53 protein-coding genes are annotated in these 46,799 nt (G+C 67.2%); 27 read left to right on the forward strand and 26 right to left on the reverse strand.

Going from position 1 to position 46,799, the window contains the following annotated elements; genetic code table 11:
* Positions 1-403: 403 nt before the first annotated feature.
* The 7 genes from E3C22_RS23175 to E3C22_RS23205 are packed head-to-tail and all read right to left on the reverse strand — an operon-like array spanning position 404 to position 6,488.
* The gene (locus tag E3C22_RS23175; RefSeq protein ID WP_134764264.1) at positions 404-1,579 is read right to left on the reverse strand and encodes a BatD family protein; all 1,176 of its coding nucleotides are present in this window, start codon (positions 1,577-1,579) and stop codon (positions 404-406) included.
* A complete protein-coding gene (locus tag E3C22_RS23180; RefSeq protein ID WP_245515156.1) occupies positions 1,573-2,220 on the reverse strand; it encodes a hypothetical protein in 648 nt (215 codons plus the stop codon). The genes E3C22_RS23175 and E3C22_RS23180 overlap by 7 nt, the downstream gene beginning before the upstream one ends.
* Position 2,221: 1 nt before the next feature.
* Complete coding sequence (locus E3C22_RS23185) at positions 2,222-3,148, reverse strand: VWA domain-containing protein (RefSeq protein WP_134764265.1); 927 nt, start codon at positions 3,146-3,148, stop codon at positions 2,222-2,224.
* Positions 3,148-4,101, reverse strand: a complete 954-nt coding sequence (locus E3C22_RS23190) for a VWA domain-containing protein (RefSeq protein WP_134764266.1) — start codon at positions 4,099-4,101, stop codon at positions 3,148-3,150. Before E3C22_RS23190 ends, E3C22_RS23185 begins: the two co-directional genes overlap by 1 nt.
* Positions 4,098-4,523 carry a hypothetical protein gene (locus E3C22_RS23195; protein WP_134764267.1) on the reverse strand — a complete coding sequence of 142 codons (426 nt, stop codon included), beginning with the start codon at positions 4,521-4,523 and terminating at the stop codon, positions 4,098-4,100. The genes E3C22_RS23190 and E3C22_RS23195 overlap by 4 nt, the downstream gene beginning before the upstream one ends.
* The gene (locus tag E3C22_RS23200) at positions 4,507-5,457 is read right to left on the reverse strand and encodes a DUF58 domain-containing protein (protein WP_167591882.1); all 951 of its coding nucleotides are present in this window, start codon (positions 5,455-5,457) and stop codon (positions 4,507-4,509) included. The genes E3C22_RS23195 and E3C22_RS23200 overlap by 17 nt, the downstream gene beginning before the upstream one ends.
* Positions 5,457-6,488 (reverse strand): AAA family ATPase, encoded by a 1,032-nt coding sequence (locus E3C22_RS23205; protein WP_134764269.1) that lies wholly within the window; start codon positions 6,486-6,488, stop codon positions 5,457-5,459. The genes E3C22_RS23200 and E3C22_RS23205 overlap by 1 nt, the downstream gene beginning before the upstream one ends.
* A gap of 202 nt (positions 6,489-6,690) precedes the next feature.
* On the opposite strand from E3C22_RS23205, the gene E3C22_RS23210 reads away from it, so the two are divergent.
* Both E3C22_RS23210 and E3C22_RS23215 read left to right on the forward strand, forming a co-directional pair.
* Positions 6,691-8,064, forward strand: a complete 1,374-nt coding sequence (locus E3C22_RS23210) for a HAMP domain-containing sensor histidine kinase (protein WP_167591883.1) — start codon at positions 6,691-6,693, stop codon at positions 8,062-8,064.
* On the forward strand, positions 8,061-8,702 hold the full coding sequence (locus tag E3C22_RS23215; RefSeq protein WP_134764271.1) for a response regulator: 642 nt from the start codon (positions 8,061-8,063) through the stop codon (positions 8,700-8,702). Before E3C22_RS23210 ends, E3C22_RS23215 begins: the two co-directional genes overlap by 4 nt.
* A gap of 140 nt (positions 8,703-8,842) precedes the next feature.
* On the opposite strand, the gene tldD is transcribed toward E3C22_RS23215, so the two are convergent.
* Both tldD and E3C22_RS23225 read right to left on the reverse strand, forming a co-directional pair.
* Positions 8,843-10,261: a metalloprotease TldD gene (gene tldD, locus E3C22_RS23220; RefSeq protein ID WP_134764272.1), complete on the reverse strand. Its 1,419-nt coding sequence runs from the start codon at positions 10,259-10,261 to the stop codon at positions 8,843-8,845.
* Between the two features lie 281 nt (positions 10,262-10,542).
* A complete protein-coding gene (locus E3C22_RS23225) occupies positions 10,543-11,100 on the reverse strand; it encodes an invasion associated locus B family protein (RefSeq protein ID WP_134764273.1) in 558 nt (185 codons plus the stop codon).
* 381 nt (positions 11,101-11,481) lie between these two features.
* On the opposite strand from E3C22_RS23225, the gene coxB reads away from it, so the two are divergent.
* The 12 genes from coxB to E3C22_RS23280 all read left to right on the forward strand — a co-directional run bounded on the left by coxB (position 11,482) and on the right by E3C22_RS23280 (position 22,455).
* The gene (gene coxB / locus E3C22_RS23230; RefSeq protein WP_134764274.1) at positions 11,482-12,408 is read left to right on the forward strand and encodes a cytochrome c oxidase subunit II; all 927 of its coding nucleotides are present in this window, start codon (positions 11,482-11,484) and stop codon (positions 12,406-12,408) included.
* Positions 12,409-12,434: 26 nt separating this feature from the next.
* A complete protein-coding gene (gene ctaD, locus E3C22_RS23235; protein WP_134764275.1) occupies positions 12,435-14,036 on the forward strand; it encodes a cytochrome c oxidase subunit I in 1,602 nt (533 codons plus the stop codon).
* Positions 14,037-14,307: 271 nt separating this feature from the next.
* Positions 14,308-15,243, forward strand: coding sequence for a heme o synthase (locus tag E3C22_RS23240; RefSeq protein WP_134764276.1), 936 nt, complete (start codon positions 14,308-14,310; stop codon positions 15,241-15,243).
* Positions 15,240-15,383, forward strand: coding sequence for a hypothetical protein (locus tag E3C22_RS24610; RefSeq protein WP_167591884.1), 144 nt, complete (start codon positions 15,240-15,242; stop codon positions 15,381-15,383). Before E3C22_RS23240 ends, E3C22_RS24610 begins: the two co-directional genes overlap by 4 nt.
* Complete coding sequence (locus tag E3C22_RS23245) at positions 15,380-15,997, forward strand: cytochrome c oxidase assembly protein (RefSeq protein WP_134764277.1); 618 nt, start codon at positions 15,380-15,382, stop codon at positions 15,995-15,997. Before E3C22_RS24610 ends, E3C22_RS23245 begins: the two co-directional genes overlap by 4 nt.
* Before the next feature lie 214 nt (positions 15,998-16,211).
* Positions 16,212-17,090 carry a cytochrome c oxidase subunit 3 gene (locus E3C22_RS23250; protein ID WP_134764278.1) on the forward strand — a complete coding sequence of 293 codons (879 nt, stop codon included), beginning with the start codon at positions 16,212-16,214 and terminating at the stop codon, positions 17,088-17,090.
* A gap of 97 nt (positions 17,091-17,187) precedes the next feature.
* Positions 17,188-17,586, forward strand: a complete 399-nt coding sequence (locus E3C22_RS23255; protein WP_134764279.1) for a DUF983 domain-containing protein — start codon at positions 17,188-17,190, stop codon at positions 17,584-17,586.
* A gap of 1 nt (position 17,587) precedes the next feature.
* Positions 17,588-18,409, forward strand: coding sequence for an SURF1 family protein (locus E3C22_RS23260; RefSeq protein ID WP_245515158.1), 822 nt, complete (start codon positions 17,588-17,590; stop codon positions 18,407-18,409).
* Positions 18,410-18,494: 85 nt separating this feature from the next.
* Positions 18,495-19,505, forward strand: a complete 1,011-nt coding sequence (gene ispH / locus E3C22_RS23265; RefSeq protein ID WP_134764280.1) for a 4-hydroxy-3-methylbut-2-enyl diphosphate reductase — start codon at positions 18,495-18,497, stop codon at positions 19,503-19,505.
* A 5-nt stretch (positions 19,506-19,510) separates the two neighbouring features.
* Entirely contained in the window at positions 19,511-20,509 is a 999-nt protein-coding gene (locus E3C22_RS23270; protein WP_134764281.1) for a homoserine kinase, read from the forward strand.
* Positions 20,506-20,979 (forward strand): ribonuclease HI, encoded by a 474-nt coding sequence (gene rnhA, locus E3C22_RS23275; protein WP_134764282.1) that lies wholly within the window; start codon positions 20,506-20,508, stop codon positions 20,977-20,979. The genes E3C22_RS23270 and rnhA overlap by 4 nt, the downstream gene beginning before the upstream one ends.
* Before the next feature lie 246 nt (positions 20,980-21,225).
* The gene (locus E3C22_RS23280; RefSeq protein WP_134764283.1) at positions 21,226-22,455 is read left to right on the forward strand and encodes an adenylate/guanylate cyclase domain-containing protein; all 1,230 of its coding nucleotides are present in this window, start codon (positions 21,226-21,228) and stop codon (positions 22,453-22,455) included.
* Positions 22,456-22,559: 104 nt separating this feature from the next.
* On the opposite strand, the gene E3C22_RS23285 is transcribed toward E3C22_RS23280, so the two are convergent.
* From E3C22_RS23285 to ygfZ, 3 genes are all read right to left on the reverse strand, one after another.
* Positions 22,560-23,075, reverse strand: coding sequence for a tyrosine phosphatase family protein (locus E3C22_RS23285; protein WP_134764284.1), 516 nt, complete (start codon positions 23,073-23,075; stop codon positions 22,560-22,562).
* Between the two features lie 62 nt (positions 23,076-23,137).
* Positions 23,138-23,821: an HD domain-containing protein gene (locus tag E3C22_RS23290; protein ID WP_134764285.1), complete on the reverse strand. Its 684-nt coding sequence runs from the start codon at positions 23,819-23,821 to the stop codon at positions 23,138-23,140.
* Between the two features lie 14 nt (positions 23,822-23,835).
* Entirely contained in the window at positions 23,836-24,693 is an 858-nt protein-coding gene (ygfZ, locus tag E3C22_RS23295) for a CAF17-like 4Fe-4S cluster assembly/insertion protein YgfZ (RefSeq protein ID WP_134764286.1), read from the reverse strand.
* A 460-nt stretch (positions 24,694-25,153) separates the two neighbouring features.
* Between ygfZ and E3C22_RS23300 the strand changes: the two genes are divergently transcribed.
* The 3 genes from E3C22_RS23300 to E3C22_RS23310 all read left to right on the forward strand — a co-directional run bounded on the left by E3C22_RS23300 (position 25,154) and on the right by E3C22_RS23310 (position 26,717).
* On the forward strand, positions 25,154-25,414 hold the full coding sequence (locus E3C22_RS23300) for a hypothetical protein (RefSeq protein WP_134764287.1): 261 nt from the start codon (positions 25,154-25,156) through the stop codon (positions 25,412-25,414).
* Between the two features lie 97 nt (positions 25,415-25,511).
* A complete protein-coding gene (locus tag E3C22_RS23305) occupies positions 25,512-26,033 on the forward strand; it encodes a cupin domain-containing protein (protein ID WP_134764288.1) in 522 nt (173 codons plus the stop codon).
* Positions 26,034-26,180: 147 nt separating this feature from the next.
* Positions 26,181-26,717, forward strand: a complete 537-nt coding sequence (locus E3C22_RS23310; protein WP_245515159.1) for an ankyrin repeat domain-containing protein — start codon at positions 26,181-26,183, stop codon at positions 26,715-26,717.
* A 744-nt stretch (positions 26,718-27,461) separates the two neighbouring features.
* Here E3C22_RS23310 and E3C22_RS23315 read toward each other — a convergent pair.
* Positions 27,462-27,908, reverse strand: a complete 447-nt coding sequence (locus E3C22_RS23315) for a cupin domain-containing protein (RefSeq protein WP_134764289.1) — start codon at positions 27,906-27,908, stop codon at positions 27,462-27,464.
* Between E3C22_RS23315 and E3C22_RS23320 the strand changes: the two genes are divergently transcribed.
* Positions 27,899-28,765 (forward strand): ABC transporter ATP-binding protein, encoded by an 867-nt coding sequence (locus E3C22_RS23320; protein ID WP_134764290.1) that lies wholly within the window; start codon positions 27,899-27,901, stop codon positions 28,763-28,765. The two genes, E3C22_RS23315 and E3C22_RS23320, sit on opposite strands and share 10 nt — an antisense overlap.
* Before the next feature lie 301 nt (positions 28,766-29,066).
* Here the strand turns inward: E3C22_RS23320 and hslU are convergent, their stop codons facing one another.
* On the reverse strand, positions 29,067-30,371 hold the full coding sequence (gene hslU / locus E3C22_RS23325; RefSeq protein ID WP_134764291.1) for an ATP-dependent protease ATPase subunit HslU: 1,305 nt from the start codon (positions 30,369-30,371) through the stop codon (positions 29,067-29,069).
* A gap of 587 nt (positions 30,372-30,958) precedes the next feature.
* Here hslU and E3C22_RS23330 point away from each other — a divergent pair.
* Positions 30,959-31,669: a LuxR family transcriptional regulator gene (locus tag E3C22_RS23330; protein WP_245515160.1), complete on the forward strand. Its 711-nt coding sequence runs from the start codon at positions 30,959-30,961 to the stop codon at positions 31,667-31,669.
* Positions 31,670-31,708: 39 nt separating this feature from the next.
* On the opposite strand, the gene E3C22_RS23335 is transcribed toward E3C22_RS23330, so the two are convergent.
* The gene (locus tag E3C22_RS23335; protein ID WP_245515161.1) at positions 31,709-32,032 is read right to left on the reverse strand and encodes a type II toxin-antitoxin system HicB family antitoxin; all 324 of its coding nucleotides are present in this window, start codon (positions 32,030-32,032) and stop codon (positions 31,709-31,711) included.
* A 5-nt stretch (positions 32,033-32,037) separates the two neighbouring features.
* Positions 32,038-32,292 (reverse strand): type II toxin-antitoxin system HicA family toxin, encoded by a 255-nt coding sequence (locus tag E3C22_RS23340; RefSeq protein WP_134764293.1) that lies wholly within the window; start codon positions 32,290-32,292, stop codon positions 32,038-32,040.
* Between the two features lie 98 nt (positions 32,293-32,390).
* On the opposite strand from E3C22_RS23340, the gene E3C22_RS23345 reads away from it, so the two are divergent.
* The gene (locus E3C22_RS23345) at positions 32,391-33,017 is read left to right on the forward strand and encodes an alpha-ketoglutarate-dependent dioxygenase AlkB family protein (RefSeq protein WP_134764294.1); all 627 of its coding nucleotides are present in this window, start codon (positions 32,391-32,393) and stop codon (positions 33,015-33,017) included.
* A 30-nt stretch (positions 33,018-33,047) separates the two neighbouring features.
* Here the strand turns inward: E3C22_RS23345 and E3C22_RS23350 are convergent, their stop codons facing one another.
* The 7 genes from E3C22_RS23350 to E3C22_RS23380 all read right to left on the reverse strand — a co-directional run bounded on the left by E3C22_RS23350 (position 33,048) and on the right by E3C22_RS23380 (position 38,038).
* Complete coding sequence (locus tag E3C22_RS23350; RefSeq protein ID WP_134764295.1) at positions 33,048-33,458, reverse strand: hypothetical protein; 411 nt, start codon at positions 33,456-33,458, stop codon at positions 33,048-33,050.
* Positions 33,455-33,709, reverse strand: coding sequence for a type II toxin-antitoxin system prevent-host-death family antitoxin (locus E3C22_RS23355; protein ID WP_134764296.1), 255 nt, complete (start codon positions 33,707-33,709; stop codon positions 33,455-33,457). The genes E3C22_RS23350 and E3C22_RS23355 overlap by 4 nt, the downstream gene beginning before the upstream one ends.
* A gap of 129 nt (positions 33,710-33,838) precedes the next feature.
* Positions 33,839-35,095, reverse strand: coding sequence for a peptide antibiotic transporter SbmA (gene sbmA, locus E3C22_RS23360; protein ID WP_134764297.1), 1,257 nt, complete (start codon positions 35,093-35,095; stop codon positions 33,839-33,841).
* Positions 35,096-35,301: 206 nt separating this feature from the next.
* Positions 35,302-36,261, reverse strand: a complete 960-nt coding sequence (gene coaA, locus E3C22_RS23365; RefSeq protein WP_134764298.1) for a type I pantothenate kinase — start codon at positions 36,259-36,261, stop codon at positions 35,302-35,304.
* Positions 36,261-36,593: a phosphoribosyl-ATP diphosphatase gene (locus E3C22_RS23370; RefSeq protein ID WP_134764299.1), complete on the reverse strand. Its 333-nt coding sequence runs from the start codon at positions 36,591-36,593 to the stop codon at positions 36,261-36,263. The genes coaA and E3C22_RS23370 overlap by 1 nt, the downstream gene beginning before the upstream one ends.
* Before the next feature lie 39 nt (positions 36,594-36,632).
* On the reverse strand, positions 36,633-37,418 hold the full coding sequence (hisF, locus tag E3C22_RS23375; RefSeq protein WP_134764300.1) for an imidazole glycerol phosphate synthase subunit HisF: 786 nt from the start codon (positions 37,416-37,418) through the stop codon (positions 36,633-36,635).
* A gap of 59 nt (positions 37,419-37,477) precedes the next feature.
* Positions 37,478-38,038, reverse strand: coding sequence for a Uma2 family endonuclease (locus E3C22_RS23380; RefSeq protein WP_134764301.1), 561 nt, complete (start codon positions 38,036-38,038; stop codon positions 37,478-37,480).
* A gap of 224 nt (positions 38,039-38,262) precedes the next feature.
* Here E3C22_RS23380 and dnaQ point away from each other — a divergent pair, with 224 nt between their 5' ends.
* Positions 38,263-38,988 carry a DNA polymerase III subunit epsilon gene (gene dnaQ, locus E3C22_RS23385; protein WP_134764302.1) on the forward strand — a complete coding sequence of 242 codons (726 nt, stop codon included), beginning with the start codon at positions 38,263-38,265 and terminating at the stop codon, positions 38,986-38,988.
* A gap of 192 nt (positions 38,989-39,180) precedes the next feature.
* Here the strand turns inward: dnaQ and secB are convergent, their stop codons facing one another.
* From secB to E3C22_RS23400, 3 genes are all read right to left on the reverse strand, one after another.
* Positions 39,181-39,690, reverse strand: a complete 510-nt coding sequence (gene secB, locus E3C22_RS23390) for a protein-export chaperone SecB (protein ID WP_134764303.1) — start codon at positions 39,688-39,690, stop codon at positions 39,181-39,183.
* 263 nt (positions 39,691-39,953) lie between these two features.
* Positions 39,954-40,958, reverse strand: coding sequence for a DUF3421 domain-containing protein (locus E3C22_RS23395; RefSeq protein ID WP_134764304.1), 1,005 nt, complete (start codon positions 40,956-40,958; stop codon positions 39,954-39,956).
* A gap of 231 nt (positions 40,959-41,189) precedes the next feature.
* The gene (locus E3C22_RS23400) at positions 41,190-41,720 is read right to left on the reverse strand and encodes an FxsA family protein (RefSeq protein WP_134764305.1); all 531 of its coding nucleotides are present in this window, start codon (positions 41,718-41,720) and stop codon (positions 41,190-41,192) included.
* Positions 41,721-41,923: 203 nt separating this feature from the next.
* On the opposite strand from E3C22_RS23400, the gene E3C22_RS23405 reads away from it, so the two are divergent.
* From E3C22_RS23405 to E3C22_RS23430, 6 genes are all read left to right on the forward strand, one after another.
* A complete protein-coding gene (locus E3C22_RS23405; protein WP_134764306.1) occupies positions 41,924-42,631 on the forward strand; it encodes a Tim44/TimA family putative adaptor protein in 708 nt (235 codons plus the stop codon).
* An 18-nt stretch (positions 42,632-42,649) separates the two neighbouring features.
* Complete coding sequence (gene mltA, locus E3C22_RS23410; RefSeq protein ID WP_134764307.1) at positions 42,650-43,747, forward strand: murein transglycosylase A; 1,098 nt, start codon at positions 42,650-42,652, stop codon at positions 43,745-43,747.
* Complete coding sequence (locus tag E3C22_RS23415; RefSeq protein WP_134764308.1) at positions 43,744-44,316, forward strand: Smr/MutS family protein; 573 nt, start codon at positions 43,744-43,746, stop codon at positions 44,314-44,316. Before mltA ends, E3C22_RS23415 begins: the two co-directional genes overlap by 4 nt.
* Positions 44,313-44,720 carry a helix-turn-helix domain-containing protein gene (locus E3C22_RS23420; protein ID WP_134764309.1) on the forward strand — a complete coding sequence of 136 codons (408 nt, stop codon included), beginning with the start codon at positions 44,313-44,315 and terminating at the stop codon, positions 44,718-44,720. The genes E3C22_RS23415 and E3C22_RS23420 overlap by 4 nt, the downstream gene beginning before the upstream one ends.
* A gap of 377 nt (positions 44,721-45,097) precedes the next feature.
* Positions 45,098-46,060 carry a malate dehydrogenase gene (gene mdh / locus E3C22_RS23425; protein ID WP_134764310.1) on the forward strand — a complete coding sequence of 321 codons (963 nt, stop codon included), beginning with the start codon at positions 45,098-45,100 and terminating at the stop codon, positions 46,058-46,060.
* Between the two features lie 97 nt (positions 46,061-46,157).
* On the forward strand, positions 46,158-46,799 hold a 642-nt coding region (locus tag E3C22_RS23430), incomplete at its 3' end, for an ATP-grasp domain-containing protein (RefSeq protein ID WP_206027019.1).

Here is a 46,799-nt window from a genome sequence, read left to right on the forward strand (position 1 = left end):
GGCGCCTCGCCCTCAACGTCGCCAGACTGCATCCCGACAAGACCCCCATGCGACGAAAACTCCTCAAGGCCGGATGGGACGAAAGCTTCTTCTTCGATCTCATTCGCCATATGCGATAGACCTGCCCGCAAGGGGGGAGATCGACGGGATCGCGGGCCGTGCTATTTCGCAGACGGCATAGCACTCCAATACCTTTAGCGCGCGATTTCTGTCCACCGCATCTGGGAGGATGAGATTTTGAGGTCTTGGAAGCCTCCGAATTTCGGCGGCGGCATCCAATGATGATCGATCTCCCCCCTTGAGGGGGAGATGCCGGCAGGCAGAGGGGGGTGAGTCCCGCCGCGACAACCCTCAACCTGGCGCGCGAGCTCTCCGAGCCTCGCGCTTCCCCGCAGCGAAATCATCACCGTCGCCGCAACAGCCGGCGCAGCTGCCGGTCGAGCGCCGCGAGATCAGCCGGCTCGCCGGCCTTGAACAGCGCGGTGTCGAGCGTCGCCAGGTGATGCTCCGGCGAAAGCCCGCGCCGCGTCAGCCGCCGCGCTGCGGCAGTCCGGTAGGCCCGCGCGTCGCCGCGCAGACGGGCAAGCCGCATCGCCAGCGCCTCGCGCTCCGGCAATGCCTGACGAAGCCTCGCCAGAATCTCGCCCGGTGGCCGCGGCCGGCGGCCCACCAGCGTCGCCGCCACCGGCAGGCCGAGGCCAAGGGCCAGCGGCAGCAGCCAGGCAGCGGGGTTGGTGCGCGGCGCATCGACCTGTTCGGGCGCCGTCGCCGTCGCATAGGCGAAGCGCTGCGACTTCAGCACCACGTCGCGCATCTGCCGGCTGGTCGTGTCGAACCAGGGAATGTCGTAGGCCGGCAGCCGTCCCGGCTCGGCCTTCGAAAGCCGCATGCGCCATTGCCAGCGGACGCTGCCGACGGGTCCGTCGCGGGTGAGCTTGGTCGAGCGCTGCTCCGGCGCGATGAAGGCGATCAGCCAGGGCGCGATCACCTTCGGCGGCGGCGGCAGGGCGGCGGCGGTCTGGCCCTTGGCAGTAATCGTCACCGTGCGGGTGGCGGTGGCGCCGTCGGCCAGCTGCGCCGGGTCCATGTCCCAGCGGTCGTCGATGCTGACGTCCTTCGCCGGGAGCCACCAGCCGGCGTTGGTCTTCGGCTTTGGCCTGACGGTGAGGCTGACCGCATTGGAGGTGACGGTCGTCTCGCTCCAGTGGCCGTTGCCGTCGTCGAGGGTCAGCCGGTGGCGGAACGGGCCGATGGTCAGCCTGCCGGTCCGCTCCGGATAGAGCGCCAGCTTGCGCTCGACGGTGGTGTATTCGCGGCCGTTCTTGCGGGTCTTCGACCAGACGTCACGGCCGAGCTGCAGCCAGGTGAAGTTCGGCAGCTGGACGGCCTCGAAGCGCTCCAACGTGATGAAGGCGGCATAGTCGCCCTTCAGCGTCATAAGCACCATCTCGCCGACAAAGGGCTCGGAACTGTCCGCCTCGATGGTAGCGGTGAGGGTCAGGTCCGGCGCGGCCGCCCGGGCACCGGCGCCGAGCCCGAGGACCAGCCAGAGGAGCGCGGCGATGATCCGGCCTACCATGCGGTGTCCTCCGGCGGGTTGGCGAGGCCGAGATCCTGGCGGCGCTGATATTCCGCCTTGATCCGGCGCTTCAGATAGAGCGCCGGCTCGTCCTCCAGTGTCGCGAGCCAGCTCTCGGTCGCGGCGTTCATGCTCTTCACCCGCGGGTCGAGGGCGCTCAGCTGCATCGCCACGCTCTTGGCCTGGATGAGGTCGCGGCTGGTCGGGGCGGCAGCCGAGGGCTCCTCTGTCCTGGCATTGGCGGCGACCCCGTCGATGGCGTTGGATTCGCCGATGACGTCCGGCACCTTCTGCTTGACGAGATCGCGGTTGAAGCGGGCGTCGGCATCGGCCGGATCGACGAAGAGGACGGCCTCGAAATAGGCGAGCGCGCGGGGATAGTCGCCGGTCGCGGCCAGCGTCAGACCGCGGTCGTAGGTGGCGCGGCGGCCAGATCCCGCAAAGGCCGCGTCCGCCCCGGCATAGTCGCCGGCCTGATAGAGCGCGACGCCCCGGGCATGAGGGGCATCGAGCAGCGGCAAGGCAAGGCGCGGCAGGCCGATGGCGAGAGCGAGCCTGCCGAAGGCCGCCGGGCCGGCGACAATCGCGCAGAACCCGGCGAGCAGGAGGACGGCGACGGGGAGAATGCGGATGTTCGCCATCTCAGCGGGCCCTGCGGAACAGGAGGAGCGCCGGCGCAAGCGCGAAAAGCAAGAGATAGCGGCCGAAATCGGCGAAGAAGAGCGCCGCGGTGTCGCCTTTGGCCAGATCGCTCGCGGCGCGTCGTCCGACCGTCTCTGCTAGCGGCACCGGGTCGCGCGCCTCGCCGAAGCTGCCGTCGCCCGCCTCCGCAAGGCGCTGCAGCCCGGCCTCGTCCGGCGGCGGCAGGTCGCCGTTCTTGGCGGTCGGGCGCACCAGATAGGCGTTGACGTGAATGCCCCGGCCGGCGAGGTCGCCGGCTTCGGCAAAGGCCTCCGGCGAGAGATTGTCGCCGTCGGTGACGAGGACGATGTCGCCCTTCAGGACCCCCGCCTCGCCAAAGACGCGGCTCGCCAGCGCCAGTGCCCGGTCGGTGCGGCTGCCGGGATTGGGGACGACGTCGCCGCCGAGAACGGCGATCAGCGGCGAGAGGGCGGCGGCATCGGAGGTGAAGGCGCTCGCCACATAGGCCTCGCCGGCATAGAGGATCATCGCCACCGGCCGGCCGGCTGCCCGCTGCAGGACGAGTTGCGCGGCCGCCTGGGCATCGGCAAGGCCGTCGCCCTCGACGATCGAGCGCGACAGGTCGATGGCGACGACGATGCCGTCGAGATTGCGGAAGGTCTCGGGATCGGCTATCCGCCGCGCCGGCCCCGAAAGAGCCAGCGCGATCGCCGCGGCGACGGCGACCGGCACCAGCAGCCGGCGGCCCTTGCCGGGGACGACCCGGCCGAAGCGCGCCATCGCCCGCATCAGCGCCGGGTCGATCGCCTGTTCCCAGGCGCCGAGCCCGCGCGCCCGGCGGAGCGCCACGGCCGCGAGAAGCGCGATCGCCGGCAGGGCGGCGAGCCAGAGCGGGCGGAGCAGCACGAGAGAGCCGACCTCCGCCATCACAGCGCCCTGCGGCTGACGACGAGGAACACCGCGCAGCCGAGCGCGGCGAGCGCCGGCCAGATCCAGTAGTCGCGCCGGATCGTTGCCGGCGGACGGTCTAGGCCGCTCGCCTCGAGGCCGTCGATGGCGGCGGTGACGGTGGCAAGGTCGCCGGTGCTTTTCACCCGGAAGCTGCGGCCGCCGCTGGTTTCGGCGATCATCTTCAGCGTCGCCGTGTCGACGGCGTCGGGGTCGTTCGGCCGGGTCTCGCGGTCCTCGGGCCCGAGCGCGATGGTGTAGACGGTGATGCCGAGGCGCTTTGCGAGCCTGGCGACATCGGCCGGCAGGACATTGCCCGAGGTGTCGGCGCCGTCGGAGAGGAGTATCACCACCCGCGAGCGGGCATCGCCCTTTTCCAGCCGCTTCAGCGCGACGCCGAGGCCGCCGGCAATGGCGGTCGAGCGGCCGGAAATGCCGATCGTCACCTCGTCGATCGCCCGCGAGACGGCGGCGACGTCGAAGGTCAGCGGTGCGGCGACATAGGCGTTTTCGGCAAACAGCACGAGGCCGACCCGGTCGCCGGCACGGCCGGCGACGAAGCGCTTGCCGACCGCCTTCACCGCCTCGAGCCGCGACACCGTGCGGCCGTCGAGGGTGAAGTCCTCCTGCTCCATCGAGCCGGACAGGTCGATCGCCAGCACCATGTCGCGGCCGGATACCGGCAGAGCCTCCACCGGCTCCAGCCGCTGCGGGCCGGCCAGCGCGACGACGAGCGCCAGCCAGAGGAGGATCGGCACGGCCCGGCGGATCCGCACGTGAAGGCCGTCCCGCGCACCCTCCGCCAGGCCGCGGCCGATGCTTTCGGGAATGAGGAGCGCGCCGGTCACCGCCTCGCGCCCGGGCAGGAGCCGCATGGCGAGAAGCGGCAGCGGCAGGAGGAGAAAGGCCAGCGGCGAAGCGAAACCGATCATCGCCGCCCCCGGCCCGGCAAGGCTTCGAGGATCGCCGCATCGAGCCCGTCGGCATCGAGGCGGGGGGTCGGCCGATAGAGCTCGGCATCGATCCGCGCCCGGATTTCGGCGAGCTGCCGGCCGGCCCTTTCGCCGTGCCGGCCTTTGGTCCGCACACTGCGTTCCAGCGCGGCGACGAGCTGCGACTGGGAGAGGAGACGCGCTTCCGGGGCAAGGCGGCGGGCCGCATCGAGCTGCCTCGCGGCAAGGGAACGTTCCGACAGACGCGGGACGGTGAACGCCCGCAGCAGGACGGCGAGTGCGAGACCGGCGACGAGCGCCAGGGCGAAGATCGCCAGCCCGCCATGCCAGTCGAAGGCGGTGAAGCCCGGCGGCAGGCGCACCGGCCGGAGCTTTGCGATCAGGTCAGGATCGGCGCCCATCGATCCCCTCCAGGCTCGCCGCGATCGTCTCCCAGGTGCCGTCGCTGGCGACCGGCCGCACCGGAACGCCCGCTGCGGCGAGGCGCTCGACATTCCGGTCGGCAGCGCTGGTCGGCGCGGGCGTCGTCTGCTCCCGCCTGACGAAAGCCCAGCCCATCGGCCCGGCGCCGGCCTCGCCGACCAGCCGGTAGGGATAGGCGCCTTCCCTGGGGGCGGTCTCGAAGCGGTCGCGGACATGCAGGACGGTGATGGCATAGCGCCGGCAGGCCGCCCCGGCGAGACGCTCGAAATCCTCTCTCTGCCGGTCGAGCCCGGTGGCGATGAGCAGCGCCGTCCCCGGCATGGCGCGTGCCACGGCCTCCTCGAGAAGCTCGGCAAGGCTCGGCTCGCTGGGATGCCGCCCTGCGGCGAGGGTCTCCGCCGCGGCGGCGTGGGCGCTTTCCAGCGCACCGGCGATGCCGGCCATCGCCCGCTCGCGGGGCTTCGGCGGCAGGAACTGCGTCTCGCCGCCCGCCGCGGCCAAGAGGCCGACGCGCCCGCCCGCCTCGACGACGCGCCAGCCGGCGAGCGCCAGCGCACCGGCGGCGGCGACCGAGCGCAGCCGCACCCGCGTCCCGAACAGCATCGGGGCGCGGAAATCGGCGATCAGCAGCGCCGCCCGGTCGCGCTCGTCGCGAAAGGTGCGCACATGGGTCTTGGCGGTGCGGGCCGTCGCCGCTGCATCGACATGGCGGATGTCGTCGCCTTGCGAAAACAGCCGCACGTCGACGATTTCGAGGCCGTTGCCCCGCCGCTTGCCGGCAAAGCCGCCGGGCCGGCTGGTCGGCGCGAGGGAGCGTTCGGGAACGTGCCGGACGATGTGGCGCATGGCGAAGAGCCGCGCAGCGTCGACCCGCACGGCCTCGTCCTCGGCCTCGGCAAATGGCGCCAGCATCACAGCGGCTCGACGCGGGAGACCAGACGCTCGACCAGGCTGCGGCCGGTCACCCCCTCGGCGCTTGCCCGCCATGTCGGGATGACACGATGGGCGAGGATGTCCGGCGCGAGCTCCGAGACGTCCTCCGGCACGGCATAGTCGCGGCCGGCGAGAAAGGCGCGGGCACGGGCCGCGGCGGCGAGCGCCAGCGATCCGCGCGGCGAGACGGCATGCTCGATCTGGCTTTCGAGGTCCGGCATCGCGCCGCTCCGCCGCGTTGCCATGACGAGGCGGACGATATAGTCCTTCAGCGCCGGCGCGAGGTGGATCGCGGCCGCGGCGCGGCGGGCCGAGAGGATCGCCTCGGTGGTGACCGGCGTCGGCCGGGCGGGCGCCTCGCCGGCCGTCTCGCGCTCGACGAGGCCGAGGATCTCGAGCTCGGCGGCCGCGTCGGGCAGATCGACGAGGACATGCATGAGAAAGCGGTCGAGCTGCGCCTCGGGAAGCGGAAACGTGCCCTCGTGCTCGATCGAGTTCTGGGTGGCGACCACCATGAAGGGTTGCGGCAGGGCGTAGGTGACGCCGCCGGCGGTGACCTGCGCTTCCGCCATCGCCTCGAGCAGCGCCGACTGTACCTTCGGCGGCGCGCGATTGATCTCGTCGACGAGGACGAGCGAGTGGAACACCGGCCCCTCGACGAATTCGAAGCGTCCCGCCTCCGGCCGGAACACCTGCGTGCCTGTCAGGTCGGCCGGCATCAGGTCCGGCGTGCACTGGATGCGCGAGAAGGAGGCTTCGAGGCCGCCGGCGAGCAGCTTGACGGCGCGGGTCTTGGCGAGGCCCGGCGGGCCCTCGACGAGCAGATGGCCGCCGGTCAGAAGCGCGATCAGCAGACGTTCGACAAGGCTCGATCGGCCGATCAGCCCGGCCTCGACGCTTCTCCGCAGGCTGGCGAGCGGCGCGGCAGGCTGCAACGGCGCAGCTCCTGTCAATCGACGGTCACCCGGTGCGGTCGGCGCCTCGGCCTCGGCAAGTGGACGGTCCACCATGTTCCTCCCATCGCCGCGCGACGGGCGGTGCCGGACCCTCACGCGACTGGACGGGATTATCACGACCGGGCCGCCAAAGGTAAACGGCAAAACGCCCTTTCCCGGACGGGCAAGTTGCCCGATCACCGTGGAGAGACCTTGCGGTGCCGGCAAAGCTCGTTGCCAATGGGTGCCGCCGGCTGCGAAGAGGAGGTGCCGCGTCGTGAGCCTCAAGGCCAAGCTCGTCTGCCGCCTGATCCTGGTGGCGACGGCGGCGTTCTTCGTCGCCGTCGGGTGGATCGTCGCAGATACGCGGGCCCAGATCTCCAACGATCTCGCCGCGACCGAGGCGCGCGTCTCCTACCAGCTGGAGCGCATGCACCGGCTCGGCAGCGGTACGCCCGCCCCGGCGCTGATGATGGACAACGCCATCGAGATCGTCCTGGTCATGGCGCCCGGAACATGCGTCGTCGTGTCGCGCGAGGCCGCCGGCCTTTCCGAGCGGCGGCTGTGTGCCGGCTGGAACGTCTACGGCCGGGTGGCGCCAGACTGGTTCCGCGTCCTGCTCCGGGCGACGATCGGCGGATTCGCACCCATCGAAAAGGCCGTTCCGATTTATGACGGCACCGACTACCGGCTGAGGACGACCATCGATCCGGTCGCCGCGACGACGCGGATCTGGCAGCAGGTGCGCATCGCCAGCGGCCTCTGCGCGGGGCTTGCCGGCGCGATCGCGCTTCTCTCGGCCTTGGCCGCGACGCGGACGCTGGCGCCCGTCGCGACGCTGGTGTCGGGCCTGCGGCGGATCGAGGCGGGAGAGACCGGCGGCCGGCTGCCGCGGTCCGGGATCGCCGAATTCGACCGCATCGCCGGCGCCATCGACGACCTCGCCTCCCAGCTCCACACCTCGCTCGAGGCACGCAAGGCGCTGATGAAACGGTTGTTCGCGGTCCAGGAGGACGAACGCCGGCGGCTCGCCCGGGATCTTCACGACGAGTTCGGCCAATGCCTGACGGCGGCTGGTGCCATCGCCGCTTCGATCGAGGGCGAGGCGGGCAGCGATCGTCCTCGCATCGCCAGCGACGCGCGGACGCTCGGGCGCATCAACCAGCGCATGATGATGTCGCTGCGCAGCGCCTTTTCGACGCTGAGGCCGCCCGACCTTGCCGAACTTGGCCTCGGCGCGTCGCTGGCATCCCTCGTCCGCGACTGGAATGCCGGGCTGTTCGGCCGCACGGTCTTCGAACTCCAGGCGTCGCCCGCCGTCGACGATCTTCCGGCCGAGGTGGCGACCACGGCCTATCGGATCGTCCAGGAGGGCCTGACCAATGCCGCGCGCCATGCCGACGCCCGGCATGTGCGGGTCGCGCTCGGCATCGCCGCGCCCGGCAGCCGGCCGGTGCTGGAGATCGTCGTTGCCGACGACGGGATCGGCGGCGAGGCTGCAGGCTTCCAGCAGGGCGGCAGCGGCCTCATCGGCATCCGGGAGCGTGTCGGCGCAATGAACGGCCGGCTCGTCATCGACAGCAGCTCCGCCGGCACCCGGCTTGCCGCGACGGTGCCGCTGGAGGCCACCGGCCGGGAGGCGGCGGCGTGAGTACCGTGTTGCTGGTCGACGATCATCCGGTGGTGCGCGAGGGGTATCGACGGCTGATCGAGAGCCGCGGCCGGTTCCAGGTGGTCGCCGAGGCGGATACGGCGGCGCAGGCCTATCGGCTCTACCGGACCCACGAGCCGGATCTCGCCGTCGTCGATCTGTCCCTGCCGGGACCGGGCGGCCTCGATGCGATCCGCCACATCCGCCAGTTCGATCCGGCGGCAAAGCTCCTCGTCTTCACCATGCACCAGAACCCCGCCTATGCGCTGAAGGCCTTCGAGGCAGGGGCGGCGGGCTATGTGACGAAGAGCAGCGAGCCCGGCGACCTCCTGCACGCGCTCGAAACCGTCGATGCCGGGGGAAGGGCCCTCAGCCCGGACATCGCCCTGGCGCTCGCCGGCGACAGGATCGACGCGGCGCGGGCGCCCTTGTCCGATCTCAGCCCGCGCGAGACCGAGATCCTGCGGCTCATCGCCCTCGGCCATACCGACGAGGCGATCGCCGAGGCTCTGTGCCTCAGCCTCAAGACCGTGCAGAACAACCACTACCGCATCCGCGCCAAGCTCTCCGCTCCGACCGACGCGCAGCTTACCCATATCGCGCTGTCGGCCGGGATCGTCGGCCTGGAGAGGCGCTAAAGCATCGGCCCGAAAATCGGGATCGATTTTCGGAAAGCACGATGCGTCGAATCAAACAAATAGCCCGGCCTTCGTGCGTCCATTCGGACGCACTGCGCGCTAGGCGGCCGCCGCCAAGGATGTGAAGCTTGGCGAGCGGATCACGCCGCTTCCGTGCCGCCGACCGTCACCTGGTTCATCCTGAGATGCGGCTGGCCGACGCCGACGGGAACGCCCTGGCCCTGCTTGCCGCACATGCCGATGCCGGTGTCGAGGGCGACGTCGTTGCCGACCATGGAGACGCGGTGCATCGCCTCCGGGCCGTTGCCGATCAGCATGGCGCCCTTCAGCGGCTCGGCGACCTTGCCATCGCGGATGCGGTAGGCCTCGGTGCAGCCGAAGACGAATTTGCCGCTGGTGATGTCGACCTGGCCGCCGCCGAAGGAGACGGCGTAGATGCCGTCCTTCACCGAAGCGATGATCTCCTGCGAGCCATACGGGCCTTCCAGCATCATCGTGTTGGTCATGCGCGGCATCGGCACATGGGCGTAGGACTGGCGGCGGCCGTTGCCGGTGGCGGCCATGCCCATCAGACGGGCGTTCTGCCGATCCTGCATGTAGCCGACGAGCTTGCCGTCCTCGATCAGCACGGTCTTGTTGGTCGGCGTGCCCTCGTCGTCGATGGTCAGCGAGCCGCGGCGCTCGGCAATCGTGCCGTCGTCGACGACGGTCACGCCCTTGGCGGCCACCTGCTGGCCCATCAGCCCGGCGAAGGCGGAGGTCCTCTTGCGGTTGAAGTCGCCCTCGAGGCCATGGCCGACCGCCTCGTGCAGCATCACCCCCGGCCAGCCGGCGCCGAGCACGATGTCGAAGCTGCCGGCCGGCGCCGGCACCGCCTCGAGATTGACCCGGGCCTGGCGCAGCGCCTCGTCGGCGATGTGTCGCCAGGAACCCTCGGCGAGGAACTCGCCGAAGCCCCGGCGCCCGCCGGCGCCGTGGGAGCCGCTCTCCTGGCGATCGCCCTTGCCGCAGACCACCGAGACGTTGATCCTCACCAGCGGCCGGATGTCCTTCACCAGCCGGCCGTCGGCCCGCAGGATCTCGACCGTCTGCCAGGTGGCCCCGAGCGTCGCGGAAACCTGGCGCACGTCGTCGCCCTTGGCCCGCAGATAGGCGTCGATCTCCTGCAAGAGCTTCACCTTGGCCTCGAAGCCCGGCGCCGGGATCGGGTTCTCGTCGCCATAGAGCTTGCGGTTGGTTCCGGCCGGCGGCTCGGCGATCGTGCCGGAATGGCCGGTCTTCACCGCGGCGACGGCGTCGGCGGCACGCTTCAGCGCCGCGGCCGAAAAGTCGCCGGCATGGGCATAGCCGACCGCCTCGCCGGCGACCGCCCGCATGCCGAAACCCTGGTCGATCGAGAAGTTGCCGGATTTCAGCCGGCCATTGTCGAAGACGAGGGATTCCGATTCGCGATATTCGAGGAAGAGTTCGCCGTCGTCGGCCCCGGCCAGCGTCTCGGCAAGCACGGCCTCGACGTCTTCGCGGGAGAGATCGAAGCGTTCGAGAAGGGAGATGGTCATCAGGTCGTCTTTCTCGCCGCAGGCGCGGCATGGTCATGGCGGCGGGCTGGAGAGCACTGCGTCCGGCGGGATGCGCCGAGGCGCGTCAAATCATTCGATCCGCGCAGGGCCTCCGCACCGTGCTGTCCGAAAACCGCTTCCGGTCTCCGGGCCGATGCTGCAGAGCCCGGCGGATCCTCTTCCCGCAAGATAGGCCCTGCCAGGCCGCGATGCCAATCACCGCCGCCGAAGGCCGGCGCAAAAGCCGCATGGGAGCCGGCGCAAGCCGAGGGTATATCGCGCTATTCCTTCTTCGGGGCCAGCGCGGTGAAGCCGTCCTTGAAACCCTTGAGGTCGACGGAGATGCCGATGCCGCCATTCGGCTCGGCCGACTGGAAGAAGGTGAACACCGCCTCCTTGCCGGTCGACAGGAGGTTCAACAGGCTGTCGTCCAGCGGCACCTCGGCATAGCAGCCGTCGGAGAAGCAGCGGGTGAACTGGGTGCGGCCGACGCTCTTTCCGTCGATGATCAGCCCGAGCCCGTAGTCCGGCAGCGGCAGAAGCACCCCGAGCGGCGCCAGCACCCGCAGGATGCGGGACTTGCCGTCGGCGGTCCTCAGCGCCACCACCGAGAGGCTCAGCTCCGGCCGCTGGTCGGAGACGACGTTCTGGAGGAGGGCGCACTGCTCGTCGCTGGCGCCGGCGGGATGGTCGCAGACCACCGCCCAGGCGCCGTGCCGCGACTTCACCGTGCCGGTGGCGCCGGCCTGCGCAGCGGCGGGAACGGCGGAAGCGAGGCTGGCGGCGATGGCGGCCGCGATCGAAACGGCGATGGCGAGCGATCTCGGCGCTTGGTTCATTTCGACATCCGAATCAGTTGCATGGGCGCACCCTCGACGACAGAGATGCCAAAGGCGAGGGCCGGCGGATGCATCGCAGCATCCGGCGCGGCGAACTTACGACGCCCGCCGCGCGACCGGAAGCCCCGGCGAGGCTTTGCGACCCTTAAGTTGAAGGCGCTTGGCGCCCGCCTTGCCATTGCGGGGGCCACAGGGCGGCATCGCGGATTGCGTTTATGCCGCAAGCCGGGCGGCCCGATATGGAGTTGCGGCCGGGCGGGTTTCGTGGTTTGAAGCTTGGGGGTTACCGGAGTTTGGGAAGATTCTACGCTGGAACTGCGCCGCTTGCCGGCGGAGTTTGGGACGCTGCATTCGGGTTCCGGCGTGCGTGTGAGGGAGAACATGCGAGTGAGACGATCGACCATTGCCGCGGCGGCTTTGCTCTCGTCGGCGGGTGTCGCCATGGCGGCCGAGACGCTGCCGGGCCAGCCGCATGACTGGCAGATCACCCTGCAGGAGGCGCTGTCGCCGATCGAGGCGCAGATCCACTGGTTCAGCAATTACACGCTCGCCTTCATCATACCGATCACCATCCTCGTTGCGGCGCTGCTCGCCTGGTGCGCCTACCGCTTCAACGAGAAGAGCAACACCAAGGCCTCGCGCACCAGCCACAACACCACCATCGAGGTGATCTGGACGCTGGCGCCGGTGATCATCCTGTTGTTCCTGGCGGTGCCGTCCTTCCAGCTGCTCACCGCCCAGTACAATCCGCCGAGCGAGCCAGAACTGACCATCAAGGCCACCGGCTACCAGTGGTACTGGGGCTACGAATACCAGCCGAGCGGCAATTCTCCGCAGGCAGAGGCCGAGCCGGTGTCGTTCGATTCCAATCCGGTCGCCCAGCTCACCGACAGCTTCGAGGACCAGGAAGCCGCTGCCGCCGCCAAGGGCGACCCGGCCCAGTATCCCCGGCTGCTTGCCGTCGACTACGAGCTGGTCGTGCCGGTCGATACGGTGATCCGCGTCCTGTCGACCTCCGGCGACGTGATCCATTCCTTCGCCCTTCCTTCGATGGGCGTGAAGGTCGACGCCGTGCCGGGCCGGCTCAACGAATACTGGTTCGAGGCGAACCGCGAGGGCATCTTCTACGGCCAGTGCTCCGAGCTCTGCGGCACCAACCACGCCAACATGCCGATCGCGCTGCGCGTCGTCTCCAAGGACGAGTTCGCCAACTGGTACAAGACTGCCGGAAGCGACATCGACGGCGCCAACGAACAGCTGACCGCCGCGATCGCCGCCAAGACCGGCGCCAAAGTCGCGTCGCGCTGATTTTACCGGGTTAGAGGGAAACGATCATGGCATATGGTGCCGCCCACGAGGCCCACGACGACCACAAGCCGCATGGCTGGACGCGCTGGGTCTATTCGACCAACCACAAGGACATCGGAACGCTCTATCTGATCTTCGCGATCTGTGCCGGCGTCTTCGGCGGCGCCCTGTCCGTCGCGATGCGCATGGAGCTGCAGGAGCCGGGTCTCCAGATCTTCGGCGATCCGCAGGTCTACAACGTCTTCACCACCGGCCACGGCCTGATCATGATCTTCTTCATGGTGATGCCGGCGCTGATCGGCGGCTTCGCCAACTGGATGGTGCCGATCATGATCGGTGCGCCGGACATGGCCTTTCCGCGGCTGAACAACATCTCCTTCTGGCTGCTCGCCGCCGCCTTCCCGCTGCTGCTCCTGTCGATGTTCGTCGAGGGCGCGCCGGGCTCCAACGGCGCCGGCACCGGCTGGACGATGTATCCGCCGCTGTCGACCTCGGGCCATCCCGGCCCGGCCGTCGATCTGGCGATCTTCGCGCTGCACATCGCCGGTGCCTCGTCGATCCTCGGCGCGATCAACTTCATCACCACCATCCTCAACATGCGTGCCCCGGGCATGACGCTGCACAAGATGCCGCTCTTTGCCTGGTCGGTGCTGGTGACGGCGTTCCTGCTGCTCCTGTCGCTGCCGGTGCTCGCCGGCGCGATCACCATGCTCCTGACCGACCGCAACTTCGGCACGACCTTCTTCTCGCCGGCCGGCGGCGGTGACCCGATCCTGTTCCAGCACCTGTTCTGGTTCTTCGGCCACCCGGAGGTCTACATCCTGATCCTGCCGGCCTTCGGCATCATCAGCCACATCATCTCGACCTTCTCCAAGAAGCCGGTCTTCGGCTATCTCGGCATGGCCTATGCCATGGTGGCGATCGGCGTCGTCGGCTTCGTCGTGTGGGCCCACCACATGTATACGACCGGCCTGTCGCTCAACACCCAGCGCTACTTCGTCTTCGCGACGATGGTGATCGCGGTGCCGACTGGCATCAAGATCTTCTCCTGGATCGCCACCATGTGGGGCGGCTCGATCTCCTTCCGGGTGCCGATGCTCTGGGCGGTGGGCTTCATCTTCCTGTTCACCGTCGGCGGCGTCACCGGCGTCAAGCTCGCCAATGCCGGCATGGACCGGGTGCTGCACGACACCTATTACGTCGTCGCCCACTTCCACTACGTCTTGTCGCTGGGTGCCGTCTTCGCGATCTTCGCCGCCTGGTACTACTGGTTCCCGAAGATGACGGGCTACATGTACAACGAGCGGGTCGGTCAGATTCACTTCTGGATGACCTTCATCGGCGTCAACATCATCTTCTTCCCGCAGCACTTCCTCGGCGCCGCCGGCATGCCCCGTCGCTATGTCGACTATCCCGACGCCTTCGCCGGCTGGAACTTCGTCTCCTCGATGGGCTCCTACATCTCCGGCGTCGCCGTCCTGGTCTTCCTCTATGGCGTCTGGGAGGCCTTCTCGGCGAAGCGGGTGGCCGGCGCCAACCCGTGGGGCGAGGGTGCGACGACGCTGGAATGGCAGCTGCCTTCGCCGCCGCCCTACCACCAGTGGGAAGAACTGCCGCGGATCCGCTGAGGGCAATCCGCTGACCGGCGGCCACGAAAGTCGGGGCGCGCTCGCTGTCGGGCGCGCGTCGTGCTAGGAGGCTCCGGCGGCCGGATCCATACCCGGGACCCGGGAATGGCCGGACTTGCGAGGCCGCGTCACGGCCTGGCAGGCCGGCCGGAAGCCGGGCCGGCAAAGCCCGTTTCATGTCGGGCGATTCGGGCGGGGCTTTGGCCGTGATGCACTGTCATCGTGAGACGACTGGCCGGCCTACCGCAGAGAGACGATCGAGGTTCTTGAATTGACGCTAGTCGACGCACAGGCTCCCATCGCGCCGCGCGAGGCCATCAGCCTCTCCGAGCCGAGGGACTTCATCGAGCTCCTGAAGCCGCGGGTGATGTCGCTGGTCATCCTGACGGCGGTGACCGGCCTCGTCGTCGCGCCGGTCCACATGCATCCGATGCTGGCGGCGATCTCGATCCTGGCGATCGCCATCGGCGCGGGGGCCGCCGGCGCCCTCAACATGTGGTATGACGCCGACATCGATGCGATGATGACCCGCACGGCCAGGCGTCCGGTGCCGACCGGCCGGGTCACCGGCGAGACGGCGCTTGCCTTCGGGCTCGCGCTTTCCCTGCTCTCGGTCTGCCTGCTCGGCCTCGCCTCCAACTGGTTCGCCGCCGGCTTCCTCGCCTTCACCATCTTCTTCTACGCCGTCATCTACACGATCGGCCTGAAGCGTTTCACGCCGCAGAACATCGTCATCGGCGGCGCCGCTGGCGCCTTCCCGCCGATGGTCGGCTACGCCGCGGCGACGGGCGGCCTGTCGGTCGAATCGACCATTCTCTTCCTGATCATCTTCCTCTGGACCCCGCCGCATTTCTGGGCGCTGGCCCTGTTCAAGCTCCGCGATTACGGCTCGGCGGGCGTGCCGATGCTGCCGAATGTCGCCGGCGAACGGGCGACGCGGATCCAGATCTTCGCCTATTCGCTGGTGCTCGCGCCGATCGGCGTCGCGCCCTTCCTCTTCGGCTATGCCGGCCCCGCCTATGGTGTCGTCTCGACCCTTCTCGGGCTGAACTTCCTGCGCCATGCCTTCGTCGTCCTGAAGATGGCGGACGGCGACGAGAAGATGATCCCTGCCAAGAAGCTCTTCGGCTTCTCGATCCTCTATCTCTTCGGCCTCTTCGCCATGCTCCTCGTCGATGCGGCGATCACCATGACGATCGGGGGATGATCGTGGAGCGGGAGGACAGGATCAGGCTGACGGAGAGCGAAAAGCGGGCGCAGCGAAACCGCTCGATCGCCATCGGCGTCGTTCTCGTCGCGCTGGTGGTGATCTTCTATCTCGTCACGGTGGCGAAGATGGCCTCATGAGCGACGACCAGAACCCCGCCCCCCGGAGCGAGCGATCGCGCTTTCGCAGCCTCGCCGTCCCGATCGCCTGCGCCGCCTTTGCGGCCGGCATGCTCGGCGCGGCCTTCGCCTCGGTGCCGCTCTATACGTTGTTCTGCCAGGTCACCGGCTATGGCGGCACCACCCAGCGCGCCGAGGCGGCGCCGACGGCGGTCAGCGACAAGCAGGTGACGGTGCGCTTCGACGGCAATGTCGCCGAGGGCCTGCCCTGGACCTTCCGGCCGAACCAGCGCGAGGTGCGGGTCCATCTCGGCGCCAAGACGGATGTCAGCTATCACGTCGTGAATAATTCCGACCGGCCGATCACCGGACAGGCGCTGTTCAACGTGACGCCCGAGGCGGCGGGGCTCTACTTCAACAAGATCGCCTGCTTCTGCTTTTCCAGCCAGACCCTGCAGCCCGGCGAGACGGCCGAGATGCCGATCATCTTCTATGTCGACCCTGAGATGGCCGACACCGAAGAGCTGAAGAGCCTGCAGGCGATCACTCTGTCCTACACCTTCTTCCCGGTCGACGATCCGGCGCCGGTCGTGGCCGAGCCGAATGCCGGCAAGACGAAGGGCAAGGACAGCTGAGGAATGGGCCGATCGGGCGGAGCGGCATTTCGCTCCGGCCGCGGCGACGAGAATGCTGGAGTCCGCCGGCGTGGTGATGGTAAGACGGGGCGGGCACGGCATGTGACGGCGAAAGGTCGCTGACCTTTGATGCCGTCATGCGAGAGGGTTGGTGGGAGCGGTTCGGCGGCGAGGGTTGCCGCGCCGCTCTGCGAGGGAAGGACCGGGGAGAGCCATGGCGGACGCGCACGTCAAGAAACACGACTATCACATCATCGATCCGAGCCCGTGGCCGTTCATCGGCTCGCTCGGCGCGATGATCATGCTGTTCGGCGCCGTCGGTCTGATGCGCTGGCATGGCGGTCTGGAATTCGATGTCTTCGGGCTCAACCTCGCGACGCCCTGGCTCTTCCTGCTCGGTCTGGCGATCGTTCTCTATGTGATGTTCGCCTGGTGGTCGGACACGGTGAAGGAGGGCCAAGAAGGCGCCCATACCCCCGTCGTGTCGATGCATCTGCGCTACGGCATGATCATGTTCATCGCCTCCGAGGTGATGTTCTTCGTCGCCTGGTTCTGGGCTTTCTTCGACGCCAGCCTGTTCCCCAACGAGGCCGTCCAGGCCGAGCGCGTCCAGGTGCTCGGCGGCCAGTGGCCGCCGGTCGGCATCGAGGTCCTCGATCCGCTGCACCTGCCGCTGTTCAACACGATCACCCTGCTTCTCTCGGGCACCACGGTCACCTGGGCGCATCACGCGCTGCTGCACAACGACCGCAAGAGCCTGAAGATCGGCCTCGCACTGACCATCGTGCTCGGCATCATCTTCTCCTACGTCCAGTATTTCGAATACGCCCACGCCCCCTTCGCCTTCTCCGGTTCGATCTACGGCTCGACCTTCTTCATGGCGACGGGCTTCCACGGCTTCCACGTGATGATCGGCACGATCTTCCTGATCGTCTGCCTCGTCCGGGCGTCGCTGGGCCAGTTCACGCCGCAGAAGCATTTCGGCTTCGAGGCGGCCGCCTGGTACTGGCACTTCGTCGACGTCGTCTGGCTGTTCCTGTTCTTCTGCATCTACGTGTGGGGCGGCTGGGGCGCGCCGGTCTTCGAGGCCTGAGGCCCGGCCGGCCCATCGAAACGCCGCTTCATGCGGCAATCGGATATCGAGCGAAGGCGGCATCAGGCCGCCTTCGCCGTTTTCTCGGGATCGCGACATGGTCGAGGACAGCGCCTTTCACGCCACCGCCGATTCGGTGAAGGCGGCGACGCGGGGCCGCTGCCCGCGCTGCGGGGAGGGCAAGCTCTTTGCCGGTTTCCTGTCCTTGAAGGAGCGCTGCTCCAACTGCGACCTTGGCTATGACTTTGCCGATGCCGGCGACGGCCCGGCGGTCTTCGTCATCCTGATCATCGGCTTCGTCGTCTGCGGCCTCGCGCTGTGGCTGGAGGTCGCCGCCTCGCCGCCGCTCTGGGTGCATTTCCTGCTCTGGATCCCGCTGACCCTGATCCTCTGCCTGCCGCTCCTGCGGATCCTCAAGGGCACGATGATCGGCCTGCAATATCGCAACCGCGCCGCCGAGGGGCGGCTCGAGGTGCCTTCCGACCGTGGCGAATAAGGTGAGCGGGCCGAGACCGGAGGGCGGCCGCGCCGGCACTGGTGAGGTCGCAGGGACCGCGGCAGGCGGCTCCGCCACGGCGGGCGAACAACCGACGTCTCGCGGCCGCTTTCTGACGGCGCTCGGCTTCTGCCTTCTCGGCATCGCCATCCTCTTCGGCCTCGGCACCTGGCAGGTCGAGCGGCTGTTCTGGAAGGAAGGCCTCCTCGCCGAAATCGACCAGCGCACCCATCAGGCGCCGGTGGGGATCGATGCGCTTCGCAAGCGCTTTGCCGCGGGCGAGCCGGTCGAATACGCGCCTGTCACCGTGACCGGTCGGTTCCTCAACGATGACGAGCGCTATTTCCTGTCGACGAATGAGGGCCAGGCCGGCTGGAACGTCTATACGCCGCTCGTCCTTGCCGGCGGCGATGTCGTCTTCGTCAATCGCGGCTTCGTGCCCTATGAACTGCGCGATCCGGCAAGGCGAAGGGCGGGCCAGCCGGAGGCGGAGGTCACCGTCACCGGTCTTGCCCGGGTGCCGCCACGGGAAAAGCCGAGCTATTTCACGCCCGACAATGCGCCGAAGAAGGACGAGTTCTACTGGCAGGACCTTTCGGCGATGGCCGAGGGTGTCGCAATTCCCGAGGGCGGCGCGCTCGTGCCGTTCTTCGTCGATGCCGGACCCGGCAAGGCCGAGGGCGGCTGGCCGGTCGGCGGTGTCACCGTCGTCTCGCTGCCCAACGACCATCTGCAATATGCCGTCACCTGGTACGGGCTCTGCCTCGTTCTTTGCGTCATGACGGTGCTGATGATCCTGCGGCGATATCGCCGCCCTGCTTGACAGTGCGGGGGCGGATGCCTTCATTCGCACCGTCGGCGAACCCGCAGCACGCCGGCCCGACCATCCCAGCGACCTTGGAGATTTCGTGTCCTTCCTCGCGCCGACCAAGCCGAAGCTGACCCTGCGCCTGTGCGAGCCGCGCGGCTTTTGCGCCGGCGTCGACCGGGCGATCCAGATCGTCGTCCTGGCGCTGAAGAAATACGGCGCCCCGGTCTATGTCCGCCACGAGATCGTCCATAACAAATATGTGGTCGACGGCCTGCGCGAGATGGGTGCCGTCTTCGTCAGGGAGCTCGACGAGGTTCCCGACGACGGCCAGCCGGTGGTGTTCTCCGCCCATGGCGTGCCGAAGTCGGTGCCGGCGGCGGCGGCGAGCCGCGAGATGCTCTATCTCGACGCCACCTGCCCGCTGGTCTCCAAGGTCCACAAGCAGGCGATGCTGCACGTGAAACGCGGCCGCCATGTCGTGCTGATCGGCCATCGCGGCCATCCGGAAGTGGTCGGCACCATGGGCCAGCTTGCGCCGGGCACCGTCAGCCTCGTCGAGACCGTCGAGGACGTCGCGGCCTTCACGCCCGAAGATCCAGACGCGCTCGGCTTCGTTACCCAGACGACGCTGTCGCTGGACGACACCGCCGACATCGTGAAGGCGCTGCAGGCAAAGTTCCCGGCAATGACCGCTCCCTCGTCGGAATCGATCTGCTATGCGACCACCAACCGCCAGGAGGCGGTGAAGGCCTCGGCGGCGGGGACCGACCTCTTCCTCATCGTCGGCGCGCCGAATTCGTCGAATTCCAAGCGCCTCGTCGAGGTCGCCGAGCGGGCGGGCTCGGCGCGCGGCGTGCTCGTCCAGGGGCCGGAGGAGATCCCCTTCGACGCGCTTACGGGCGATCACCCGGTGGTCGCGATGTCGGCGGGCGCCTCGGCTCCGGAAGTGCTGGTCGATGCGATCATCGCCGCGCTTCGAGATCGCTTCGAAGTGGTGATCGACCTCGTCCGGACCGCCGAGGAAAACGAAAACTTCCCGGTGATGCGCTCGCTCCGCGACGTTCCCCTGACGGTGGCCGACATGGCCTTCGTCAATGGCGGGGCCTGACCGACTTGGCCGTCTATACCGACGTCACAGAGCCGGAGCTCGCCGATTTCCTCGCCCGCTACGACCTCGGCGCGCTGTCGAGCTACAAGGGCATCGCCGAGGGGGTCGAGAATTCCAACTTCCTCCTGCGCACCACTTCGGGCACCTACATCCTGACGCTCTACGAGCGGCGGGTGAACCGCGCCGACCTGCCCTTCTTCGTCGGGCTGATGGAGCATCTCGCCGAAGCCGGCCTCTCCTGCCCGCTGCCGGTCCACGACCGGGATGGCAATGCCCTCGGCGAACTCTCCGGCCGACCGGCGGCGATCTTCACCTTTCTCGACGGCATGTGGACGCGGCGGCCCGGCCCCGCGGAGTGCCGCGCCGTCGGCGTCGCGCTCGCCCGCATGCACGAGGCCGCGGCGAATTTTCCGCTGACTCGGCAGAACGGCCTTGCACCGGGCGACTGGCGCCCGCTCTATGAGAGCTGCAACGGCCGCGCCGACGAGGTCGAGCCGGGGCTGTCGGCGGAGATCGAGGCGGAGCTTGCCGATTTCGAGGCGCGCTGGCCGGCCGATCTGCCATGGGGCGTCATCCATGCCGACCTCTTTCCCGACAACGTCTTCTTCCTTGCCGGCGAACTGTCGGGCCTGATCGATTTCTACTTCGCCTGCAACGACCTCCTCGCCTATGACCTCGCGATCACGCTCGGCGCCTGGTGCTTCGAGCAGGACGGCTCCTACAACGTCACCAAGGGGCGGGCGCTGATGGCCGGCTACGCCTCTGTGCGGCCGCTGGAGGAGGCGGAATACGAGAGCCTGCCGATGCTCTGCCGCGGCGCTGCGATGCGCTTCATGCTGACGAGGCTGTACGACTGGCTGACCGTGCCGGACGACAGCTTCGTCACCAAGAAGGACCCGCGGGAATATCTGAGGAAGCTGCGCTTCCACCGCGGCGTCCGCGATGCCTCGGAATACGGGCTTGAAAGGGCTGCGGTGACGCGGCCGGCGAAAGGAATGGCATGAGCGAGGCCGGCGACCGGGTCGAGATCTTCACCGACGGGGCCTGTTCGGGTAATCCGGGCCCCGGCGGCTGGGGTGCCATCCTGCGCTTCAGGGGCAACGAGAAGGAGCTCTCCGGCGGCGAGGCGGTGACGACCAACAACCGCATGGAGCTGCTGGCGGCGATCGAGGCGCTGAAGGCGCTGAAGCGCGCCTGCGCCATCGACCTCTATTCCGATTCGTCCTATCTTCGCGACGGCATCACCAAGTGGATCTTCGGCTGGAAGAAGAAGGGCTGGAAGACCGCCGACGGCAAGCCGGTGAAGAACGTCGAGCTTTGGCAGGCGCTGGAGGAGGAGAAGGACCGCCACGACGTGACCTTCCACTGGGTCCGCGGCCATGCCGGCCACCCGGAGAACGAACGGGCCGACGCGCTGGCAAGGGCCGGCATGGAGCCCTTCAAGAAGAAGCGCGGTGCCGCCGCGGCGGGCTGATCCGGCGGCAAGTCCGCCCGCGCGCAGCCAGTGGTTCAATTCTGACATTTGCGTCCGTCCTGCATCGGGCTCGTGACAAATGTCGGAATCGAGAACCACTCGGTAAATCTCTGTTCTGGTGCAGCTTTTGAATTTGCTCCACCAGCCGACGCAGGCCGCCTTGAATGGGCCCGGCTGCTCGTCCATCTGTCGGACGGTTGCGCACCGCTTTGCGGTCATTTCGAAATTGCGAGGAAAGGGGCCGCGATGGGGCTCGCCGATCAGGTCAATGAGTGGCTTCTGAGCGAAGCCCTGGGCGAGCCGAAGCTCGAGACCCTTTTCTATCGGCTCTGCATGAAACTGCTCGGTATCGGCGTGCCGATCTCGCGGGCGCGGCTCAACTGGCCAACCCTGCATCCGCTGTTCCGCGCCGAGATGATCTCCTGGCAGCGCCATGCCGAAGAGGCGACGCTCGACCACTTCAACCATCAGGACACGAACAGCGAGGCCTGGCAGGCGAGCCCGCTGCGGCACATGCTCGAACACGACCTGAAGATCCTGCGCCGCCGGCTGACCGGGCCGGGCAAGCTCGTCGATTTCCGGCTTTTGGAGGAACTCGCGGGAGAGGGCTACACCGACTATCTGGCGCTGCGCACGGAGTTCAAGCAGGCGGGCAAGGGCATCGAATCGAAGGGCTCGGGCATTATCGTCATCTGGGCCTGCGACCGCGAAAACGGCTTCACCGAGGAGGATCTCTCCGTCCTGCAGGAGATCCAGCGCAGCCTCGCCCTCGTCTGCAAGGCGATCATCCAGTCGCAGATCACCACCAACATCGTCGAGACCTATCTCGGCCGGCAGGCCGGGCGGAGCGTGCTGGAGGGCAACATCCGGCTCGGCGACGGCGCCAAGACCAAGGCACTGGTCTGGTATTCCGACATGCGCGGCTCGACCCACCTGACTTCGGTGCTGCCGAGCGACGAGTTCCTGGCGCTCCTCAACGACTATTTCGAATGCGCCGCGCGTCCGGCGATCCTTGCCGGCGGCGAAGTGCTCGCCTTCATCGGCGACGCGGTCCTGGTGGTCTTCCCGCTCGAGGATCTGAGCCAGAAGGCGGCTTTGACCGGCAGGGTGCTCGATGCCGTCTCGAAATCCTTCGAGATGCGCGACACCGTCAACGAGGAACGGCGCAAAACAGGGCTCGAGGAGATCCACTTCGGCATCGGGCTCAATATCGGCGAGGTGGTGTTCGGCAATATCGGCGTGCCGGAGCGGCTTGCCTTCACGGTGATCGGTTCGACCGTCACCGAGGTGGAGCGCATCGAGAAGCTGACCAAGAGCGTCGCCAGCAACGTGCTCGCGACGAGCCAGGTGGCCAATCTCCTGCCGGGCCGCTGGGCCTCCGTCGGCGCCCATGCGGTCGACGGCGTCGACAATCCGATGGAGCTCTTCATGCCGCTCGACTGCGGCAAGGCCGTCCTGAAGATGGCGGCGGAGTAGCTACAGCATCGGCCCGAAAATCGGAATCGATTTTCTCAAAAGCGCGATGCGGTGATTCAATACCTTAGAACGTCCTTTGTGCGTCCATTCGGACGCACAGTCGTCTAAAGCGTCAGCGGCAGGACGAAGGGCGTGCCGGCAAAGGCGTTTTCGCCGCGGCCGATCGCCTCGATCGCCGCCACCATCCTGCCGCCTCTCTGAAGCTTTTCGTCGGCAAGCGCCACCAGCCGCGGATTGGGCGTCGCCGAAGGCGAGCGGCGGCGCAGCTCCTTTGCCAGCAGCGCCTCGTCGAGATCCGGATTGATCGCGATGGCGAGGATGTAGGCGGCCGCCGTCGAGCGGCTGATCCCCGCCCAGCAGTGGATCGCCAGCGGCGTGTCGCGGCGCCAGCCCTCGCCGAAGGCGATCAGCTGGTCGAGATGATCGGCGGACGGGGCGGTGAAGCCCTCCATCGGCGCGGCGATGTCGTTGAAGCCGAGAAACAGATGCCGCGGCGCCTCGATGGTCGCCGGCCGCTCGACCGCCGTCTCGGCATTGATCAGCGTGACAAGATCGAGGGCGCCGTGTTCGGCGACCGTCTTCGGCATGTCGGCAAGGGACGAGACGACGAGATAGCTCATGGCGACGCTATGTAGGCGGTTTGCGGGTGGGATGCCAGCGCTTGGGCGCTGCTCATGACGCCTCAGCGCGCCTGCGGGACGGCCGGTTGCGATGCGGCGGGATCCTTTGCCACGGCCGCCGGACGGCCCTCGGCGGCCGTCAGTTCCGCGTCGAGGGCGGCGAAGCGGTCGAGGAAGGCCGTCTCCATCGCGGTTGCCGGCAGCGGCGCAAATTCCTCCGGGCTGCAGGCGGCATCGCCCGGTTCGCCGAAGAACTTCGCCGCTTCCTTGCGGGCGAACCCCGCCAGCAGCGTCGCCTCGAAATAGGCCGAGACCCGGTCGGCTGCCTTGATCGCCTTCTCGACCGCCGCCGGCAGCGATCCCGGCAGGCCGAAGCGCATGTGGATCGCCGCCTGCAGCCGTTTTTCCACCGCCTTGTAGTCGCCGCCCATCACCGCCTTGAAGGGCGAGATCATGTCGCCGACGACGTATTCCGGGCCGTCATGAAGGAGCGCCGCCATGCGCCAGCGCGGGTCGGGCTCCTTGGTTGCGACCAGCCGCTCGACGATCAGCGAGTGCTGGGCGACGGAAAAGGCATAGTCGCCCCGGGTCTGGCCGTTCCACCTTGCGACACGGGCAAGCCCGTGGGCGATATCGGATATCTCGACGTCGAGGGGCGAGGGATCGAGGAGGTCGAGCCGCCGGCCGGACAGCATGCGCTGCCAGACGCGCGGCGCCGCCTGCGTTGAGCTCTTGCGCGGCGGCATGCGTCGCGTCCCGCTCACGTCGCGTCGCCGGCCGCGTCGGTCTCCGCCGGGGCCTCGGGGATGACGTAGCCGGCATAAGGCGGGATATCCAGCGCCACCGGAACGCCCTCGACGCTCAGCGCCGCGTCCTTCGCCGCTGCTGCCGCGAGCCGGTCGATCCTCACCAACGCGAGCCCGCGGTCATCCTCGATCGAGAGGATCTCGCCGATCGCCCGGTCGCCGGCGCGGATCTCCGAATTGGCGACCAGCGGCGCCTCGCCGGTGACCAGCATCAGCCGCCGGCGCGCGGTGCCGCGGTGCTGCATGCGCGACACCACCTCCTGGCCGACGAAACAGCCCTTCCTGAAGGATACGCCGCCGTCGAAATCCATCAGCACGTCATGCGGAAAGACCTCGGAGGCGCCATAGTCCTCGCCGATCTCGGCAACGCCCGAGCGGATGCGCAGGGATCGGAACGCCTCGGCCGAAACCTTCTCCGCTCCGTCCGGGGCCCCGTCATAGAGGCGGAAGACCGGCTGGCCGGCAAACCGCCGGTCGGCAGGGCCTCGCGCGTCCTCCGCCGCGCCCCAGAGGGCGACGACCGGCTCCTCGCTCTCCTCGATGGCGATCTTGCGGCGCAGCCGGTAGAGCGTCAGCCGCTTCTTCAGATCCGCCCGCATCGCCCTTGCCATGTCGAGCCGGAAGCCGTCTGCGATCCGGCTGAGGAGGAAAGCGAACATCACCTTGCCCTGCGGGGTGAGAAGCGCCGCGGGGGTGACCGCCGCTTCGCTCACCGCGCCGATGTCGGCGGTCAGAAGGTTCTGCAGAAAATCCTCCGTCTCGGGGCCGGTGAGATGCAGCGTCGCGCGCTCTTCAAGCAGGGCATAAGGCATGGGGATCACTCGTCGCGGGTCGAGTTCGGCGCAGCACCGAGAGTCGCGGAAGGCGCATCGGGCTGCATGTCACCTACCTATGACGGCGGGCGCGGCGCGACAAGCGAAGGGCGCCGAAGCCTGCTTCCGTCGGCGGCGAACGCTCAGTGCACCGCAAGTCCAATGGGATACTCAGGGACGGGCCAATTCGTCGAACAAGCGCATCATGCCTTCCGAGAATTGACGCGGATTTTTTGACCAATCCCGTAAGCCTGAGCGCCTTTCTATCGAGATTTCCGTAACCCTTTCCGTGCTTTATGCGCCCTCCGAAGGTCGGCGTAAGAGCTTCTTCACCCCGAGGGGCAAGACTTCCCAGCGAACCGGCATGAAGCCGGCGACGACAAGGGCCGGCGCCGCCGCAGCACGATCACGCGTTTCATTCCCAGGCGTTGCCGACCGGCCCCGAAAAGGGAGACGAGGCATGTCCGACTGGTTCTTTCATCGCGGCATTCCGGTGATGGGCGAGAAACCCGCCTTCAAGGCGCCGCGCGGCAATCGCAGCATCGAGAGGCTGGCGATCTATGCGCCCCAGCCGGCGGATGCGGCGTCCGGTGCGAAGCGTAACAAGCGCGCAATCTCTGCCGGCGAATGGCTGCCCCATTGCGACAGGCGCCTCAGGCAACTGGCGCGCCGCACCCGGGCGGCAGCTCCCGAAATCTCCGGTTCGAGCCGCCGCCCATAGGCTTGGGGACGCTCTCGAAGGCCGACACTCTCATGGCTGCCCCTTTGCCGCCCCGGCGCTATCTCCAGGCGATCGATCCTGGCGCAGGGAGGCTTCCATGAATGCGATCAAGGCTGTCGTCGACCCGACGACGCTCGAACTCGACGAGTGGCAGAAGGGCAGCCTCTATGGCGGGCGCGACGCCTCCTTCGGCGAGCTGCTCGGCCTTGCCGACCTTGGCATCCGCTATTGCGAGGTGCCGCCCGGCAAGTCCGCCTGTCCCTTCCACAACCATCATGTCGAGGACGAGCTCTATGTCCTCCTCGAAGGCGAGGGTGAATACCGCTTCGGCACGACCCGCCAAGGAGCCAAGGCCGGCGACGTTCTCGCCGCACCGGCGGGCGGGCCGGAAACCGCCCACCAGCTGATCAACACCGGCGCGGGGCCGCTGCGCTATCTGGTGGTCTCGTCGATGGCGAATACCGAGATCTGCGAATATCCCGATTCCGGCAAATTCCTGGTGGAGACGAAGCGCCATCGTACCGACGCTTCTGGTTTCCGCGTTATGCACAGGCCGACGCCCTCGCTTCCCTATTGGGAGGACGAGCCAGGCGCGGAGGAGAGCGGCGGGACGGGCTGAACCATCCAGGGCAACGCCCGCCGAGCTGGTCCCGCGCCCAAGCCTCCCGCAGGCCGTCCGATTGCCACCCGCCGGGGGCGCCCGCCCGGCTGGAAGCGCGGGCCCGCCGCGACATATGGCGCCATTCGTGACGACGAGGAGCTGCGCTTGACGACCGACCTCACCCCCGAAGAATACGCCGCCTTCCAGGAGCTGGCGACCCGGGCCTTCAACGCCGCCCGGTCCGGAGACACCGCCGAGCTCGGCTCCTTTCTCGATGCCGGAATGCCCGCCAATCTCACCAACGAGAAGGGCGACACGCTGTTGATGCTGGCGAGCTATCACGGCCATGCCGACGCCACCCGCCTCCTGCTCGAGAAGGGCGCCGACCCCGAGCGGCGCAACTATCGCGGCCAGACGCCATTGCAAGGCGCCGCCTTCAAGGGCGAGATGGAGATCGCCACGCTGCTGCTCGACCACGGCGCCGCGGTCGACGGCGCCGGCGAGGATGGCCGCACGGCTCTGATGATGGCGGCGATGTTCGACCGCGTCGCGATGATCGACCTCTTCGTCGAGCGCGGCGCCGACATCCATCGGGCTGCCGTCGACGGGGTCACGGCGAAAGGTGCAGCCGAGAAGATGGGCGCTGAGAAGGCGGTGGAACGGCTGAGGGCGTTGGAGGCGGGTGGGTCAAGCGCCGGCTGATGAGCGGCATCCTCGGATCTGACCCCGGCGCGTTCGCATGTCGATGAAGGAACCGTCTGAGGCTTCGCCGAAACTCGGCATGCCCACCCGACGATGGGGCCGCCAATGGCTTTCCCGCAGCCCGGCATGGCTCGGCGATGAAATCCTGGGTGCCGACCCAAACGCGGCGTCATCCTCGGCCTTGTGCCGAGGATCTACTGCAGTATGATCATCGGGCCATTCTTTTCCGAACGGCCATCCGGCGAGGCTTCTGGTGCGAAGGCGACGGTAGATCCTCGGCACAAGGCCGAGGATGACGACGCTTCGGCTGGTTCGCCCGGTTGTCATCGCCGAGACGGGCGCGGGCGAGAAGACGGGTGGAGAGAATGCAGCTGAACGGCCGGCGGCGTGGGCGGAGGGATGAAAGAGCGCTGTCCAATGAGCGGCATCCTCGGATCTGACCCCGGCGAGTTCGCATGTCCACGAAGGGGCCGTCTGAGGCTTCGCCGAAACCCGGCATGCCCACCCGACGATGGGGCCGCCAATGGCTTTCCCGCAGCCCGGTATGGCTCGGCGATGAAATCCTGGGTGCCGACCCAAACGCGGCGTCATCCTCGGCCTTGTGCCGAGGACCTACTGCAGGTCATCGGGCCATTCTTTTCCGAACGGCCATCCGGCGAGGCTTCTGTTGCGAAGGCGACGGTAGATCCTCGGCACACGGCCGAGGATGACGACGCTTCGATCGATTGGCCCCTGTTTCGGAACCTAAGCCACACTATCCGCGGCTGGAGCCATCTCAGGAACCAGCGCCTCCAGATCCGGCCGCAGCACGACGCTTTCCTGCTCGTTCGGGTCGGTGCGGGCGATCACCGCGACGCAGGGCTCCGGCCCGGGATTATAGGGCAGGTGCGGCATGCCGGCGGGGATGTAGAAGAGGTCGCCGGCGGCGACGACGGCATGGTGTTCCAGCCTGTGACCATACCAGGTGCCCGAGGTGCCGCTGACGACATAGATCGCCGTCTCGTGGCTTTCGTGGAGATGCGCCTTGGCTCGGCCGCCGGGCGGGATCGTCAGAAGGTGCATGCAGATGCCGGTCGAGCCGGCGGTTTCTCTCGCTATCCCCTCGAAATAGCTGAATCCCTGCTTGCCGTCATAGGTCGAAGCGGGCCTTATGAGGCGGCACGTATTCGAAGGAGTCGTGGATGCGTCCATCGGAAAATCTCCCATCGTCGCGGCGGGAAGACATCGCTTCCCCGGACAAGAGAGATAGGGCGGGCGAGCCGGGAAGGAGCGGCGCGCCGGTCATCGCGGCGCGGGGGCTCGACCTCGTTTTCGAGACCGCCGACGCGCCGGTGCATGCGCTGAAGGACATCGACCTCGAAATTTGCCGCGGCGAGTTCGTCTCGCTGATCGGACCGTCCGGCTGCGGCAAGACCACCCTTCTGCGGGTCATCGCCGATCTCGAGCGGCCGACCGGCGGCGCCATCACCGTCAACGGCATGAGCCCGGACGAGGCGCGGCGGGCCCGCGCCTATGGCTACGTCTTCCAGGCGGCGGCGCTCTATCCCTGGCGCACCATCGAGAAGAACATCGCCCTGCCGCTGGAGATCATGGGCATCGACAGGGCCGAGCGGCAGCGGCGGATCGGCGAGGGGCTCGATCTCGTCGGCCTTTCAGGCTTCGGGAAGAAGTTTCCCTGGCAGTTGTCAGGCGGCATGCAGCAGCGCGCCTCGATCGCGAGAGCCCTGTCCTTCGACCCGGATCTGCTGCTGATGGACGAGCCCTTCGGAGCGCTGGACGAGATCGTCCGCGATCACCTCAACGAGGAGCTCCTGAAACTCTGGGCGAAGACCGACAAGACCATCGTCTTCGTCACCCACTCGATCCCCGAAGCGGTGTTCCTGTCGACCCGCATCGTCGTCATGAGCCCGCGCCCCGGCCGCATCCACGAGATCATCGACTGCGACCTCGGCCCCGACCGGCCGCTCGATATCCGCGACACGCCGGAGTTTCTGGCCATCGCCCACCGGGTGCGGGAGGGGCTCAGGGCCGGGCACGGCTATGATTGACGGGGTGGATGCCCCTTCATCGCGGTCGGGGCGGAGGCGCCTGTTAACGTCACCGTCCGAACGGAGGCATGCCGCCGAACTCCATACGCGCCGTCATCCTCGGGCTTGTCACGAGGATCTACTGCCACCGTCACTGCAAAATCCTGGCAAGGCGCCCTTCCACGACCGAATGGTTCGATGATCAACCCACAGTCGATCCTCGGGACAAGCCCGAGGATGACGGATGAGGAGGGGAAGGCCCTACTGGGACTGGCACCTGAAGCTCAAGCGCCGAGGAGCGTCCTCGTCGCCCCCACATCTGTCACAGAATATAGCGCGACAGATCCACGTTCCCGGCGATGCCGTCGAGCGCCTTGTGCACATAGGCGGCGTCGACGGTGTAGCGCTCGCCGGTCTTGTCCGGCGCCTCGAAGGAGATGTCGTCGAGAACGCGCTCCATCACCGTCTGCAGGCGCCGGGCGCCGATATTCTCCACCGAGCCGTTGAGCGACACGGCAAGGTCGGCGATGGCGTCGATGGCGTCGTCGGTGATTTCCAGATCGACGTTCTCGGTCTTCATCAGCGCCACATACTGCTTGATCAGCGAGGCCTCGGTTTCGGTGAGGATACGGCGGAAGTCCTCACGGTTGAGCGCCCGGAGCTCGACGCGGATCGGCAGGCGGCCCTGCAGCTCCGGCAGCAGGTCCGAGGGCTTCGAGACGTGGAAGGCCCCCGAGGCGATGAACAGGATGTGGTCGGTCTTTACCGCGCCATGCTTGGTCGCGACCGTCGTTCCCTCGACCAGCGGCAGGAGGTCGCGCTGGACGCCCTCGCGTGACACGCCGGCCGAATGGCCGTCCTTGGTCGCCACCTTGTCGATTTCGTCCAGGAAGACGATGCCGTTGTTCTCGACGGCGGCGATCGCCTCGCGCACAACCTGCTCCTGGTCGAGCAGCTTGTCGGATTCCTCGCCGATCAGGAGATCGTAGGAGTCCCGCACGGAGGTGCGCCGCTGCTTGGTGCGCCCGCCGCCCATCTTGCCGAACATCTCGGACAGGTTGAGAACGCCGATATTGGCGCCCGGCATGCCGGGGATCTCCATGCCGCCCATGGGGTTGCCGCTGTCGGCGACCTCGATGTCGATCTCCTTGTCGTCGAGCTCGCCGGCCCGCAGCCGCTTGCGGAAGGTGTCGCGGGTCGCCGGGGAGGCGGTCTTGCCGACGAGGGCGTCGAGCACCCTGTCCTCGGCGCCCTGATGGGCCTTGGCCTTGACCTCCTCGCGCTTCTTCTCGCGCACCAGGCCGATGCCGATCTCGACGAGGTCGCGGATGATCTGCTCGACGTCGCGGCCGACATAGCCGACCTCGGTGAACTTCGTCGCCTCAACCTTGATGAAGGGCGCGCCGGCGAGCCGCGCCAGGCGGCGGGAGATCTCGGTCTTGCCGACGCCGGTCGGGCCGATCATCAGGATGTTCTTCGGCATCACCTCCTCGCGCAGCGAACCTTCGAGCTGCTGGCGGCGCCACCGATTGCGCAGCGCCACAGCGACGGCGCGCTTGGCGTCCTTCTGGCCGATGATGTGCCGGTCGAGTTCGGAGACGATTTCGCGGGGTGAGAAGTCGGTCATCAGTGTCACTTTTCTCTGCGGGCCGGGGCCGGCCCAGGGTCGTTTTCCTGCCCGCCTTTTCCAGGCGGCGAAGCCCTCGGGATGCTTCGATCGAAGGGGAGCGTCAGTCTGTCACAGCCGGGCCGCCTCGATCGCCGGCGTCCTTGCCGCGGCGGCCATATCGCGGCTCGCCGGGCGATCCTTCGCGGCAGCGCGGGAGCCCCTTCCTGCCAGTGGTTGCGTCGCTGCGAGGGCCGCGTCGGGCGGCGTCCATCGCGTTCGACAGCCTAAATGGGATCGCGGCGGGGAATGTGCCAGCCTGTCCCCCGACAAGACGGGAAGACCCCATCCCGGGTCTTCAAATCTTTGCACGAATGCGATCAGACTGAGAGGGTGATTCGGGCGAGGCGAATGCTCTTCCGGCGGGGGCGCGGAGGAGGAGCGTTCCAGCGCCCGGCCCGGTCGCCGCGAGGCTCTGCACGTCAGAGCCGAAAGATGGCCGGGATGGGTTTCATGGGAGCAGCGACAAGGTCCGATGCCACGATGACACCCACGACTGGACGAACGACGGCAGGCGGCGCCCCAGCGGCGGACCGGGAGCACAACTCGTGACCGCGGCTCTGGAGTCCCTCTCCTGGATGAGCGAGCCCTGGAGCGAGGACCGGCTGGCCGCGGCGATCGGCGAGGTCGCCGAGCGCTACGGCTTCAGCCATGCCGCCTCGCTGTCGCTTCCCTCGACCGACGATGTCGGCCTTGCGACCCGGCTGATCCACGGCAACTGGTCGCCGGGTTTCGCCAGGGGCTACGAGACCTACGGTCTGCACAAGTTCAAGATCGTCGTCGGCACGCTGCGCACCGACCCGATGCCCTTCGTCTGGGACATCGAGACCCTCTACGGCTCCGACGAGCCTGATCCGAGCCCGGCGGCGCGATTCCTCCTGCAGGAGGGCTATCTCGCCGGCGTTCTCCTGCCGGTGCATGCGATGACCTCGTTCAATGGCGCGCTGTCCTTTGCCGGCAGCAAGCCGAACCTGTCCGGCGAGGCGGTCGCCGAACTCCACCGCTTCGCCTTCGTCTATTTCGCCATGCTGGCGTCGGTGCGCTTCGAGGAGAACCAGCGCAACAACCCGCTGTCGGGGCGCGAGCGCGACTGCCTGAAGCTCGCCATGCTCGGCAAGACCTCCAGCGAGATCGGCATGATCCTGTCCCTGTCGGAATATACCGTCTCGCAATATCTGACGGCGGCACAGCGCAAGATGAACGCCGCCAACCGCACCCACGCCGTCGCGATGGCCGCCCAGCTCGGCTATCTGTCTTGAGCGACATCGGCAAGCGGCGAGCAGGACACCGACGACAGATCAGCCGGTGACTCCTCGTTCCAGGATGCCCGTCACCATCTTGTTCAGACTGACGCCCGCGCGCTTTGCCGCTGTGGCAAGCTCCCGGTGAAGATGAGGCTCCGTCCGCACGACGAACTGCCCTGAATAGGGCTTTTCCGGATCTTCGCCCCGCTCACGGCAAAACGCGATGTAGTCATCGAGAGACTCGGCGAAGGCCTTCTTCAGCTCCTCGACCGAGGCACCCTCGAAGGTGATCACGTCGCGCAGGTTGATCACCTCGCCATGGAAGGTTTCCGCTTCTTCGTCGAAATCGACCCGAGCCTCGTAGCCGTCATGGTGCATGATGGTCATGGCTTCACCCCCGCTTCCGTCAGAAATCGTCGCATCGACCGAACTGCGCCACGGCTGGTCTCCTTCTGCGGGTGCGGGCGATGGAAGACCGCCCGAACGCCGTTGAGGGCGATCCGCACGCGTGAACCCTGGCCCTCGTTGATTTCGGCGCCGAGTGAAGCCAGCGGCGCCTCGATATCCCGCCAGGCGATCTTACCTGAGACGGGATCGGTGAATATCTCTCGGAGAAGCCGATCCTGGCTTCGGTTCATGACGGTATGATAGTATCATTTTCTGGTATCAGAAAGAGCGCGGCCTGTGTTTCGTGCCGGCGGCCATGCGCGGCGGGGGCCCGGCCCCGGAGCGTCCCGTGACTCAGTTGCCCGAAGGTGCCCGGCATCTGCCCGGCCATTTCGATCGGCCGGCGCAGCAAGCCCTTGTCGACGAAATCCGCGCCGTCCTTGCTGAAGCGCCGCTCTACACGCCTGTGATGCCGCGCTGGGGCCGGCCCTTCTCGGTACGCATGACCAATTGCGGGCCGCTCGGCTGGGTCGCCGACAAGTCCGGCTATCGCTACCAGCCGCATCACCCCGTCACCGGAAAGTCCTGGCCCGAAATCCCGGCTTCGCTGATCGCGCTCTGGGAGGCGGTCGCCGGCTATGATCAGCCGCCGGAGGCCTGCCTCGTCAACTTCTACGACGACACGGCGAAGATGGGCCTCCATCAGGACAGGGACGAGGCGGATCTTTCCGCCCCCGTCGTCTCGGTCTCGCTCGGGGATGACTGCCGGTTCCGCATCGGCGGCACGGAGCGCGGTGGGCCGACGGCCTCCCTGCGCCTCGCCTCGGGGGACGTTTTCGTCCTCGGCGGCACCGCGCGTCTCGCCTATCACGGCGTCGACCGGATCTACCCCCAGACCTCGACGCTCCTGAAGAACGGCGGGCGCATCAATCTGACCCTGCGGCGGGTGACGAAGGCATCGATCGACATGGGGTGATCATGTGACGATCCGGACGACGACATAATGTCATCGCCTCCGGACGGCCTTTGCTTGATGTCTACGAGCGATGAAGTCTCGCATCACCGGCAGAAAAAACGTCTTGCTGAAGCGTCCGAGAGGCGGTGACGGCTCCAGGTAATAGGATTTGCCGACGATCTCTTCATTGTACTCGTCGAGAATGATCCAGAGGCGCAGAGCGGGGTTGAGGCCGCCGAGTCGCTTCTCTGTCTCAGGGATCTCCACGGCAAACTGGTCGCCGCCCGGCTCCTGCGAAGTGATTGGAAACAGGAGCAGTCCATCACCGCCCGGGCGCGCAAGGCGAACGCCGACCACAACGGGGCGGCGCTTGCGCCCCTCGGTCTCGCCCCGCTTGGCTTCTCGCGCCCAAAGATAGGAAAACCGGATGACCGACGCGGTCTGGATGGCGTCGAAGCTCACCGGTCCTCAGCTTCCTCCGCATAGACCGCAATGGCCTCTTCGACTTCCTCAAGAAGCTCGTCAGACATCGATTCCAGCGTACCGCTGCGCTGGCTCCGTCCTGAGAGCAGACGCTCGTAGTCTTCGATACTGAGAAGAACTAGACGTGGTTTCCGCCTCTGCGTGATCGTGACGGGTCTCCGCAGGGCCTCGGAGATGACGTCTCCGGATCGCCGCGAAAGGTCGCTGGTAGAATAGGTCTCGTGAGCCATGATCGATACAGTCCCGGCAATACGCAATTGCTGTATTTTACAGCAATTGCGTATGAGGGCAAAGGAGGGTCAATCCGGCTGCAGGTCCGTGGCAGCTGCGTTCGTCAGCCAAATCGTTTCGAACGCCGCCTACTCCGCCGCGCTTTCCTGCCGCGCCAGCCAGCGCTGGTCGATCTCCGGCAGGGGCTCGTCATGAATCTGGGCTTCGAAGGCCCTGAGGCGCTTGTAGATCGACATCAGCTCGACCACCGTCGTCCAGGAATTGATCAGATACTGGAAGGATGTCCGCACCTGCTCGAAGGCGTTGGTGATCTGACGCCAGAGCCCAAAGGTGATGGCACCCGCGACGATGGTCGGCCCGAGCAGCAGCGTCGGGAAGATCACGTCGGCCTGGAGATAGCCGTAGCGGGCGACGTTGAAATACATGTAGTGGAAATAGAGGCGGAAGTAGTTCGCCCTGACATTGGCAAACAGGCCGCGAACCGTCGGCGGCGCGGCCCGTCGCGCGTCGTCCTCGCCATAGACGAGTTCCTTGCGGTAGGCCGCTTCCACCCGCTGGTTCTTGAATTCCAGCCCCGGCAGCTTGATGCCGACAAGCGCGAGTAGGGCGGTCCCGAAGGCCGCCCAGACGATCGACGCCAGCACCAGCGAATAGGGGATCTTGCCGACCAGCGGCAGCTCGGTGACGTGGACCGAAAGGGCGAGCAGCACCGGCAGGAAGGCGATCAGCGTCATCACCGCCTGGACGGCGCTGGTGCCGAGATCCTCGGTCGTCGTCGCAAAGCGCATCGTGTCTTCTTGGACGCGCTGGGAGGCGCCCTCGATGAGCCGCAGCTTCGGCCAGTTCTGCATGTAGTAGTCGTTCATCGCCGTGCGCCATCGAAAGACGTAATGGGAGATGAAGAAGGCGACCAGGACGGCTGCGGTGATGCCGACGAGGGCGAGACCGGCGAAGGTCCACTGTTCGTCGAAGAATTCCGTGAGCGTGACGGTGCCGGGCTTGGTCAGCGCCGCCTGCAGCATGTCATAGAAGGGATTGTACCAGGCATTGACGGCGACATCGATCTGGACCTGGAAGTAGATGGTGAAGAGGATGAAGGCGGAGCCGAGGATCGACCAATTCATCCAGGGGTGCGGCGCATAGAGCCGCCAGAAGAGATGGAAGATCGCAACGAAGACGGCGAAATACAGATAGAACCACAAAAACGGCGCCGACCAGAACACCGAGATGCCGATGATCGGCTCGGCGCCGGGAGGAAGCGGCGGCAGGCCGAAGCTGGCGCCCGCGTCCTCGCCGACCGAATACCAGACGAGGATCGCGATCGCCGTCCAGAGGGCGGCGGAGAGGAAGAAGATCTTCGGCTTTGGAAAGAACGAGACGAACATGGAGGCGAGAGCCCTGAACGATGCCGAGGCCCGTCTCCCGCTCCGCGGCGGCGAACGTCAGCGGTGTGTGAACGTCCTCTCTACCCGGCCAATACCACTTCCTGCTCGTGAATTCTTGGTCATGTGGAAGCTGGCCGTCGGGTGGAACTGCGCATCACGCGGGCCGGACGTCGCCCGCATCCCGTCGCGGCTGGTATCGACCTCTCTCACAACTTGCGGAGCGCCACCTGCTCGATCAGATGGTCCTTGCCCTTTCTGAGGATCAGGTCGGCGCGGGGGCGGGTCGGCAGGATGTTGTCGTGGAGGTTCTTGGCGTTGATCTGCGACCAGAGATCCTCGGCGATCGTCAGCGCCTCCGTGTCCGATACCTTGGAATAGCGATGGAAGAACGAGCCCTCCTGGCGGAAGGCGGTCTGCCTCAGGCTCATGAAGCGGTCGTTGTACCAGCGATGGATGTCGGCTTCCTCGGCATCGATATAGATCGAGATGTCGAAGAAGTCGGAGACGAAGGGGATCGCCTTGCCGTCCTTCGGCATCTCGCGCACCTGCAGGACGTTGAGCCCCTCGAAGATCAGGATGTCCGGCCGGTCAACGACGACCGACTTGCCGGGCATCACGTCGTAGACGAAATGCGAATAGACCGGCGCCTCGACCTTCGGCCGTCCGGCCTTGATGTCGGAGAGGAAGCGCAGGATCTTGCCGACGTCGTAGCTTTCGGGAAAGCCCTTGCGGCGCATCAGGCCGCCGGCCTCCAGCACGGCATTCGGGTAGAGAAAGCCGTCGGTGGTGACGAGGTCGACCTTCGGCGATGAGGGCCAGCGGGCCAGAAGCTCCTTGAGGATACGCGCGGTCGTCGACTTGCCGACCGCCACGGAGCCGGCGATTCCGATGATGAAGGGCGTCTTGCGGCCCGGCTGGTCGCCGAAGAGGAAGCGCTGGCGCTGGCCGAAGAGCAGCTGCATCGCCTCGACATGGGCATAGATCAGCCGCGAGACGGCGAGATAGATCCGCGCCACCTCGTCGAGATCGATCGGATCGCCGAGGGAGCGAAGCCGTGTCACCTCGTCTTCGGTGAGGGTCAGCGGCGCGTCGGCTCTGAAGCGCGCCCATTCGTCTGCCGTGAAGATGCGATAGGGCGAATATTTCGCCGGCGACAGCTGGTCCATCAGTGGCTTGCCGCCTCGGAGCGGCCGGCCTTCTCCTCAAGGCCGGTCTGGGCGGTGCGCCGGGCGAGTTCGGCCATTACCGCAGAAAGCGGGACACGCTTCAGATGGAGAAGCACGAGGAGATGATAGAGAAGGTCGGCGGCTTCCGAGGTGAGATGGCCGTCGTCCTCGCCGATCGCCGCAACGACTGTCTCGATCGCCTCCTCGCCGAGCTTCCTGGCGGTGTGGGCGACGCCCTTTCTGGCCAGCGTCGCGGTATAGGACGACGTCTCGTCGGCGCCGGCCCGCGCCGCGACGATCGTTTCGAGGTCTTCGAGGGTGAAATCACTCATGCCTGCCTTCTCCTCCGTGGCCATTCGCCAATGCCAGCCTCAGCCGGCCTTGTCGAGGCGCATGGGGATACCGGCGGCAGCCATGCGGGCTTTCGCCTCGGCGATCGTATGGGTGCCGAAATGGAAGATCGAGGCGGCGAGCACCGCCGCGGCATGGCCCACGCTGACGCCCTCGACGAGATGATCGAGATTGCCGACGCCGCCCGACGCGATCACCGGCACATGCACAGCATCGGCGACGGCGCGGGTCAGCTCGAGGTCGAAACCGGCCTTGGTGCCGTCCCGGTCCATCGAGGTGAGAAGGATCTCGCCGGCGCCGTTGTCGACGACGAGGCGTGCGAATTCGACGGCGTCGATGCCCGTTTTCTGGCGTCCGCCATGGGTGAAGATCTCCCAGCGCGACGCTTGCCCGTCGGCCATTACCCGTCGCGCGTCGATGGCGACGACGATGCACTGGTCGCCGAACTTGTCGGCGGCCTGCCTGACGAAATCGGGATTCTTCACCGCCGCGGTGTTGATCGAGACCTTGTCGGCACCGGCGAGAAGCAGCTTGCGGACGTCGGCGACGGTCCTGACCCCGCCGCCGACGGTGACCGGCATGAAGCATTGCTCGGCCGTCCGTGCGACGACGTCGAAAATCGTCTCGCGATCGTCCGATGAGGCGGTGATGTCGAGGAAGCAGAGTTCGTCCGCCCCGGCGGCGTCATAGGCCCGCGCCGCGTCAACCGGATCGCCGGCATCGACGAGCCCCTCGAAGTTGACGCCCTTGACGACGCGGCCGTCCTTGACGTCGAGACAGGGGATGATCCGGACTTTAAGGGTCATGGGCTTGAGTCTCGGGCTGCCGTCGGGCGAACCGGCGATTGCTTCTGATCGAGACGTCCTTATGCAATCCCACGATAGATCTCGGCAAGGGCGAGCGTGATGCCAAGACCGGCGAGGGTCACCGTCTCGTCGCTGCCGGCCGTCATCTCCGGCTTGCCAAAGGCGCCGTCTTCGCCGCGCGACCAGAGCCAGACGCGTGGCTCGTCCTGCGAGAGGACGAGATAGTGCTCGAGGCTCTCGAGGGCGGTATATTCTTCGGCCTTCTCGCCGAAATCGGTGGCGAGGGAGGAAGGGGAGAGGATCTCTGCGATGAGGACGGGCTGGTTGGTGGCGAGGCTCTTTCCCGTTCCTCTCGACCTTGGCTCGACGAGAACGTCCGGATACCGCACCCCGAACGGAGTACGGACGGCATAGTCGGCCGCAGTGACGATGTAGTCGCCGGAAGCGAGACCAGCTTTCAGGAGAATAGCCAGTTCCAACATGAGTTGGGCATGATGCCTGGTGCCGCCCGTCATCATTTGGGTGATCCTCCCGCGGACGAATTCGTAGCGGCCCTCGCGCCCGTCGTTCCAGCGCAGGAAATCCTCGACGGTTCGGATCGTCGGTGCCTGGACATTCATCTCGGCCTCCGTTTCTTTCCCCGATGCGGCGGATCGGTGCTCGAGCCCCGGGACGGCTGACATGATCCGCCCGGCCGGCTTTCGGCCGCGGGCCCTTGCTCGGCACGCACCTGCGCATCCTAGCCGATCGCACCCGGCTGTGGAATTGCGGCGCAACTGCCTTCGGACGCTTGCCACCGATCCGTCATTTTGCGACGGAGAGAGCCGAGCCGGGAGCTGCGACCATGCGCGAGATCGTCTTCGATACCGAAACCACCGGACTCGACCCCGCGGTCGAACGGGTGATCGAGATCGGCGGCGTCGAACTCTGGAACCACATTCCGACCGGCCGCGAGTTTCACGTCTTCATCCGGCCGGAGGGGCGCAAGGTCGATCCCGCCGCCTTCGACGTCCATGGCATCTCCGACGAGTTTCTCGCCGACAAGCCGGTCTTTTCCGAAGTGCTCGAGGCGTTTCGGGACTTCTTCGCCGAGGGGCGGCTGATCGCCCACAATGCCAGTTTCGACATCCGCTTCCTGAATGCCGAGCTCGCCCGTCTTGGCCAGCCGCCGATCGGACCGGAGCGGGTCGTCGACACGCTGGCGATGGCGCGGCGCAAGTTTCCGATGGCGCCGGCCACCCTCGATGCCTTGTGCTCGCGCTTTTCGATCGACACGTCGCGCCGTGACAAGCATGGCGCGCTGCTGGATTCGCAGCTTCTCGCCGACGTCTATATCGAGCTGATCGGCGGTCGCCAGGCGACACTCGGGCTCACCTTCGGTGCCGGCAATGCGGCGGGCGGCGAGGTTTCCGGCCCGGCGATCCATGCGGTGGTGCCGCGGCCGGTGCCGCTCGCCCCACGGCTCAGCGAGGCCGAAGCCGCAGCCCATCTCGCTTTCGTCGAAAGCCTCGGCGACGAAGCGATCTGGTGGCGCTATCTCGATCGTCCGGCGCGCATCGAGGCCGGCTGAGGCCTTTTCTCGAACTGAAAAGCGCCGGCGCGAGGGTCGCGCCGGCGTTAAATTCGCTGCGATTTCTCCGGACCGACGGGCGAAGCGGTCTCTCATGGCATCGGCCCCGGTCTTCGACCGGTGCCGAGGCGAAACGCTCGAGCGCCGTGCCGGCCCGATACCAGCCGGGGTCGATCTTCCGGGCGACTCCTATCAGGCGGTCTGCACCTGCGAGCGGGCCCGCTCCTCGGCCATGCGCTGCTGGAACAGCTTGGCGAAATCGATCGGGTCGATCATCAGCGGCGGGAAGCCGCCATTGCGGGTGACGTCCGCCACCACCTGGCGGGCGAAGGGAAACAGCAGCCGCGGGCATTCGATGAACAGAAGCGGCAGGAGATGCTCCTGCGGAAAGTTCTCAAGCCGGAAGACGCCGCCATATTCGAGCTCGACGGCGAACAGCATCTCGGCGCCCTCGCCGGCCTTGGCGTTCAGCGTCAGTCGGACGTCGAACTCGTTCTGGCTGCCCTCGATCTGGTTGGCGCCGACATTGACGCCGATGTTGATCGCCGGGCCGCGGGCCTGCGATCTGAGGACGGCCGGGGCGTTCGGGCTCTCGAAGGAGAGGTCCTTGATGTACTGGGTCAGGATGTTGAGGCTCGGCGGCGTGGCGCTCTGCCCGTTGTCCGCGGTGCTGGCGCCGTTGACGTCGGTGGTCTGAGACATGTTGGCCCTTTCTTTGTCGCTCGCAGCCGGGGAGGCGTCGAGCCCCTCCCGGAGGGCCGGGCCGATGTGACGATGGTTGCCCGGCGGGAAATCCGATGGGGCCGAGCGCTATCACGCAGGCCTGAGGATCACAAGGCGGGGAGAGGCGGTGGGAAATCTGGTTGCCTCGGTGAGCAGCCGCCGCGGCGTCCGGCCGTTGGAGGGGGCAATATCCGGTCAATTCGTGCCTGATGCCCCTCGATGCCCCTCGATGCCCCGGGGGGTCAGGGCGTCAGCACCTCGTAGAAGTACGTCGTGTGCTCGACACCGCCATAGGTGATGTTGCAGCCGCCGGTCGACGGGCCGATCTTGCCCGGATGGATGCCGTTGTTGAAGGGCGCCCGGCAGACATAGAGCAGGCTGCCATTCGCCTCGCGCCCGGCATTGACGCCGATGGAGCCGACTTCGCCAGCGGGTACGCCCTGGCGCCAGTGGCCGCGGCCGAGAAGGGCCGAATAGCGGCCGACGGTGTATTCCCTCCCGCCATAGCCGACGACGCAGCCGCCGAAGCCCGGCCGGAGCTTGCCGGGATGGACGCCGTTGTTGAAGACGGCGGAGCAGACATAGAGCGGCTCGCCATTCGCCTCGTTGCCGGCCGGCTCAGTGCGGCGATCGAGGTGCCCGCCGGAGAGATCGATCCAGTCGAGCCGGGCCCTGCGAGGCTTCTGCCCCCGGTCGTAGCCGGATGGCGGCGGGTTGGGCGCGGCGACGGGCGAGGGCGACTGATAGCCGCCACCGGTCCCTTCGCCGCGCCGCTCGACGCATTCCTCGACCATCAGCGTCGCGGCGGTGACGCCGGCAAGATCGAAGTCGACGTCGAATTTCTCGACCGACAGGATCGCCTGGTGCCCGGCGCGCAGCGCATCGAGCTCGCCGAGGCCGATCCAGGCAAAGGCCCAGCCGCGGTCGGCTGTGCCGCTGGCGCCCGTCGCGTGGCCGTCGATCGACAGCTGGCCGTACCAGTCGGGCCGCGCCCGGACCGGCACGGCGATCTGCCACTGGCCGGAGCCGTAGCCGATGCGCAGGTCGTCGCCATTGCCGTCCCTGTCGACGGCGGCATAGCAATAGCGGAAGCGGCCATGGTCCCGCCCGGCAAAGACGTCCCATCCCCGGACGCTGCCATAGTGGTCGTTGCCGGCGCTGACGCCGATATTCGCGACCTCTTGCGCGCCGGCCGGCCATGCGATCAGCGCGAGGCCGGCGAGCCCGGCCCTCAGGATCTTGTGCAAGACGTGTTTCCCCTCTCTGCACGGGTCGCCTCGGCGGGCCCGTGGAGCCACCAATCATTCCGTAACGGAAATATCAGCTCGGGGAGTTCTGCACCCGGTTCGTTGGAAAGGCAACGAAAAAATAACGTAAGGGAAATGAGGCGGTGTCGATGCCGCCCGGGCCCTGGCGAATCGACGACTGGCGCGCAGCCGCGAGGTCCGGAATCCCCGCAGGCGATCGGTGAGATCGGCTCAGTGCAGTGTGCGGCGCGGCGTCCCGCCGTCATCGTCATCGCCATGCCAGGGCGAGGACGCATCGGGCCGGCGGTGGAAGTCGTCGCCGGAAAGATCGACGACGTCCGGCGAGGGGCGGCCCGCTCCGCGTGCGGCGGAGCCGCCGAAGCCGCGGCCGCCGCCATTCGCCATCACCACCACCCGCTTGCTGATCGCCTGGCGGATGGCGCTCCTGACGCCCGGCACAAACAGGAGAAAGCCGATCGTATCGGTGACGAGGCCGGGGGTGAGGAGAAGGATGCCCGCCGCGACGATCATCACCCCGTCGACCAGCTCGCGGGCCGGCACCCGGCCGGCATTGACCTCGCCCTGGATCCGCGCCAGCGTTCCGAGCCCCTGGCTCTTCAGAAGGAACGACCCGATCACCGCGGTCAGCACCACGAGGCCGAGCGTCGGCCAGAGCCCGATCAGATTGCCGACCACGATGAAGACGGCGATCTCCATCACCGGGATGACCAGGAGCAGGAACGGGATGATCGCGAAGGGCATGATGCTCGATCCTTGCGGGAATTTTTCGCGGCCGGATTGCCGCGCCGGACCCTCGAGGGTGTCCACCGAGGGTGGTGAGCCGGCGCCGCGCACCGACATCGCTTGCCGCAAAATAGGGAGGGCGATCTCCGATTTGAATGCATGGCCGGTCATCTCTATATGAGGGCAATTCTGACGGGCGGAAAACGAGGTGACGGCGCGCGATGAGTTTCGGGACGATTTTCTTCATAGTGCTGGCTGCGATCGTCCTGTTTCAGCTTCGCAACGTTCTGGGGCGGAGGACTGGCAGCGAGCGGCCGCCATTCGACCCCTATTCGCGCACCGAGGCGCCCCGCGAGGAGGCGGCGGCGAACGGCAATGTCGTGACGCTGCCGAGCCGACGGGCCGAGGAGAACGAGAACGTTCCGGCCCGCGTCCTTTATGAAAAGGTCGATAAGGTCGCGACGCCCGGCACGCCTCTCAATGTAGAGCTGCGCAAGATCCGCGACGCCGACCCTGAATTCGATCCGATCGAGTTCCTCGACGGCGCCAAGATCGCCTATGAGATGATCGTCAACGGTTTTGCCGACGGCGACCGACGGCTCCTGAAGGGGCTTCTTTCCTCCGAGGTCTATGCCGATTTCGAGAAGGCGATCGCCGCCCGCGAGGCCGCCGGCCAGAAGATGAACTCCTCCTTCGTCGGCATCGACGACGCCAAGATCGTCGCGGCCGAGCTGAAGGAACGCGAGGCGCAGATCACCGTCCGGCTGGTCTCCCAGCTGATCAGCGCCACCCTCGGGCCGAATGGCGAGGTCGTCGAGGGCGATCCCGAGGCGGTGGTCGAGGTGCGCGACGTCTGGATCTTCGCCCGCGACATCCGCTCGCGCGATCCCAACTGGAAGCTCGTCGGCACCGAATCCGACGAAGTCTGAGCCTCTGGCGCGCGGGCGATGACGAGGTTTCTTTCCCGCCGGTTCGATGCGCTGGAAGGCTTTGCCGCGGCCGATCATCGCGCGGCCTTCGCCGCCTTTCGTACAAGCGCGCCGGGCCTTCTGTCCGGAGCGTACGAGACGGGCCAGCTCGGCCTCGGCGTCGAGGCCTTCCGGCCGGCGGCCGAGGCGGCGCTGGCCGCGGGCGAGATTGCCGACGACGCGCAGGCGCGAGAGTTCTTCGAAAGCCGCTTCACGCCGCTTGCGATCGTTCCCGAGACCGGAACGGGACTCCTCACCGGCTATTACGAGCCCGTCGTCGAAGCCGCGGATCGGCCCGACGACCGCTTCCGCTTCCCGCTCTACCGCAGGCCCGACGATCTGGTGAAGATCGACGACGTCAACCGGCCGCCCGGCTTCGACCCGGAAATGCGCTTCGGCCGGCGGCATGGTTGCGGCATGATCGGCGAATATTTCGACCGCGGCGAGATCGAGGCCGGGGCGCTCGCCGGCCGCGGGCTGGAGATCGCCTGGCTTCAAAGCAAGGTCGACGCCTTCTTCATCCATGTCCAGGGCTCCGCCCGCCTCGTCCTGCAGGACGGCCGGGAGATCCGCGTCGGCTATGCGGCCAAGAGCGGCCACGCCTTCACGGCGATCGGCCGCAGCCTCGTCGCCGATGGCGAGCTGACGCTGGCCGAAGCGGACATGACGGGGATCAGGGCCTATCTCGGCAGCCATCCCGAGCGGCTCGACGCGATCCTCAACCGCAACCGCTCCTTCATCTTCTTTGCCGAGAGCGAGGTGGAGGATCCGTCCCTTGGTCCGGTCGGCGCCGCCAAGGTGCCGCTGACGCCGCTCGCCTCGATCGCCGTCGACCGGCTGCTTGCGACTTACGGCGTCCCCTATTTCATCGCCTCCCCGACCCTTCGGATCGACGGGGCGCCGTTCCGCCGGCTGATGATCGCCCAGGACACCGGCTCGGCGATTCTCGGGGCCGCCCGGGCGGACATCTTCGTCGGCACCGGCGAGGCGGCGGGCGCCGTTGCCGGCACGATCCGCCACGGGGCGGAGTTCTTCGTGCTCGTTCCGCAGGAGCTTGCGGCAAGGCTCGCGCGATGAGGCGGCGGCGGATCCTCACCGATGAAGACCGGCGGCTCTGGGCGAGCGTCGCCCGCCAGGCGGTGCCCCTGAAGGGACACGCCCATCCCGAACTCCCGGAGGAGCCGGTAAAGCCGGGCGCCGGTCCGGAGCCGAAGCGCCAGGCTGGCGCAAATGGCGCGGCAGGGCCGGCGCCCGGCCTCGCTGCCAGGCTCGACGGCCACAAGGCGGCGCAGCGCCAACATACCCAGCATCCGATCGAACGTCCGGTGAGACGCAAGATCGCCAAGGGGCGGATCGCCATCGATGCGCGCATCGACCTTCACGAAATGACCCAGTCCGCAGCCCATTCGGCGCTGGCCGGCTTTTTGTCGCAGGCCCAGGCGATGGGGCTGCGCCACGTCCTGGTGATCACCGGTCGCGGCATGCCCGGCGGCTCGCGCGGCGTCTTGCGCCGGGTGGTGCCGCAGTGGTTCGCCGGTCCGGCCTTCCGGTCCCTGGTCTCGGGCTTCGAAAGCGCCGAGCGTCACCATGGCGGCGACGGCGCGCTCTATGTCCGGGTCAGGCGCCTCGGATCATCCGGCCGATGACGCCCTTCGGCGCCAGAATCCGGGAACTCAGGCGCGAGCGGGGCGTCACCCAGCTTGAAATGGCCCGCTCGCTTGGCGTCTCCTCGGCCTATCTCTCGGCGCTGGAACACGGCCGGCGCGGCTGCCCGACCTGGGCGATGCTGCAGCGGATCATCGGCTATCTCAACGTCATCTGGGACGATGCGGAGGAACTCGAACGGCTCGCCGAACTCTCCCATCCGCGGGTGGTCGTCGAGACCGCTGGCCTTTCCAGCGAAGCGACGCGTCTTGCCAACCGCTTGGCGGAAACGATCGCGTTCCTAAATCCCGACGAGATCGGCCGGGTTCTGAAGGAACTCGAGCAGGCGAGCCTCGAGGCGGAAAGTCGGGAGAAGGCCCGCCGTGAGGCGCGGCGCAGCCGCTGACCCCCTCCGGCGGCGACCGGTGACGCGGGCTGGCGGAGGGCGGCGAAACGACGGAATTGCTGGCCGCGAGCCGGCGGCAGAACCTGTCGTTATGGCGCAAATTCTTACTTTTACGTAAGCCGAGTTCGATCTAAACGTTTGTATTTCCTGATGCGCCATTTTGCATGTTGCAAGGCGCGGCCGACAGGGCTAAGCGTGCCCACCAACGGGGGCACCGTTGCATTGCAGCATGCGGCTTCGGCTCTGTCCGGAGCGGCCATCCTGCACGGTCTCGATGCCCGATGCGCGCCGGTCTCTTAGGTCTGACGCGCGAGGCTCTCGGCGGCGCAACCGGTCAGGAGGGATCGGCCGCCGCACAGAACAAGGGATTAGAGACTTTGGCCCGCAACAAGATCGCACTCATCGGATCCGGCATGATCGGCGGCACGCTTGCCCATCTCGCCAGCCTGAAGGAACTCGGCGACGTCGTGCTGTTCGACATCGCCGAGGGCACGCCTCAGGGCAAGGCCCTCGACATCGCCGAGTCCGGCCCGGTCGAGGGCTTCGATGCGCGGCTTTCCGGCGCCAACGACTACGCCGCCATCGAAGGCGCCGACGTCTGCATCGTCACGGCGGGCGTTCCCCGCAAGCCGGGCATGAGCCGCGACGATCTTCTCGGTACCAATCTGAAGGTGATGGAGCAGGTCGGCGCCGGCATCGCCAAATACGCGCCGAACGCCTTCGTCATCTGCATCACCAACCCGCTCGACGCGATGGTCTGGGCGCTCCAGAAGTTCTCCGGCCTGCCGAAGGAAAAGGTCGTCGGCATGGCCGGCGTACTCGACTCGGCCCGTTTCCGCACCTTCCTCGCCGAGGAGTTCAAGGTCTCCGTCGAGGACGTGACGGCCTTCGTGCTCGGCGGCCATGGCGACACCATGTGCCCGCTGCCGCGCTATTCGACGGTTGCCGGCATTCCGCTGACCGACCTCGTCAAGATGGGCTGGTGCTCCAACGAGCGGCTCGAGGAGATCATCCAGCGCACCCGTGACGGCGGCGCCGAGATCGTCGGCCTCCTGAAGACCGGCTCGGCCTATTACGCCCCCGCGGCCTCGGCGATCGAGATGGCGGAAGCCTACCTCAAGGACAAGAAGCGTGTTCTGCCCTGCGCCGCCGCTCTCAAGGGCGAGTACGGGCTTTCCGACATGTATGTCGGCGTTCCCTGCGTGATCGGCGCGGGCGGCATCGAGCGGGTCATCGAGATCGAATTGAACGGCGACGAGAAGAGCCAGTTCGACAAGTCGGTGAACTCGGTGAAGGGCCTCATGGAGGCCTGCCAGGGCATTGCCCCGAACCTCAAGTGACGTTCTGACGAGCCGGGGCCAAAACCCTGGCTTTCTTTCATTTTCTCCGCCTTCGAGGCTGAAGCGAGAGGCCGGAAACCTTTCCGGAAAACCTTCCATGAACATCCACGAATACCAGGCCAAGGAAGTCCTGAAGGGCTATGGCGCACCGGTCGCCGCGGGCGTCGCGATCACATCCGCCGACGAGGCCGAGGCTGCGGCGAAGCAGCTTCCCGGGCCGCTCTACGTGGTGAAGAGCCAGATCCATGCGGGCGGGCGAGGCAAGGGCAAGTTCAAGGAGCTTTCGCCCGACGCCAAGGGCGGCGTCCGGCTGGCGAAGACCATCGAGGAGGTGGTCGCCAACGCCAGGGAAATGCTCGGCAACACGCTGGTCACCAAGCAGACCGGCGAGGCCGGGCGGCAGGTCAACCGCCTCTATATCGAGGACGGCGCCGACATCGAGCGCGAGCTCTATCTGTCGATCCTCGTCGACCGCTCGGTCGGCCGCGTCGCCTTCGTCGCCTCCACCGAGGGCGGCATGGACATCGAGACCGTCGCCGAGGAGACGCCAGAGAAGATCGTCACCGTGGCGATCGACCCGGTCGCCGGCGTCACCGCCACCGATGCCGAGAAGCTGTGTTCGGCCCTCAATCTCGGCGGCGCCGCCAAGGTCGACGGCATGCAGCTCTTCCCGATCCTCTACAAGGCCTTCACCGAGAAGGACATGAGCCTTCTCGAGATCAACCCGCTGATCGTCATG

The organism is Jiella endophytica (assembly GCF_004519335.1).
Taxonomy (GTDB): Bacteria; Pseudomonadota; Alphaproteobacteria; order Rhizobiales; family Rhizobiaceae; genus Jiella; species Jiella endophytica.

Coding starts and splice junctions, on each gene's coding strand:
- E3C22_RS23175 (WP_134764264.1), bottom strand. CDS start 1,579: ATGGTAGGCCGGATCATCGCCGCGCTCCTCTGGCTGGTCCTCGGGCTC.
- E3C22_RS23180 (WP_245515156.1), bottom strand. CDS start 2,220: ATGGCGAACATCCGCATTCTCCCCGTCGCCGTCCTCCTGCTCGCCGGG.
- E3C22_RS23185 (WP_134764265.1), bottom strand. CDS start 3,148: ATGGCGGAGGTCGGCTCTCTCGTGCTGCTCCGCCCGCTCTGGCTCGCC.
- E3C22_RS23190 (WP_134764266.1), bottom strand. CDS start 4,101: ATGATCGGTTTCGCTTCGCCGCTGGCCTTTCTCCTCCTGCCGCTGCCG.
- E3C22_RS23195 (WP_134764267.1), bottom strand. CDS start 4,523: ATGGGCGCCGATCCTGACCTGATCGCAAAGCTCCGGCCGGTGCGCCTG.
- E3C22_RS23200 (WP_167591882.1), bottom strand. CDS start 5,457: ATGCTGGCGCCATTTGCCGAGGCCGAGGACGAGGCCGTGCGGGTCGAC.
- E3C22_RS23205 (WP_134764269.1), bottom strand. CDS start 6,488: ATGGTGGACCGTCCACTTGCCGAGGCCGAGGCGCCGACCGCACCGGGT.
- tldD (WP_134764272.1), bottom strand. CDS start 10,261: ATGACCATCTCCCTTCTCGAACGCTTCGATCTCTCCCGCGAAGACGTC.
- E3C22_RS23225 (WP_134764273.1), bottom strand. CDS start 11,100: ATGAACCAAGCGCCGAGATCGCTCGCCATCGCCGTTTCGATCGCGGCC.
- coxB (WP_134764274.1), top strand. CDS start 11,482: ATGCGAGTGAGACGATCGACCATTGCCGCGGCGGCTTTGCTCTCGTCG.
- ctaD (WP_134764275.1), top strand. CDS start 12,435: ATGGCATATGGTGCCGCCCACGAGGCCCACGACGACCACAAGCCGCAT.
- E3C22_RS24610 (WP_167591884.1), top strand. CDS start 15,240: ATGATCGTGGAGCGGGAGGACAGGATCAGGCTGACGGAGAGCGAAAAG.
- E3C22_RS23245 (WP_134764277.1), top strand. CDS start 15,380: ATGAGCGACGACCAGAACCCCGCCCCCCGGAGCGAGCGATCGCGCTTT.
- E3C22_RS23250 (WP_134764278.1), top strand. CDS start 16,212: ATGGCGGACGCGCACGTCAAGAAACACGACTATCACATCATCGATCCG.
- E3C22_RS23255 (WP_134764279.1), top strand. CDS start 17,188: ATGGTCGAGGACAGCGCCTTTCACGCCACCGCCGATTCGGTGAAGGCG.
- rnhA (WP_134764282.1), top strand. CDS start 20,506: ATGAGCGAGGCCGGCGACCGGGTCGAGATCTTCACCGACGGGGCCTGT.
- E3C22_RS23280 (WP_134764283.1), top strand. CDS start 21,226: ATGGGGCTCGCCGATCAGGTCAATGAGTGGCTTCTGAGCGAAGCCCTG.
- E3C22_RS23285 (WP_134764284.1), bottom strand. CDS start 23,075: ATGAGCTATCTCGTCGTCTCGTCCCTTGCCGACATGCCGAAGACGGTC.
- E3C22_RS23290 (WP_134764285.1), bottom strand. CDS start 23,821: ATGCCGCCGCGCAAGAGCTCAACGCAGGCGGCGCCGCGCGTCTGGCAG.
- ygfZ (WP_134764286.1), bottom strand. CDS start 24,693: ATGCCTTATGCCCTGCTTGAAGAGCGCGCGACGCTGCATCTCACCGGC.
- E3C22_RS23300 (WP_134764287.1), top strand. CDS start 25,154: ATGTCCGACTGGTTCTTTCATCGCGGCATTCCGGTGATGGGCGAGAAA.
- E3C22_RS23305 (WP_134764288.1), top strand. CDS start 25,512: ATGAATGCGATCAAGGCTGTCGTCGACCCGACGACGCTCGAACTCGAC.
- E3C22_RS23320 (WP_134764290.1), top strand. CDS start 27,899: ATGCGTCCATCGGAAAATCTCCCATCGTCGCGGCGGGAAGACATCGCT.
- E3C22_RS23315 (WP_134764289.1), bottom strand. CDS start 27,908: ATGGACGCATCCACGACTCCTTCGAATACGTGCCGCCTCATAAGGCCC.
- hslU (WP_134764291.1), bottom strand. CDS start 30,371: ATGACCGACTTCTCACCCCGCGAAATCGTCTCCGAACTCGACCGGCAC.
- E3C22_RS23335 (WP_245515161.1), bottom strand. CDS start 32,032: ATGCACCATGACGGCTACGAGGCTCGGGTCGATTTCGACGAAGAAGCG.
- E3C22_RS23340 (WP_134764293.1), bottom strand. CDS start 32,292: ATGAACCGAAGCCAGGATCGGCTTCTCCGAGAGATATTCACCGATCCC.
- E3C22_RS23355 (WP_134764296.1), bottom strand. CDS start 33,709: ATGGCTCACGAGACCTATTCTACCAGCGACCTTTCGCGGCGATCCGGA.
- sbmA (WP_134764297.1), bottom strand. CDS start 35,095: ATGTTCGTCTCGTTCTTTCCAAAGCCGAAGATCTTCTTCCTCTCCGCC.
- coaA (WP_134764298.1), bottom strand. CDS start 36,261: ATGGACCAGCTGTCGCCGGCGAAATATTCGCCCTATCGCATCTTCACG.
- E3C22_RS23370 (WP_134764299.1), bottom strand. CDS start 36,593: ATGAGTGATTTCACCCTCGAAGACCTCGAAACGATCGTCGCGGCGCGG.
- hisF (WP_134764300.1), bottom strand. CDS start 37,418: ATGACCCTTAAAGTCCGGATCATCCCCTGTCTCGACGTCAAGGACGGC.
- E3C22_RS23380 (WP_134764301.1), bottom strand. CDS start 38,038: ATGAATGTCCAGGCACCGACGATCCGAACCGTCGAGGATTTCCTGCGC.
- dnaQ (WP_134764302.1), top strand. CDS start 38,263: ATGCGCGAGATCGTCTTCGATACCGAAACCACCGGACTCGACCCCGCG.
- secB (WP_134764303.1), bottom strand. CDS start 39,690: ATGTCTCAGACCACCGACGTCAACGGCGCCAGCACCGCGGACAACGGG.
- E3C22_RS23400 (WP_134764305.1), bottom strand. CDS start 41,720: ATGCCCTTCGCGATCATCCCGTTCCTGCTCCTGGTCATCCCGGTGATG.
- E3C22_RS23405 (WP_134764306.1), top strand. CDS start 41,924: ATGAGTTTCGGGACGATTTTCTTCATAGTGCTGGCTGCGATCGTCCTG.
- mltA (WP_134764307.1), top strand. CDS start 42,650: ATGACGAGGTTTCTTTCCCGCCGGTTCGATGCGCTGGAAGGCTTTGCC.
- E3C22_RS23415 (WP_134764308.1), top strand. CDS start 43,744: ATGAGGCGGCGGCGGATCCTCACCGATGAAGACCGGCGGCTCTGGGCG.
- E3C22_RS23420 (WP_134764309.1), top strand. CDS start 44,313: ATGACGCCCTTCGGCGCCAGAATCCGGGAACTCAGGCGCGAGCGGGGC.